Annotated in this window: 60 protein-coding genes and 1 tRNA gene (2 of these 61 only partly in view); 27 read left to right on the top strand and 34 right to left on the bottom strand. The window is 64.0% G+C overall.

Going from position 1 to position 54,745, the window contains the following annotated elements; all coding sequences use genetic code 11:
- Together BMW89_RS22515 and BMW89_RS22510 are read left to right on the top strand one after the other, a co-directional pair.
- Positions 1-266, top strand: partial view of a DUF3124 domain-containing protein gene (locus tag BMW89_RS22515; RefSeq protein ID WP_177196243.1) — the 3' portion only. Its footprint begins 259 nt before the window's first position; the window shows 266 of its 525 coding nt (coding positions 260-525); its start codon lies off the left edge, out of view; its stop codon occupies positions 264-266.
- A 243-nt stretch (positions 267-509) separates the two neighbouring features.
- On the top strand, positions 510-1,742 hold the full coding sequence (locus tag BMW89_RS22510) for an aminotransferase-like domain-containing protein (RefSeq protein WP_092029189.1): 1,233 nt from the start codon (positions 510-512) through the stop codon (positions 1,740-1,742).
- 8 nt (positions 1,743-1,750) lie between these two features.
- Here BMW89_RS22510 and BMW89_RS22505 read toward each other — a convergent pair whose 3' ends face one another.
- Positions 1,751-2,023, bottom strand: coding sequence for a helix-turn-helix domain-containing protein (locus BMW89_RS22505; protein WP_092029188.1), 273 nt, complete (start codon positions 2,021-2,023; stop codon positions 1,751-1,753).
- A gap of 157 nt (positions 2,024-2,180) precedes the next feature.
- Between BMW89_RS22505 and BMW89_RS22500 the strand changes: the two genes are divergently transcribed.
- The 4 genes from BMW89_RS22500 (at position 2,181) to BMW89_RS22485 (ending at position 4,806) form a co-directional block, all read left to right on the top strand.
- Positions 2,181-2,633, top strand: a complete 453-nt coding sequence (locus BMW89_RS22500) for a hypothetical protein (RefSeq protein ID WP_092029187.1) — start codon at positions 2,181-2,183, stop codon at positions 2,631-2,633.
- A 95-nt stretch (positions 2,634-2,728) separates the two neighbouring features.
- Entirely contained in the window at positions 2,729-2,950 is a 222-nt protein-coding gene (locus BMW89_RS22495; RefSeq protein WP_092029334.1) for a hypothetical protein, read from the top strand.
- A 263-nt stretch (positions 2,951-3,213) separates the two neighbouring features.
- Positions 3,214-4,461, top strand: a complete 1,248-nt coding sequence (locus BMW89_RS22490) for a COG3904 family protein (RefSeq protein ID WP_143062804.1) — start codon at positions 3,214-3,216, stop codon at positions 4,459-4,461.
- Positions 4,462-4,593: 132 nt separating this feature from the next.
- Positions 4,594-4,806 (top strand): hypothetical protein, encoded by a 213-nt coding sequence (locus tag BMW89_RS22485; protein ID WP_092029185.1) that lies wholly within the window; start codon positions 4,594-4,596, stop codon positions 4,804-4,806.
- Positions 4,807-4,906: 100 nt separating this feature from the next.
- Here BMW89_RS22485 and BMW89_RS22480 read toward each other — a convergent pair whose 3' ends face one another.
- The 6 genes from BMW89_RS22480 to BMW89_RS22455 form a co-directional block, all read right to left on the bottom strand.
- A complete protein-coding gene (locus tag BMW89_RS22480; protein WP_092029184.1) occupies positions 4,907-5,725 on the bottom strand; it encodes an aldo/keto reductase in 819 nt (272 codons plus the stop codon).
- Between the two features lie 142 nt (positions 5,726-5,867).
- A complete protein-coding gene (locus BMW89_RS22475; protein ID WP_092029183.1) occupies positions 5,868-7,442 on the bottom strand; it encodes an alkaline phosphatase D family protein in 1,575 nt (524 codons plus the stop codon).
- A 118-nt stretch (positions 7,443-7,560) separates the two neighbouring features.
- The gene (locus tag BMW89_RS22470; protein WP_092029182.1) at positions 7,561-7,893 is read right to left on the bottom strand and encodes a hypothetical protein; all 333 of its coding nucleotides are present in this window, start codon (positions 7,891-7,893) and stop codon (positions 7,561-7,563) included.
- A 69-nt stretch (positions 7,894-7,962) separates the two neighbouring features.
- The gene (locus BMW89_RS22465; RefSeq protein ID WP_092029181.1) at positions 7,963-8,376 is read right to left on the bottom strand and encodes a hypothetical protein; all 414 of its coding nucleotides are present in this window, start codon (positions 8,374-8,376) and stop codon (positions 7,963-7,965) included.
- A 108-nt stretch (positions 8,377-8,484) separates the two neighbouring features.
- Entirely contained in the window at positions 8,485-9,486 is a 1,002-nt protein-coding gene (locus BMW89_RS22460) for an NAD(P)H-dependent flavin oxidoreductase (protein WP_092029180.1), read from the bottom strand.
- A 62-nt stretch (positions 9,487-9,548) separates the two neighbouring features.
- The gene (locus tag BMW89_RS22455; protein WP_092029179.1) at positions 9,549-10,286 is read right to left on the bottom strand and encodes an SDR family oxidoreductase; all 738 of its coding nucleotides are present in this window, start codon (positions 10,284-10,286) and stop codon (positions 9,549-9,551) included.
- Between the two features lie 162 nt (positions 10,287-10,448).
- On the opposite strand from BMW89_RS22455, the gene BMW89_RS22450 reads away from it, so the two are divergent.
- Positions 10,449-10,913, top strand: coding sequence for a winged helix-turn-helix transcriptional regulator (locus tag BMW89_RS22450; protein ID WP_092029178.1), 465 nt, complete (start codon positions 10,449-10,451; stop codon positions 10,911-10,913).
- 32 nt (positions 10,914-10,945) lie between these two features.
- On the opposite strand, the gene BMW89_RS22445 is transcribed toward BMW89_RS22450, so the two are convergent.
- The gene (locus tag BMW89_RS22445) at positions 10,946-11,320 is read right to left on the bottom strand and encodes a PRC-barrel domain-containing protein (RefSeq protein WP_092029177.1); all 375 of its coding nucleotides are present in this window, start codon (positions 11,318-11,320) and stop codon (positions 10,946-10,948) included.
- 679 nt (positions 11,321-11,999) lie between these two features.
- Between BMW89_RS22445 and BMW89_RS22430 the strand changes: the two genes are divergently transcribed.
- Positions 12,000-12,248 (top strand): hypothetical protein, encoded by a 249-nt coding sequence (locus BMW89_RS22430; RefSeq protein WP_092029175.1) that lies wholly within the window; start codon positions 12,000-12,002, stop codon positions 12,246-12,248.
- A gap of 150 nt (positions 12,249-12,398) precedes the next feature.
- Here the strand turns inward: BMW89_RS22430 and BMW89_RS22425 are convergent, their stop codons facing one another.
- Together BMW89_RS22425 and BMW89_RS22420 are read right to left on the bottom strand one after the other, a co-directional pair.
- A complete protein-coding gene (locus BMW89_RS22425) occupies positions 12,399-12,617 on the bottom strand; it encodes a hypothetical protein (RefSeq protein ID WP_092029174.1) in 219 nt (72 codons plus the stop codon).
- Between the two features lie 334 nt (positions 12,618-12,951).
- The gene (locus tag BMW89_RS22420) at positions 12,952-13,146 is read right to left on the bottom strand and encodes a hypothetical protein (RefSeq protein ID WP_092029333.1); all 195 of its coding nucleotides are present in this window, start codon (positions 13,144-13,146) and stop codon (positions 12,952-12,954) included.
- A gap of 95 nt (positions 13,147-13,241) precedes the next feature.
- On the opposite strand from BMW89_RS22420, the gene BMW89_RS22415 reads away from it, so the two are divergent.
- The 3 genes from BMW89_RS22415 to BMW89_RS22405 all read left to right on the top strand — a co-directional run bounded on the left by BMW89_RS22415 (position 13,242) and on the right by BMW89_RS22405 (position 21,824).
- Positions 13,242-13,754 (top strand): DUF4142 domain-containing protein, encoded by a 513-nt coding sequence (locus BMW89_RS22415; RefSeq protein ID WP_092029173.1) that lies wholly within the window; start codon positions 13,242-13,244, stop codon positions 13,752-13,754.
- Between the two features lie 278 nt (positions 13,755-14,032).
- Entirely contained in the window at positions 14,033-20,320 is a 6,288-nt protein-coding gene (locus tag BMW89_RS22410) for a HAMP domain-containing protein (RefSeq protein ID WP_092029172.1), read from the top strand.
- Positions 20,321-20,333: 13 nt separating this feature from the next.
- Positions 20,334-21,824: an HWE histidine kinase domain-containing protein gene (locus BMW89_RS22405; protein ID WP_092029171.1), complete on the top strand. Its 1,491-nt coding sequence runs from the start codon at positions 20,334-20,336 to the stop codon at positions 21,822-21,824.
- Here BMW89_RS22405 and BMW89_RS38445 read toward each other — a convergent pair.
- Entirely contained in the window at positions 21,821-22,162 is a 342-nt protein-coding gene (locus BMW89_RS38445; RefSeq protein ID WP_244547651.1) for a hypothetical protein, read from the bottom strand. The genes BMW89_RS22405 and BMW89_RS38445 overlap by 4 nt on opposite strands.
- 21 nt (positions 22,163-22,183) lie before the next feature.
- On the opposite strand from BMW89_RS38445, the gene BMW89_RS22395 reads away from it, so the two are divergent.
- A complete protein-coding gene (locus BMW89_RS22395; RefSeq protein ID WP_092029169.1) occupies positions 22,184-22,447 on the top strand; it encodes a hypothetical protein in 264 nt (87 codons plus the stop codon).
- A 95-nt stretch (positions 22,448-22,542) separates the two neighbouring features.
- Positions 22,543-22,788 (top strand): hypothetical protein, encoded by a 246-nt coding sequence (locus BMW89_RS22390; protein WP_092029168.1) that lies wholly within the window; start codon positions 22,543-22,545, stop codon positions 22,786-22,788.
- Positions 22,789-22,883: 95 nt separating this feature from the next.
- On the opposite strand, the gene BMW89_RS22385 is transcribed toward BMW89_RS22390, so the two are convergent.
- Together BMW89_RS22385 and BMW89_RS22380 are read right to left on the bottom strand one after the other, a co-directional pair.
- Positions 22,884-23,093: a hypothetical protein gene (locus tag BMW89_RS22385; RefSeq protein WP_092029167.1), complete on the bottom strand. Its 210-nt coding sequence runs from the start codon at positions 23,091-23,093 to the stop codon at positions 22,884-22,886.
- A gap of 17 nt (positions 23,094-23,110) precedes the next feature.
- Complete coding sequence (locus tag BMW89_RS22380) at positions 23,111-23,344, bottom strand: hypothetical protein (RefSeq protein ID WP_092029166.1); 234 nt, start codon at positions 23,342-23,344, stop codon at positions 23,111-23,113.
- Positions 23,345-23,459: 115 nt separating this feature from the next.
- Between BMW89_RS22380 and BMW89_RS22375 the strand changes: the two genes are divergently transcribed.
- On the top strand, positions 23,460-23,672 hold the full coding sequence (locus BMW89_RS22375; protein WP_092029165.1) for a DUF3072 domain-containing protein: 213 nt from the start codon (positions 23,460-23,462) through the stop codon (positions 23,670-23,672).
- 73 nt (positions 23,673-23,745) lie between these two features.
- Complete coding sequence (locus BMW89_RS22370) at positions 23,746-24,054, top strand: DUF6496 domain-containing protein (RefSeq protein WP_092029164.1); 309 nt, start codon at positions 23,746-23,748, stop codon at positions 24,052-24,054.
- Between the two features lie 12 nt (positions 24,055-24,066).
- On the opposite strand, the gene BMW89_RS22365 is transcribed toward BMW89_RS22370, so the two are convergent.
- Together BMW89_RS22365 and BMW89_RS22360 are read right to left on the bottom strand one after the other, a co-directional pair.
- Complete coding sequence (locus BMW89_RS22365; protein WP_092029163.1) at positions 24,067-24,429, bottom strand: hypothetical protein; 363 nt, start codon at positions 24,427-24,429, stop codon at positions 24,067-24,069.
- A 272-nt stretch (positions 24,430-24,701) separates the two neighbouring features.
- The gene (locus BMW89_RS22360; protein WP_177196242.1) at positions 24,702-26,234 is read right to left on the bottom strand and encodes a Do family serine endopeptidase; all 1,533 of its coding nucleotides are present in this window, start codon (positions 26,232-26,234) and stop codon (positions 24,702-24,704) included.
- Between the two features lie 213 nt (positions 26,235-26,447).
- Between BMW89_RS22360 and BMW89_RS22355 the strand changes: the two genes are divergently transcribed.
- Positions 26,448-27,284: a universal stress protein gene (locus tag BMW89_RS22355; protein WP_177196241.1), complete on the top strand. Its 837-nt coding sequence runs from the start codon at positions 26,448-26,450 to the stop codon at positions 27,282-27,284.
- Between the two features lie 59 nt (positions 27,285-27,343).
- Here BMW89_RS22355 and BMW89_RS22350 read toward each other — a convergent pair whose 3' ends face one another.
- The 11 genes from BMW89_RS22350 to BMW89_RS22300 form a co-directional block, all read right to left on the bottom strand.
- Positions 27,344-27,556: a hypothetical protein gene (locus BMW89_RS22350; protein WP_092029330.1), complete on the bottom strand. Its 213-nt coding sequence runs from the start codon at positions 27,554-27,556 to the stop codon at positions 27,344-27,346.
- Positions 27,557-27,729: 173 nt separating this feature from the next.
- A complete protein-coding gene (locus BMW89_RS22345; RefSeq protein ID WP_244547662.1) occupies positions 27,730-29,601 on the bottom strand; it encodes a putative bifunctional diguanylate cyclase/phosphodiesterase in 1,872 nt (623 codons plus the stop codon).
- 2 nt (positions 29,602-29,603) lie between these two features.
- A complete protein-coding gene (locus BMW89_RS22340; RefSeq protein WP_177196240.1) occupies positions 29,604-30,755 on the bottom strand; it encodes an FIST signal transduction protein in 1,152 nt (383 codons plus the stop codon).
- Between the two features lie 180 nt (positions 30,756-30,935).
- Positions 30,936-31,673, bottom strand: a complete 738-nt coding sequence (rpe, locus tag BMW89_RS22335) for a ribulose-phosphate 3-epimerase (RefSeq protein WP_092029160.1) — start codon at positions 31,671-31,673, stop codon at positions 30,936-30,938.
- On the bottom strand, positions 31,670-32,584 hold the full coding sequence (cbbX, locus tag BMW89_RS22330) for a CbbX protein (protein ID WP_092029159.1): 915 nt from the start codon (positions 32,582-32,584) through the stop codon (positions 31,670-31,672). The genes rpe and cbbX overlap by 4 nt, the downstream gene beginning before the upstream one ends.
- A 96-nt stretch (positions 32,585-32,680) precedes the next feature.
- Positions 32,681-33,088 (bottom strand): ribulose bisphosphate carboxylase small subunit, encoded by a 408-nt coding sequence (locus BMW89_RS22325; RefSeq protein ID WP_092029158.1) that lies wholly within the window; start codon positions 33,086-33,088, stop codon positions 32,681-32,683.
- 11 nt (positions 33,089-33,099) lie between these two features.
- Positions 33,100-34,560, bottom strand: coding sequence for a form I ribulose bisphosphate carboxylase large subunit (locus BMW89_RS22320; RefSeq protein ID WP_092029157.1), 1,461 nt, complete (start codon positions 34,558-34,560; stop codon positions 33,100-33,102).
- A gap of 31 nt (positions 34,561-34,591) precedes the next feature.
- On the bottom strand, positions 34,592-35,677 hold the full coding sequence (gene fba / locus BMW89_RS22315) for a class II fructose-bisphosphate aldolase (protein ID WP_092029156.1): 1,086 nt from the start codon (positions 35,675-35,677) through the stop codon (positions 34,592-34,594).
- 14 nt (positions 35,678-35,691) lie between these two features.
- A complete protein-coding gene (tkt, locus tag BMW89_RS22310) occupies positions 35,692-37,713 on the bottom strand; it encodes a transketolase (RefSeq protein ID WP_092029155.1) in 2,022 nt (673 codons plus the stop codon).
- Positions 37,714-37,729: 16 nt separating this feature from the next.
- Complete coding sequence (locus BMW89_RS22305) at positions 37,730-38,605, bottom strand: phosphoribulokinase (protein WP_092029154.1); 876 nt, start codon at positions 38,603-38,605, stop codon at positions 37,730-37,732.
- Between the two features lie 12 nt (positions 38,606-38,617).
- Positions 38,618-39,655: a class 1 fructose-bisphosphatase gene (locus BMW89_RS22300; RefSeq protein ID WP_092029153.1), complete on the bottom strand. Its 1,038-nt coding sequence runs from the start codon at positions 39,653-39,655 to the stop codon at positions 38,618-38,620.
- A gap of 119 nt (positions 39,656-39,774) precedes the next feature.
- Here BMW89_RS22300 and BMW89_RS22295 point away from each other — a divergent pair, with 119 nt between their 5' ends.
- Positions 39,775-40,752, top strand: coding sequence for a LysR family transcriptional regulator (locus tag BMW89_RS22295; RefSeq protein WP_092029152.1), 978 nt, complete (start codon positions 39,775-39,777; stop codon positions 40,750-40,752).
- Between the two features lie 228 nt (positions 40,753-40,980).
- On the opposite strand, the gene BMW89_RS22290 is transcribed toward BMW89_RS22295, so the two are convergent.
- Together BMW89_RS22290 and rfbC are read right to left on the bottom strand one after the other, a co-directional pair.
- Positions 40,981-41,874 carry an NAD-dependent epimerase/dehydratase family protein gene (locus BMW89_RS22290; protein ID WP_092029151.1) on the bottom strand — a complete coding sequence of 298 codons (894 nt, stop codon included), beginning with the start codon at positions 41,872-41,874 and terminating at the stop codon, positions 40,981-40,983.
- Entirely contained in the window at positions 41,871-42,395 is a 525-nt protein-coding gene (rfbC, locus tag BMW89_RS22285) for a dTDP-4-dehydrorhamnose 3,5-epimerase (RefSeq protein ID WP_092029150.1), read from the bottom strand. The genes BMW89_RS22290 and rfbC overlap by 4 nt, the downstream gene beginning before the upstream one ends.
- A gap of 134 nt (positions 42,396-42,529) precedes the next feature.
- Between rfbC and BMW89_RS22280 the strand changes: the two genes are divergently transcribed.
- On the top strand, positions 42,530-43,762 hold the full coding sequence (locus BMW89_RS22280; protein WP_092029149.1) for a class I SAM-dependent methyltransferase: 1,233 nt from the start codon (positions 42,530-42,532) through the stop codon (positions 43,760-43,762).
- A gap of 14 nt (positions 43,763-43,776) precedes the next feature.
- Here the strand turns inward: BMW89_RS22280 and BMW89_RS22275 are convergent, their stop codons facing one another.
- The 5 genes from BMW89_RS22275 to BMW89_RS22245 all read right to left on the bottom strand — a co-directional run bounded on the left by BMW89_RS22275 (position 43,777) and on the right by BMW89_RS22245 (position 48,573).
- The gene (locus BMW89_RS22275) at positions 43,777-43,986 is read right to left on the bottom strand and encodes a hypothetical protein (protein ID WP_092029148.1); all 210 of its coding nucleotides are present in this window, start codon (positions 43,984-43,986) and stop codon (positions 43,777-43,779) included.
- A 138-nt stretch (positions 43,987-44,124) separates the two neighbouring features.
- Positions 44,125-44,544 (bottom strand): DUF4118 domain-containing protein, encoded by a 420-nt coding sequence (locus BMW89_RS22270; RefSeq protein WP_092029147.1) that lies wholly within the window; start codon positions 44,542-44,544, stop codon positions 44,125-44,127.
- Between the two features lie 142 nt (positions 44,545-44,686).
- Positions 44,687-45,880, bottom strand: a complete 1,194-nt coding sequence (locus BMW89_RS22265) for an MFS transporter (RefSeq protein ID WP_092029146.1) — start codon at positions 45,878-45,880, stop codon at positions 44,687-44,689.
- A gap of 53 nt (positions 45,881-45,933) precedes the next feature.
- Complete coding sequence (locus BMW89_RS22260) at positions 45,934-46,554, bottom strand: TetR/AcrR family transcriptional regulator (RefSeq protein WP_092029145.1); 621 nt, start codon at positions 46,552-46,554, stop codon at positions 45,934-45,936.
- A gap of 1,065 nt (positions 46,555-47,619) precedes the next feature.
- On the bottom strand, positions 47,620-48,573 hold the full coding sequence (locus tag BMW89_RS22245) for an N-carbamoyl-D-amino-acid hydrolase (RefSeq protein ID WP_092029329.1): 954 nt from the start codon (positions 48,571-48,573) through the stop codon (positions 47,620-47,622).
- A gap of 198 nt (positions 48,574-48,771) precedes the next feature.
- On the opposite strand from BMW89_RS22245, the gene BMW89_RS22240 reads away from it, so the two are divergent.
- The 4 genes from BMW89_RS22240 to BMW89_RS37415 all read left to right on the top strand — a co-directional run bounded on the left by BMW89_RS22240 (position 48,772) and on the right by BMW89_RS37415 (position 50,599).
- A complete protein-coding gene (locus BMW89_RS22240; protein ID WP_092029144.1) occupies positions 48,772-49,215 on the top strand; it encodes a DUF6841 family protein in 444 nt (147 codons plus the stop codon).
- Positions 49,216-49,334: 119 nt separating this feature from the next.
- On the top strand, positions 49,335-49,559 hold the full coding sequence (locus BMW89_RS22235) for a hypothetical protein (protein WP_092029143.1): 225 nt from the start codon (positions 49,335-49,337) through the stop codon (positions 49,557-49,559).
- Positions 49,560-49,762: 203 nt separating this feature from the next.
- Positions 49,763-50,089, top strand: a complete 327-nt coding sequence (locus BMW89_RS22230) for a hypothetical protein (RefSeq protein WP_092029142.1) — start codon at positions 49,763-49,765, stop codon at positions 50,087-50,089.
- Positions 50,090-50,200: 111 nt separating this feature from the next.
- Positions 50,201-50,599, top strand: a complete 399-nt coding sequence (locus tag BMW89_RS37415) for a hypothetical protein (protein ID WP_143062803.1) — start codon at positions 50,201-50,203, stop codon at positions 50,597-50,599.
- A gap of 147 nt (positions 50,600-50,746) precedes the next feature.
- On the opposite strand, the gene BMW89_RS22220 is transcribed toward BMW89_RS37415, so the two are convergent.
- Positions 50,747-50,823, bottom strand: a tRNA-Pro gene (locus tag BMW89_RS22220).
- A gap of 68 nt (positions 50,824-50,891) precedes the next feature.
- Here BMW89_RS22220 and BMW89_RS22215 point away from each other — a divergent pair.
- The 5 genes from BMW89_RS22215 to BMW89_RS22195 form a co-directional block, all read left to right on the top strand.
- A complete protein-coding gene (locus BMW89_RS22215) occupies positions 50,892-51,881 on the top strand; it encodes an L-threonylcarbamoyladenylate synthase (protein ID WP_177196239.1) in 990 nt (329 codons plus the stop codon).
- Positions 51,882-51,960: 79 nt separating this feature from the next.
- A complete protein-coding gene (locus tag BMW89_RS22210) occupies positions 51,961-53,388 on the top strand; it encodes an FAD-binding oxidoreductase (protein ID WP_092029139.1) in 1,428 nt (475 codons plus the stop codon).
- Positions 53,385-53,840, top strand: a complete 456-nt coding sequence (locus tag BMW89_RS22205; protein ID WP_177196238.1) for a GNAT family acetyltransferase — start codon at positions 53,385-53,387, stop codon at positions 53,838-53,840. The genes BMW89_RS22210 and BMW89_RS22205 overlap by 4 nt, the downstream gene beginning before the upstream one ends.
- A gap of 21 nt (positions 53,841-53,861) precedes the next feature.
- Complete coding sequence (locus BMW89_RS22200; RefSeq protein WP_092029138.1) at positions 53,862-54,443, top strand: NUDIX hydrolase; 582 nt, start codon at positions 53,862-53,864, stop codon at positions 54,441-54,443.
- Positions 54,444-54,499: 56 nt separating this feature from the next.
- Positions 54,500-54,745: the 5' end (the start) of a glycine/sarcosine/betaine reductase selenoprotein B family protein gene (locus BMW89_RS22195; protein ID WP_092029137.1), read on the top strand. Its footprint extends 684 nt past the window's final position; the window shows 246 of its 930 coding nt (coding positions 1-246); the start codon lies at positions 54,500-54,502; its stop codon lies beyond the right edge, outside the window.

Here is a 54,745-nt window from a genome sequence, read left to right as displayed (position 1 = left end):
GCATCGCTTATTTCGATACTGCAGGCAAGCAGGTTGAGAGCTACCTGAAGGCGCCGGTGGCGCTGAAGCCGCTGGCGACCGTCTCGATCTTCATTCCGACCGACGACGTGCGCGGCGGGACCGGAGCCAATTTCCTCGTCGACTGGGCTGCAACAGGCGAGATCGCCGAGCCCGTGGTCGAGGCCTTGATGGTTGGCGGCGTCGCCAATGCGCATTACGCTTTCATCAGCCAGGGTCGTCCGACGAGAACGGCCGGTAAGAAGTAAAGCAGCGAAGCGGCCCGAATCGAGGACGTCGATCGCCGCAGATCGAAAACACGAAAACAACCCCATGCACAGTAGCCGCGCCCAGCAGAATCAACGGCTTGTTGGCACGCCTGATGAGGATGCGGATTTTACGAATTTTATTTGACGCGTCGGGCAAAACACTGGCATGATGACATCATCGAAATCGCCATGCCCGGTCGGCACCAAGCCGGCCGCTCAATAAAAATAACGAGGAACGCTTCCATGACGTCCAGCTTCGATTTCGCGCCCCTGTTTCCCACAGGGCTGCCGGCCCCTTCTGCGCGCTGGACGGGCCTTGCCAAATACAATTTTGTCGGCGGCAACAACGACTCCGAGCAGCTCCCGCTCGACGACCTGGTTGAGGCTGCCAATACCGTGCTGCGGCAGGAGGGGCGGACGCTCGCGACTTACGGACTGGCGCATGGTCCGCAGGGCTACCTGCCCTTGCGCGAATTCCTGGTGACAAAACTGCAGCGCGATGCAGGCATCACCTGCACGGTCGACGATCTCATGATCGTCTCCGGCTCGCTCCAGGCGCTGGACCTCGTCAATTCGACGCTGCTGACGCGCGGCGACACCGTGATCTTCGAGCAAGACAGCTATCAGGGCTCCCTGACCCGCCTGGCACGGCTCGGCGTCAACGTGGTTGGCGTCCCCCTCGACCAGGACGGCATGCGCATGGACGCGCTCACCTCGACGCTGGCTGACCTGAAGAGCCGCGGCATCCGGCCGAAATACATCTACACCATTCCGACGGTGCAGAACCCGACCGGCAGCATCATGCCGGAGAGCCGCCGCGCTGAGCTGGTGCGGCTCGCGACCGAATATGGCGTGCCTATCTTCGAGGACGATTGCTATGCCGACCTCGTCTGGTCGGGACGGCGGCCGCCCGCGATCCACGCGATGAGCCCGAATGGCGGCGTCATCCATATCGGCTCGTTTTCGAAATCGATCGCGCCGGCGCTGCGCGTCGGCTTCATCGTCGCGCCCTGGGATGTGATGTCGCGGATGCTGGCGCTGAAGACGGATGCCGGCTCGGGCGCGCTGGAGCAGATGGTGCTTGCCGCCTATTGCAAGCCGCATTTTGCAAGCCATGTGCCGGCGCTGACCAAGGCGCTGCGTACCAAGCTCGATACGCTGATGGAAGCTCTCAATGAGCAGTTCGGGACGGCAGCGGAGTTCGAGGTGCCGAAGGGCGGCATCTTCCTGTGGGTGAAGCTGCCCGATCAGGTCGATACGCTAAAGCTCTATCAGGCCGCGCTCGCCGCCGGCGTCTCGATCAATCCGGGGCCGGAATGGTCGACCGACAAGGGCCATTCCAGCTCGCGTCTGCGGCTGTGTTTTGCCAGCCCCACGCATCAGCAGATCCGCGAGGGCGTCGCCGTTCTCGCCGAAGTCTGCCGCAAGGAGTTCGGAGTGCCGGCCCGCAGCGCCAATGTGGAGAGGCGGGCCTAAGGCGCGCGTCAGGCCGCCTGTGGCTGGCTGCCGTGGATCGCGGAGGCCAGCCGCAGCAACAACACGATCGAGACGTTGCCCTTGCCGGCCTCGATCTGGGCAATGTAGCGCTCGGAAATCCCGGACCTGCGGGCGAGCTCTCGGCGCGACAGCTCGCAGCGGGCGCGCGAAGATCTCAAGCGCTCGCCCAGCTCGGCCAGAAACACGGTCTCGGAATAAGGCGGCACGGCGCAGCTCCCCGGCAGCACCTCGCCCGCGAAATCCATGACTTGATTCAGCATCGCTCTCACCAATTCGCCTACGGGAGCGCCATCCTACCCCTGATAGGGCCGGCCTCATTGACGCGGATCAAATTCGCGCGCGAATGGCGGCTGGCGTGGACGGCCGCGCGCGGGGTGGCTAGAGTTTGGAATCCTTCGAGGCGAGGCTTTTCAGGACATGACGCGTAGTTTGAGCCGCTGGATGACCGCGGCGGCGCTGTGGGTCGCGTTCACGCCGATGGCGCGCGCCGAAACGCTGGCGGCGACGGTCGAACGATGGGGCCTGCTCGGCTCATGGGCGGTCGATTGCGCCGCCCGGCCCGACCGCGACAAGGGCGCGCTTTTGACTTACGAAATCCGGAAGGACGGAAGGGTGATGTACCGGCGCGATTTCGGCGACGCCAAAGATGAAAACGAGGTGGTGTCCGCAACGGTCAACGCCGAGGGCGTGATCAATGTGATGGTGTACTTCCCTTCGCTCCAGCAGACACGTGAGTACGGGCTGCTGCTCTCGAAGCAAGGTAGCCTCCGCGCGATCTACAATCGCAGCGAGCGCGGCGTGCACACGATCAAGGACGGAAAATACGTCGCGACCGGCGCGCCAACACCTCCACAACAACGCTGCGATTAACCACCTGAACAGGTGTTCAGAATTCTCCTGCGATTCCTGCGGAACGTTCGCGTCTATGCGCGGTTCTCATGTGCATTGAATTGGAGGAGGACATCATGAAGAAGCTTGGTTATGTGATTGCGGCTCTCGGCGCGCTTGCGATCGTTGCACCGACACTGGCGAGTGCAGAGACGGTGGTGATCAGGAATGGCCATCATCACGGCTACGGCGCCCGCGCCGAAATGCGCGAGCATCGCGACAATGGCTGGCATCGCGGCTGGCACCATCACGACCGTGTCGTGGTGGTCAAGCGTGGTCACCGTCATCACTGGGACTAACGCGCAATCTGATACGGAAATGGCCCCTCACGGGGCCATTTCTTTGCGTGTTCGGGCTCACTACGCCTTCGGCAAATTGAGTTGTGTGCTGTGGTGAGATCAATTACAGTTTGCATTAGGGTAACTTTGCCAACCGAGACCGTTCAGGGTCCGAATGCAAAATACTCGGAACGAGCAGGTATTTTCGGCCGGCCTCCAACGCCCGACACATTTGGGGATAAGTTCGGCAGTTCGCATTGACGCGATCGCGGGGGCGCGGCTCCATGATCTTGCGTGACACCATCGCCGCGACGCTGATCCTGACCGCGGCGAGCGGGACCGCCGCGTTTTCTGGTTCGCAGCAATCACGGTCAACTTCAACCGCCGATGGGCCACCTATGGTGTTCTATGTGGCAAAGGGCGCGCCAGACGCCTGCGGTCGCGGGTGCGACACGTGGATCGCGGTGGAGGGAAAAATCGACGTGGAAGCGGCCAGCCGCTTCCGCAAATTCCTATCCCAGACTGAACGCGACTGGCCCGCCACGCTGCCACTGTATTTCTCTTCGCCCGGCGGCAGCCTGGAACAGGGACTGGCGATGGGCAGGATGCTGCGCCAACGGCCGCACGTTGCCCGGGTGGCGCGCACCACCGTCAAGGAATGCGGCGATGCGCAATCGCAGAGCAATGATGCCTGTATCAAGATCAAGCAGTCCGGTCGCGCGCTTGACGCTGATCTGTCGACGCGGGCTTCCCTCTGCTCCTCGGCGTGTGCGTATCTGATTCTCGGTGCAACAAACCGTCAAATCGAGCCAGCCAGCGTGATCGGCGTTCATTCGCCGAAATTCATCCCGCGCGATCCGCAGCCATCGGAAAGGACCCTCACCGAAGCAGAACAACGAAGTACTGTTCGCGCCGACCGCCTTGTTGCCGCCTACCTCGCCACCATGGGAATTGATCGCGGACTGCTCGATCTGGCCAGGACTGTCAGCTCCGAGAGCATGCATCTCTTGACGCGGTCGGAACTCTACCGCTTCGGCATCGATACCCGGTCCTTTGCCGAGACCGGATGGACCTCGCAGGGCGGACCGCCAGGCTTCATTCGCAAGATCGCCGTCGCGAGGAAAGATGACGACGCATCCTTTCAAACCATCGAGTTGCAGCTGTTCTGCGAAAACAAGAGCAGGGCCTTGTTGAGGTTGCTTTGGACATCCGACGCCGCTGCGGTCGGCAGCAGTTCGCTGTCCTTGATTGCCGGTTCGGAGCAGCCGGTGAAGCTGGTATATTTCCCCGCGACCGGCGCATCCCCCGAGAGCTGGAAAGCGCTCGTCGCCTATGACGCGCTGAAGAAGCTCTTCGCCGTGCCGAATTTGGAACTGAGGAAGAGTACGACGTTGCCGGACGGGAAAACCAGCCAGACAGCCATCGCTATCGACACGCTCGGCCTCGAGGCCGCATGGCAGGTGCTTTCCGCAAGCGGCTGCCCCGCGCCGGTTGGCGCTGGGATGCTCACTCCTGCGAAAGAGCGAAGGTGAGCGGGATACGGCGGGCTCTCAAAGGCCCCATCAAACGCGTTGCTTGGCTGCTAGCTATTTGGAAGGCTTCTTGGTCAAAAGTCAGGTAGGCCGCCATTTGCACAATACGCCCTGTTCGCCCGAGATGGTTCTATGGACACGAAATCAGCCCACACGATTAAGCAGCACATAAAGCGGGCCATTGAGGAGTTATCTCTAGCGCTCACGCTTGCCAACGAAGCCTCTCCAGCAGATGAGTTTCTGAGATTGAGGACATCGGTCGGCGATATCGTCGCTCGGATAGACACCATGCTCCAGGACAACATTTACAAACATCATCCCGGTCTGGATGGCATGAAAGACTGACCGTTAGCGTCCGCTTTGGGTCCACGATCAGACATCCCGGACCTACCCAAGCTCGGTCTCCGCATGGCGCAAGCGGACGCTCGGATTTGTGAGTACATGCCTAATCCCACGCCGGTGCAAAACCCGGATTGACGCAACGCTTGTCCTTCGGGAGCGCCGCGATCTTCTTACGGTCGGCGTCATCCAACGTGATCTTCAGCGCATCGAGATTGGCCTGCTGGCTCTCGCGACGCGAGGCCTTTGGGATCGCAGCAACGCCGTCCTGGCCGAGCAGCCATTTCAACGCGACCTGTGCTGCGGTCGCATTGTGCTTCGCGCCGATCTCCGCCAGCACCGGATCCGTTGCGACACGCCCCTGCGCCAGCGGGCAATAGGCGACCAGCGGGATCGACTTGGCGTTGAGATAGGCCAGCACCTTCGATTGATCGAGCATCGCGTGGTATTCGATCTGGTTGCAGGCGATCGGCGCCTTGATGTCCTCGACCGCGATCTTGAGCAGCGCCGTGGTGAAATTGGCAACGCCAATGGCCCGCGTGCGCCCCTCCTCCTTCAGCTTCATCAGGGTCTCGAACACCGCGCCCCAGTTCGCCGATTTGGATGGCCAGTGCACGAGATAGAGGTCGACATGGTCGAGGCGGAGCTTGTTCAGGCTGGCGTCGAAGGCGCGGCGGATGGCGTCGGGCGCCAGATTTTCGTGCCAGACTTTTGTCGTGACATGCAGCTCGCCACGCGGCACAGAGGCTGCTGCCAGCGCGGCGCCGATCGCCTCCTCGTTGGCGTACATCTCGGCGGTATCGATGTGGCGATAGCCGATCGACAGCGCGCTCTCGACCGCGGCGCGGCAGGCATCGCCCTGCATACGGAAAGTACCGAGGCCGAGCTTGGGCATGCTGATGCCCTGTGTGTTCAGATTATCCATGAAAAGGCTCCTGACATATTTCATCTCGCCGGATGCGCGCGGCCATGCCGCGTGGGCAGACTCTTTGGTGATGGAAAAGAAGGCGGGAACGGGCAGTATAGCGCGGGAGGGCGCGGCGGCCAATCAAGATCGGGTTAGCCGCCTATGAATGCTGCGCCACCACGGCCGGGCGCGCCTGCGGCTGCGGCACGATGTCGACCGACCAGAGGTCGCGGTTGTCGACGTCCTTCAAGGTCACGGTCATCACGCCGGTCGAGCCGTCGATGTCGACGCGGCCGAAGAATTGCAGACCGAAGCATGGCGCGAGATTTTCGCCCTGCGCCTCGCTGCAGCCGTTCTGATACATCGCAACCGGGCCAAAGGTATTGTCGAGCTCACCCGGCCCCCAGGTACCGGCGTGCAGCGGGCCGGAGACGAACTCCCAGAACGGCTCAAAATCCTGGAACTGGGCCTTGTTCGGATCGTAATAGTGCGCGGCGGTGTAGTGCATGTCGGCCGTGAGCCAGACGATATTGCGGACACCGGCACGCTTGATCGAGGCAAGCAAATCGGCGATCTCGTGCTCACGCCGGTCGGGCACGCCATTGCCGAGCGCGACGGCGTCCATGCTGACCAGGCCGATCGGCAGGTCGGCGGCAATCACCTTCCAGGTCGCGCGCGACGCCGCGAGCTCACGCTTCAACCAGGCGAGTTGTTCGGCACCAAGGATCCAGCCGCGATGGTCGTCGCCCTTGTTCCAGCTGTCGTCGCGATAGCTGCGCATGTCGATCATGAAGACGTCGAGCAGGGGACCATAAGAGATCTTGCGATAGACCCGATCCTTTCGCACGCCAATGTCACGGATCGGCATGAAGTCGAAGAAGGCGCGGCGGGCGCGCGCGACCAGACGCGGGGTGCCGTCGTCTTCATAGCCGGCCTGGTCAAAGCTGCCGGTCGGCGACCAGTCGTTGGTGACCTCGTGGTCGTCCCATTGCGCGAACATCGGGACGTCCGCGTGGAAGGCGCGAAAATGCTCGTCGAGATGGTTGTATTTGTAGTTGCCGCGGAATTGCGCCAGCGTGTGCGCCACCTCGGCCTTCTCCTCCGTGACGAGGTTGCGCCAGGTCTCGCCATTCGGCAACTTCTGCTCGGATGGAATCGTGCAGTCGGCGTAGATGTGGTCGCCGGAATGGATGAAGAAATCGGGGCGATTCTCGAGCATGGTACGATAGCTGCGATAGCCGCCGCGCGCGATGTCGATACCCCAGCCCTGCCCCGCGACGTCGCCGGACCACACGAAAGAAATCGATTTGCCCGCGGCCGGCGCCGTGCGGAAACGGCCGACGCGGCTTTCGCCGGCGATGCCGGTCGCGATGTCGTCGAAGTGGACGCGATAGAAGATGTCCTGTCCGGACGGCAGATCGTCGAGCTGCAGCTTTGCGGTGAAGTCGGCATCCGGCAGCGCGTCGCGGGAAGCCGACGCAATGATGGTCTTGAAGCTTTCGACAGTCGAGTACTCCACCTGCATGCGCGCGGGCCGGTCGGCGCGCGCCCAGATCATTGCGGAGCCGTCCGAGACGTCGCCGGACTGGATTCCACCCGCGATCTGCGGGCGGTCGGCGGCACGGCTGAGCGATGGCTTTGCGAGCGTGCCGAGCGAAGCAACGGCGAGGCTTGAGGTCGAGCGGACCAAGAACTGTCGCCGGGTCCAAGCGCGCGAGGCGCGGAGCGATGCCATTCAGGAAACCTTCGTCGAATCGCGACGGAAGGTGCCTGCGCCGTTTGACTCCCGGCTTACGGTTTCTTGACTCCGCGCCTACGGTTTTGCGACGGACGGATGACAGTTCAGGCGTGGCCTAGGTCGAATTTGGAAGTGCGCCACCCCGATTGCCGTCGGACGTGCGCTTTGCCGCCTTCCGAGTCTGCCCCTCCATTTTCAGAAGGTATCCAGCAAGCATCGCCAACGGATGCGTCACGAAAACACTGCGCGCGTGCCACAGGCTGTAGGTGTAAACGGCCTCGCTGACCCCGGTGAACTTTCCATGCTCTCCCAGAAAGAAATGCCCGCCGGCGATCTTGCCGTTGACCGCGTCGCCGCCGAGCATGAACGCACCAATAGCCATGGCCAGGAAGTTGAGAACGCCCAAACCGCATACGAACTGGAGGCAGCGATAGCGGAAATCAGACATCGGGGATGATCCCGTTGCGCCGCCTGAGGCGGTGCAGTGGATATCGATCGCAGCGCAATGAGGTATCGCCTAGCGCTGCCAGTTGCAGATGCCGCCGGAACGACACGGCCAGGTCTGGATGCGGGTGTCCATCGCCTGCGCATCGAGCGGATTGCCGTGACGATGCGCGAGCTTGGTGCGCGCGGCGCCGCGCGACTGACCGCTGTTCGCATGCGCGACCTTCGGCTCGTGCACGCGTCCGGCCGCAACCTTCTTCGGCACGTCGACGGGTTCAGCACGCGCCTGCGCCTCGTTGCCGCCCTTCGCCTCTAGCGCGACGGGGGCAAATTGCGTCTCGGGTCCGAGCCGCTTCGGCGACAGCACGGCCTTGGGAAGATCGAGACCGAGATATTCGCTGGGCTTGTAGTCGTCGGCACGCGCGATACCGCCCCCTGCGAGCACGAGGGCAATTGCAACTGCAAAATGAACGCTCTTCAGGACCACGGACGCCTCCTGAAATTGATGATTTGAGAGGTAATTTACCTCTATTTAGGAGGCGTCGCGCGTAATTCCAGCGGTCAAGTGCCGCATTGGTTAAGAAGTTTGGCGGTGTCAGGCGACCTTTTTCGTCATCCCCGTTCCATCCAGGAACCCCATCAAGCGGCTGCGGATGATCTGGTCCGCCTCGGCCATGATACGATCGACGAGTTCCTTGCAGGTGGGGATGTCGTGGATCAACCCTGCGACCATGCCGCAGCTCCAGGCGCCCGCATCCATCTGTCCATCCAGCATGATTTTTGGATAGACGCCCGCGACCTGGTCGTGGATATCGTCGATCTTGAGCTTGTCGCCCTTCTCGCGCTCGATCTCGATGAGGCGATCGACATTGGCGTTCTTCAGCACCCGCTCGGTGTTGCGCAGGCTCCGCATGATCAGGCGGGTGTCGAGCTCGGTTGCGGCAACCAGCGCGTTCTTCACGTTCTGATGGACGGGTGCCTCCTTGGTGGCGATGAAGCGCGTGCCCATGTTCATGCCGGCCGCGCCTAGCGACAGGGCAGCTACGAGGCTACGCCCGTCGGCCATGCCGCCGGAGGCCACGAACGGGATCTTCAACTCCTCCGCCGCGCGCGGCAGCAGGATCATGTTCGGGATGTCGTCCTCGCCGGGATGACCGCCGCACTCAAAACCATCGACGCTGACGGCGTCGCAACCGATCCGCTCGGCCTTGAGCGAGTGGCGCACCGAAGTGCATTTGTGAATGACCTTGATGCCGGCGGCCTTCAGCGCCGGCATGTAGGCTTCCGGGCTGCGGCCCGCGGTCTCGACCGACTTGACGCCGCCCTCGACGATCGCCGCGATATATTCCGGATAAGGCGGCGCGGCGAAGGTCGGCAGGAAGGTGAGGTTCACGCCGAACGGCTTGTCGGTCATGTCGCGGCAGCGCGCGATCTCTTTCGCCAGCAGTTCCGGTGTCTTCTGCGTGAGACCGGTGATGATGCCGAGCCCGCCGGCATTGGAGACAGCGGCCGCCAGCTCGGCAAAGCCGACGAAATGCATGCCGCCCTGGATGATGGGATGCTCGATGCCGAACAGCTCGGTGATCGCGGTCTTCACGTAGGGGCCTCCCGGATTTCGGTTTGTATTGGGATCAATCTAGCCGCAGTCTCGTGCCGCGGTCACCATTTCTCTCCGAACGGCCGGATCTCCATCTCGAAGGTCCAGGCGCTCTTCGGCTGCTGATAGAGCTGCCAGTAGGAGTCAGCCACCGCCGACGGCGGCATCAGCAGGTCGGGATTGTCGAGCGCGTTTGGACCGAGCGATTCAAGCCTGCGCTGCCGCACCCATTCGGTGTCGACGCCGGAATCGATGATGAGATGGGCGACGTGGATATTCTTCGGCCCGAGCTCGCGCGCCATCGCCTGCGCCACCGCGCGGAGGCCAAACTTGGCGCTGGCAAACGCCGCAAAACCGCTGCCGCCGCGCAAGGAGGCGGTCGCGCCGGTGAAGAAGATCTTGCCGCCGCCGCGCGCAGTCATCAGCCGTGCCGCTTCGCGCCCCGCGAGGAAGCCGGAATAGCAGGCCATCTCCCAGACTTTGCGGAACACGCGATCGGTTGTCTCGAGGATCGGGAAATTGACGTTGGCGCCGACGTTGAAGATGCAGACCTCAAGCGGGGCGTGCTTGTCGGCGTCGTTGAGGAAGGAAATGACCTCCTCCTCCTTGCGCGCATCCAGCGAGCGCGCGTGGATCTCGCCACCAGCGGCTTCAACGTCCTTCACCAGCGGTGCCAGCTTGTCGCCGTTGCGGCGGCCGGCGAAGATCGAAAAACCTTCGCCGGCAAATTTCTTGGCAATCTCGGAGCCGATGAAATCGCCGGCCCCGATGACGGCCGCTGTCGCGTTTCGCTTGGGCAAGGTCGCCTCCTCCGATGAGCATTTGATTGCAGCGAAGGCTATAGTTCTAAAATAGAACTGTCAAACCACGAGACCCAATGCTAGCTTTGCAGGCAAATAGTACTGATCATTCAAGTCAGTTCCTTTTTCTGACTTACGAGGCCTGCGCCGGAGGACCGGATCATGAAGTGGGACAAGCTGGACGAAGAGCCCTGCTCGCTCTCCCGCACCGTCGCCGTGGTCGGCGATCGCTGGACGCTTCTGATCCTGCGTGAAAGTTTTTTGCGCGTGCGGCGGTTTGAGGCTTTCCAATCCTCGCTCCAGATCACGCGGCACCTGCTTTCGGAGCGGCTGAAGAAGCTGGTCCGCTTCGGCATCCTGCGCCGCGTCCCCTATTCCGAGGCGCCCAAGCGCTACGAATATATCCTGACGCAGAAAGGCCTCGACCTTTATCCGATCATCATGGCGATGGTGCATTGGGGCGACACCCACATGGGCGACGAGCGCGGCCGCCCGCTGCTGCACGAGCACAAAACCTGCGGCAAGCAGTTCGATCCGGTGATGGTCTGCTCGGAATGCGGTGAGCCGCTGCACGCCAAGCAGGTGCATGTGCATGCGGGGCCGGGACAGAGAGAGCTTGCCGGATAAATGGCGTCCTGCATCTCGCGCTTGTGAGGCCTCTACGCGAACGGAACACCGTAATAGGCGTCGATGCCGCGCACCGTGGCGTCGTCGCCCCAATTCCAATCGCTGCGCTCGCCGTATTTCGGCGCGCCTTCGAGCGACCTGGCGGTGATCCCGGTGACATAGCCGCCGAGCTCGGTGTCGTATTTCAGCGACTGCCAGGGCAATGGATAGTGGTCATTGCCGAGGCCCAGAAATCCACCGAAGCCGAGAACGGCGTAGGACACCTTGCCGCTGACCTTGTCGATCATCACGCGCTCGATCGAACCGATTTTGCTGCGATCGGCGCCGTACACCGATGTTCCCTCAACCTTGTCGCTGCCGATCAGCCGGCCCATCTCGCTGCGATCCAGCTCACCTTGATTCATCATCTCGATTCTCCACTCAGCCGTTGAATGGGCCAACCGCGTGAAGAGATGATCGTTCCTGCGCGCTTCGCGCGGCAATTGGCGGTGTTGACGGTATCGGTCGGGCTGTATTCGTCTGCGATCGGCGAGGGGCTGACGCTTCTTCCCGTCGCTTCAGGAAGTCGTACATCTCGGCGGCCGCCTGGATTTGCTCGATCCGCGCGGCCATGTCGTCGCGCTGCTTGCTGCAGCGAGGCAGACCGGCCAGTTCGCGCTCAAGCCGCGTCCTGTGCGCCTCAAGCCGCTGTTCGAATGTGTGTGGTTCGGAACGTCTACGCATCTGGCGTGCCCGCTGATTCGTTGCGCGGCGGTTGAAGGCCGGGGCTGTTTGCCCAGCTGTCCAATTGCTCGATGACCTTCTGGTGGCTGGCCCGGAGTGGCTTCGGCGCCTGCCGCTCTTCCGATAGTTTTCGGGGCAACCTCACTTGCTCTGTCATGATGTCTCTCTCCATTCTTGGAGCTCGCACCCTCCCTTGAGCTTCTGGCGCCAATAATGCTCCCCCTGGCGCCCAAGTCAAGAGTTAACTTATTGATTTTACTTGAGAATTTTGCTAATTTGGCGTCATTTGGGAGTCATGGGGAACTCCAGCCAAAGTCGCACGTTGTGCAAACTACTCAATTTGCTCACTTTGGGTGATCGGCGATGAATGACCTTCGCGGGGAGCGGCTGCAAGTGATGCTCGCACCGGAAGAGCTGGCAGCCCTCGATGATTTCCGGTTCAAGCACCGCATGCCGACGCGGGCTGCGGCCGTGCGCGAATTGCTCAAGCTCGGCCTGGCGAGTGCCGGGATCGACGGAGCGGCGGGCGTGAAGTCGAGCGACTATGGCGTGTTCGGCCGCGGCGCCAGCGGGCACAGCCAGGGAAACTCCGACTCGGGCGCCGAAGACTGATCAACAAGACTGATCAACAAGGACACAGCAAAACGGCCCCGGCACGGTGGGTGCCAGGGCCGTCCTTGGAGATTGCTTCCGGATCACCGGGGGCATGATAACCAGAAGCAATCTATCGACTCTTCGCGGGTCGAATCGTTCCTCGTGAGATCAGCCGCTCGGCGCGGCGCCGGAATCATCCGGCGTCATGCCGGAGCCCGGAGTCTTGCTGTCGTCGTTCAGTTTCGGATCGCGCGTCGCCTCACGCGATGGCGAGCCCTTTTGATCGGTCTTTGGATCGGTCTTGTGCACGGTCTGCGCACGCTCCTTGTCGCGCGGCTGATCCTCTGCGCGCTTGTCCCTGACGATGCCGTGGTCGGAATGCGCCATGATGTCCTCTCGCCTCTCGTGATGTCTCGAAGCGGTTACGCGCTGATACGACGAATGTTCCAGCGCGCGAGAGGCTCACGCAGCGCTAACTATGCGTGGCGTGAGTCGCGACCGCTGCATTTTCCTGGTGCACCTGCCGAACTGTCGTCGCCGTCGCGAAAGCGACCGAGACGCCGAAGGCAAGGATGAGTGAGAGAAGTGCAAGACGTGGTGCCATCGCAAAACCTCCTTCTGGAAACGAAAATCAAAGCGATCGACTATTCCTCGATGATCCCTGATTGGTCGCTCACATTCCGTGAGCGATCTCACACGCAGATTCACAAACCGGCAGTGCTTACGCATCCTGCATTTGGAGGACGCGGACCTTGACGGGCGGGATTTCACCGTCCAGCCAGTCCTGCTCGGTCGCCAATGCCGTCCAGGCATCCGCCATGCGCGAATAGCGCTTGTTGGCGGGCTGCCCTTCCGCACGCTCAGCGAGCTGCAGGCAGTTGTCGGCGTTATCCCTGAAGATGTCAGACTGTTTCATGAAGGACATTTGGGGACGGAACTCTCCCATCGCAACCGCCCTTACCGGATCGTAACGTCTGGGGAACTTCGCACGCCATCGGTCATTGGAGATGCATGAGGATTCTTGTCGCGATTGTCCTGGCCTTCGTCAGCACAGCGGCGCTTGCCGACGGCACCGACGAGCGTCGGTCGGGTGATCGCGCGCCGACGGCGACCGATGTCATCACCGGCCTCTACACATTCAGCCGCTTCCAGCAGGGTCTTTTGGAGAGCACCGACCTGAAGGGCAATGCGGAAGTCAAGAACCTCGCCGCCCTGCGCGCCGAGGAAGCCGCCAAGCGCGACAAGGCGCTGAAGCCAATTCAGGACGCAATCGGTGCGGAGCCGCGCGTCAGCAAGACGACGCCAGCAAGCGCAAGCCTTGTCGAGCCCGAAAACTCCGACGGGCCGACTTACGTCAAGAGCTTCTATGCCGCACAGATCCCCGAATATGAATCTGCCATCAGCCTGCTTGAGCGCTATTTGAAGGCACCCGACAACGCCGGGCTCGCCGCTTTTGCCCGTGAACAACTGCCGATACTCCGCTCCCAGGTAAAAGACGCGGAACGGACGATGGCAGATAAATAGGCGCATTCGCCACACGGTCTCAATCTGCGAGAAACCATGACGGACGCATGACCGCCGCCCAAGTCAGGGCTGCAAGGCCCGAATTTCAGCCCTCAAAATTTCCTGGAACCCGATGGAACCATTCTCGGTTTCCGCAGTTGTTTTGGCCGGGCTGAGCAAAACAGGTTCCAATTCCTCGCGCCGCAGGCTTGGCGCTTGATTTCGAATTTGGCTGACGCTCTATTTCGATAAGTCGCGTCACGCCTTGAGATTCGGCCGACGCTTGCGGGGGAATGAGAATGAGCGACCTCGATTCCGGAACGGCATCGCGCTCCGGTCGTCGCGTCCCGAAACCTAAACCCAACGGCACGTCGGAGCCGGATTCCCGGCCGGAATTGCTGCTTACCCTCCAAGCAATGCGTAGCGGCGATTTTTCCGTGCGGATGAGCGGTGACTATCTCGGCATCGACGGCAAGATCGCCGACACGTTCAATGAAATCATCGCCGCCAACCAGCGTATGGCGCAGCAGCTCGAGCTGGTCGGCCAGGTGGTCGGACGCGAGGGAAAGACCCGCCAGCGCGTGAAGTTCGGCCTCGCCTCCGGCTCCTGGGCCGACATGGAAGGCTCCGTCAACACATTGATCGACGATCTGCTCTGGCCGACGCGCGAAGTGACGCGCGCGGTCGCGGCCGTGGCGCAAGGCGACCTGCTCCAGACCGTCAAGCTCGACGTCGACGGCCGCCCGCTGCGCGGCGAATTCCTGCAATCGGCGACCATCGTCAACACCATGATCAAGCAGCTCGGTGTGTTCACCTCCGAGGTGACGCGCGTCGCGCGCGAGGTCGGCACCGAGGGCAAGCTCGGCGGCCAGGCCCAGGTGCCTGAGGTGACCGGCGTCTGGAAAGATTTGACCGAGAGCGTCAACTCGATGGCGAATAATTTGACCAACCAGGTTCGCAACATCGCCGAGGTGACGATCGCGGTGGCGAACGGCGACTTGTCCAAGAAGATCACCGTCGACGTCCGCGGCGAGATCCTTCAGCTCAAGGAAGCCATCAACACGATGGTGGACCAGCTCCGCTCCTTCGCCTCCGAAGTGACCCGCGTCGCCCGCGAGGTCGGCACCGACGGCAAGCTCGGCGGACAGGCCATCGTGCCGGGCGTCGCCGGCACCTGGAAAGACCTCACCGATAGCGTCAACGCGATGTGCGGCAACCTCACCGCACAGGTCCGCAATATCGCCAACGTCACCACCGCCGTCGCGCGCGGCGACCTCTCGCGCAAGATCACCGTGGACGTGCGCGGCGAAATCCTGGAGCTGAAGGACACCATCAACACGATGGTGGACCAGCTCAACTCTTTCGCCTCCGAAGTGACGCGCGTCGCGCGCGAGGTCGGCACCGAAGGCAAGCTCGGCGGCCAGGCCCAGGTGCCCGGTGTGGCCGGCACCTGGAAGGACCTCACCGACAACGTCAACTTCATGGCGTCGAACCTGACCGCGCAGGTCCGCAACATCGCCGACGTCGCCACCGCCATCGCCGGCGGCGACTTGTCGAAAAAGATCACCGTGAACGTCTCGGGCGAGATCCTTCAGCTGAAGGAAACACTGAACACCTGCGTGGACCAGCTCAACGCCTTTGCCGGCGAAGTCACGCGCGTTGCGCGCGAGGTCGGCACCGAAGGACGGCTGGGCGGCCAGGCCAACGTGCTCGGTGTCGCCGGCACCTGGAAGGATTTGACGGAAAGCGTCAACTCGATGGCGTCGAACCTGACCGCGCAGGTCCGCAACATCGCCGAGGTGACGACGGCGGTCGCCGGCGGCGATCTGTCGAAGAAGATCACCGTGGACGTGCGCGGCGAGATTCTGGAGCTGAAAGACACCATCAATACGATGGTGGACCAGCTCAACGCCTTCGCCGGCGAAGTGACGCGCGTCGCGCGCGAGGTCGGCACCGAAGGCAAGCTCGGCGGTCAGGCCCAGGTCCGCGGCGTCGCCGGCACCTGGAAAGACTTGACGGACTCGGTCAACTCGATGGCCTCGAACCTGACCGGCCAGGTCCGCAACATCGCCGAGGTCGCGACTGCGGTCGCCAAGGGCGATTTGTCGAAGAAGATCACAGTGAACGTGTCGGGCGAAATCCTTCAGCTGAAGGAGACGCTCAACACCATGGTCGACCAGCTCAACGCCTTCGCCGGTGAAGTCACGCGCGTGGCGCGCGAGGTCGGTACCGAGGGCAAGCTCGGCGGTCAGGCCCAGGTGCCGGGCGTCGCCGGCACATGGAAGGACCTCACCGACAACGTCAACTCGATGGCGGGCAACCTCACGGCCCAGGTCCGCAACATCGCCGAGGTCGCAACCGCCATCGCCGGCGGCGACCTCTCGCGCAAGATCACGGTGGACGTCCGCGGCGAGATCCTTCAGCTCAAGGACACCTTGAACACCATGGTCGACCAGCTCAACCGCTTCGCGGGCGAGGTGACGCGCGTGGCGCGCGAGGTCGGCACCGAAGGCCGCCTCGGCGGTCAGGCCAACGTGCCCGGCGTCGCCGGCACCTGGAAGGACCTCACCGACAGCGTGAACTCGATGGCGGGCAACCTCACCGCCCAGGTCCGCAACATCGCCGAAGTGACGACCGCGGTGGCGCGCGGCGACCTGTCGCGAAAAATCACGGTGGACGTGAAGGGCGAAATCCTCGAGCTCAAGAACACCATCAACACCATGGTGGACCAGCTCAACGGCTTTGCCGGCGAAGTGACGCGCGTTGCGCGCGAGGTCGGCACCGAAGGCAAGCTCGGCGGCCAGGCCGAGGTGCCCGGCGTGGCCGGCACCTGGAAGGACCTCACCGACAACGTCAACTTCATGGCCTCGAACCTGACGGCCCAGGTCCGCAACATCGCCGAGGTCGCGACCGCCATCGCCGGCGGCGACCTCTCCAAAAAAATCACGGTGGACGTGCGTGGCGAAATCCTTCTGCTGAAGGACACCTTGAACACCATGGTGGAGCAGCTCCGCTCCTTCGCCGCCGAAGTGACGCGCGTGGCGCGCGAGGTCGGCACCGAAGGCCGGCTCGGCGGTCAGGCCGTCGTGCCCGGCGTCGGCGGCACCTGGAAGGACCTCACCGACAACGTCAACCTCTTGGCAGCGAACCTCACTACCCAGGTCCGCAACATCGCCGAAGTCACCACGGCCGTTGCGCGCGGCGACTTGTCGCGAAAAATCACCGTGGACGTGAAGGGCGAAATCCTCGAGCTGAAGAACACCATCAACACCATGGTGGACCAGCTCAACGCCTTCGCCGGCGAAGTCACGCGCGTCGCGCGCGAGGTCGGCACCGAAGGCGAGCTCGGCGGTCAGGCCCAGGTGCCCGGTGTGGCCGGCACCTGGAAGGACCTCACCGACACCGTCAACTTCATGGCGGCGAACCTGACCGAGCAGGTCCGCGGCATCGTCAAGGTGGTGACTGCCGTTGCGAACGGTGATTTGAAGCAAAATCTCACCGTGAAGTCGAAGGGCGAGGTCGCAGCGCTTGCCGACACCATCAACAACATGACCGAGACGCTCGCGACCTTCGCCGATCAGGTGTCGTCGGTGGCGCGCGAGGTCGGCGTCGAAGGCCGATTGGGCGGTCAGGCCGACGTGCCCGGCGCGGCCGGCACCTGGAAGGATCTCACCGGCAACGTCAACCTGCTCGCGGCCAACCTCACCTCGCAGGTGCGCGCGATCGCGGAAGTCGCGACCGCCGTGACCAAGGGCGACCTCACCCCGTCGATCCAGGTCGATGCCCGCGGCGAGCTCGCCGAACTGAAAGACAACATCAACACGATGATCACGAATCTCCGTCTGACGACGGACGTGAACACCGAGCAGGACTGGCTGAAGACCAACCTTGCCAAATTCACCAACATGCTTCAGGGCCAGCGCGATCTCGCCACCGTCGGACGGCTGCTGCTGACCGAATTGTCGCCGCTGGTGAACGCCCATACCGGCGTGATCTACCAGGTCGAGAGCGACGACAGTCCGCAGCTTCTGCTGCTCGCCTCCTATGCCGGCGACGGCGTCTATCCGTATCAGCGCGTGCTGCCGCTCGGCGACGGCCTGATCGGCCAGTGTGCGCTCGACAGACGTCCGCGCGTCATCGCCGACATTCCCGCCGACGTGGTGCCGATCAACTCGGCGCTGTTCCGCGTCGCGCCGAAGAACCTCGTCGTGCTGCCGGTGCTGTTTGAAGGCCAGGTCAAGGCGGTGATCGAGCTCGCCTCGCTCACCTCCTTCACGACCTCGCAAATGACGTTCCTGGAGCAGCTCACCGACTCCATCGGCATCGTGCTCAACTCGATCGAAGCGACGATGCAGACCGAAGGCCTGCTCAAGCAGTCGCAGCAGCTCGCCGGCGAGCTCCAGACCCAGCAGCGCGAGTTGCAGCAGACCAACGACCAGCTCGAGCAAAAAGCGCAGCAGCTCGCCGAACGCAACGTCGAGGTCGAGCGCAAGAACCAGGAAATCGAGCAGGCCCGCCGCGCGCTGGAGGAGAAGGCGACCGAGCTGGCGCTGACCTCGAAGTACAAGTCCGAATTCCTCGCCAATATGAGCCACGAGCTGCGCACGCCGCTGAACTCGATCCTGATCCTGGGACAGCAGCTCACCGACAACCCAGACGGCAACCTCACCGGCAAGCAGGTCGAATTCGCCCGTACCATCCACGGCGCCGGCACCGATCTTCTCAATCTCATCAGCGACATCCTCGACCTCTCCAAGATCGAGTCCGGCACAGTGACTGTTGACGCCGAGGAAATCCTGACCGCGAACCTGCTGGAAACCGTCGGGCGGCCGTTCCGGCACGAGGCCGAGAACCGCAATTTGTCGTTCAAGATCGAGGTCGATCCGAACCTTGCACGCAGCATCGTCACCGACTCCAAGCGCCTGCAACAGGTCCTCAAGAACCTGCTCTCCAACGCCTTCAAGTTCACCGCCGAAGGCGAGGTGCGCCTGAAGGTCGCCGCGGTCGTCGGCGGCTGGGGCACGGATCACCCGGTGCTGAACTCCGCTCCGGCCGTGATCGCGTTCGAAGTGTCCGACACCGGCATCGGCATTCCCGTTGAGAAGCAGAAGTTGATCTTCGAGGCGTTCCAGCAGGCGGATGCCGGCACCAGCCGCAAATATGGCGGCACCGGTCTTGGTCTCGCGATCAGCCGCGAGCTCGCGAGCCTGCTCGGCGGCGAGATCCATCTGCGTAGTGCACCCAGCAAGGGATCGGCCTTCACGCTCTATTTGCCGCTGAAATACTCCGGCCCGACGCTCGCGCCACGCGCTGCGCCTTCGCTTCAGCACCAGCCGCCCGCACTGCAACCGCCCGTACCCGAGCAGCGCGTCGTCGAGCAGATTCCCGATGACCGGCTCAACCTTGAGCCTGGCGACAGCATTCTCCTCATCGTCGAAGACGATCCCCATTATGCGCGTATTCTAATCGACCTCGCCCGCGACAAGGGCTTCAAGGTTCTGGTCGCGTCCCGCGGCGCGGAGGCGCTGGAGCTTGCCAAGCAATACCAGCCGCGGGCCGTTTCTCTCGATGTGTTTCTCCCGGACATGCTGGGCTGGACCGTGCTGAGCCAGCTCAAGCACAATCCGCTGACGCGCCACATCCCCGTGCAGATCATCACGCTCGACGAGGACCGTCAGCATGCGCTGGCGCGCGGCGCCTTCTCCTTCGTCAACAAGCCGACGACGACCGAAGGCGTCTCGGCCGCCCTGACGCAGATCAAGGAATATGCAAGACCGCGGCGCAAGCGCCTGCTGATCGTCGAGGACAACGAGGCCGAGCAGCTCTCGATCCGCGAGCTCCTGCATCACGACGACATCGAGATCGTGTCGGCGGACACCGGCGCCGGCGCGCTGACGACGCTGCGCGAGACGCCCTGCGATTGCGTGGTGCTCGACCTCAGGCTGCCCGACATGAGCGGCTTCGAGGTGCTGGACCAGATCCGCAATGACGAGGCGCTGTCCAACATTCCGGTCGTGGTCTTCACCGGCCGCGAGCTTTCGGCAGAGGAGGATGCGGAACTCCACACCATGGCCCGCAGCATCGTGGTCAAGGGCGTGGAGTCACCGGAGCGTCTGCTCGACGAGACCGCGCTGTTCCTGCATCGCGTGATCACGGAACTGCCGGTCGAGAAGCAGCGCATGCTGGAGAAGCTGAACAGTTCCGACGAGGACCTGATCGGCAAGACCGCCCTGCTGGTCGACGACGACGCCCGCAACATCTTCGCGCTGTCGAGCGTGCTGGAGCGGCGCGGCATGAAGGTCTTGACGGCGACGACCGGCCGGGAAGCGGTGACGCTGGTCGAATCCAATCCGGAAATCGCCATCGTGCTGATGGACATCATGATGCCGCAGATGGATGGCTATCAGACCATCGGCGTGATCCGGGAGAACCCGGCCTTCTTGCGCCTGCCGATCATCGCGCTGACCGCCAAGGCCATGAAGGGCGATCGCGAGAAGTGCCTGGAAGCCGGCGCGTCCGACTACCTCGCCAAACCCGTCAACACCGATCAATTGCTGCTTGCGATCCGCATGTGGCTGCACCGCTGAGTTTGGATCTGGAATGGACCACGAAAAGGTCAACATCCTCCTCGTCGACGACCAGCCGGCCAAGCTGCTCGCCTATGAGGTGATCTTGAAGGAGCTCGGCGAGAACCTCGTGATCGCCTCGTCCGGTCGCGAAGCGCTGGAGGTGCTGCTCAAGACCGAGATCGCGGTGATCCTGGTCGACGTCTGCATGCCCGAGCTCGACGGCTTCGAGCTCGCAGCAATGATCCGCGAGCACCCGCGCTTCCAGAAGACCGCGATGATCTTCATCTCGGCGATCCAGGTCAGCGACATCGACCGCCTGCGTGGCTACGAGATGGGTGCGGTCGACTACGTGCCGGTGCCCGTCATACCGGAGGTGCTGCGCGCCAAGGTCAAGGTGTTTGCCGAGCTCTATCGCAAGACCCGCGAGCTCGAACGATTGAACCAGGATCTCGAGGACCGCGTCCTCGCACGCACGGCGGAACTGGAGAATTCCACCGCAAAGCTGCGCGAGAGCGAAGAGCGGCGCAGCATGGCGATCGCTGCCGGCAAGATGGGGTCCTGGGACTGGGACTGGGTCAACGGCGACTGGATGTGGGACGAAGGCCAGTACCGCATTTTTGGTGTGAGCCCCGAGAGCTTCGAGGTTAACCCGGCCAACGTCCAGGCCCTGCTGCATCCCGACGATGTCGATCAGCTGCGCAAGGCCATCGCCGAATTCAGCAAGGGCACTCCCGCCTATGAGACGGAGTTCCGCATCGTGCGACCGGACGGGGATGTACGCTGGTGTGTCGGCACGGCCGCCGCCACGGCTGACGACAGCGGCCGCGTGATACGCGTGAGCGGCGTCACCGTCGATATCACCGAGCGCAAACGGGCCGAGGAGCGACAAAATCTGCTGGCGCGCGAGGTCGATCATCGCGCCAAGAATGCGCTGGCGCTGGCACAGTCGATCGTCCGCCTCACCCGTGCCGACGAGGTCAAGGCTTACGTCAACGCGGTCGAGGGGCGCATCAATGCGCTGGCGCGCGTGCACACGATCCTGTCGCTGTCGAGCTGGCAGGGCGCCGAACTCTCAAAGCTGATCGATGAGGAGCTCGCGCCCTATTCGCTCGGCGGACAGATCAAGCTGACGGGTCCCGAGGTGCAGCTGCTGCCGGCGACCGCCCAGACGCTCGCGCTGGCGCTGCACGAGCTTTTCACCAACTCGGCCAAATATGGCGCGCTCTCGACGCGGTCGGGCCGCCTCTCGATCGGCTGGCGGGTCGAGGAGGATCAACTTTCACTGAGCTGGGAGGAATCCGGCGGTCCGCTGGTGCGGACGCCGAAGTCTCGCGGCTTCGGCACGCGGAGCCTGCTGGCGAGCGTCGAGTCCCAGCTCGGCGGTCAGGCGCAATTCGATTGGCGCGCCGAGGGACTGCTGTGCCGCCTGGAGGTGCCGCTGACCCGCAAGACCGCGGCAACGACCGCGCAAGACAAATTCGACGCCGCCAGCTCCGCCGAGTTACAGCGCGCATCCGGTTAACCGGACGCCGCCCTCGTCATGTGCTGCGACGACCGCGGTTCGCGAGCAATGCGCCCTTCGAGCCAGGCTTCCGTCCGGGCGAGGTCGCGCAGTGCCTTTGCATAGCGGCGTGTCGCGCTGCGTTCTGCGCCGCGCGGCAGATGGCGCGCCTTGCGCAGCATGTCCGCGGCCGCGTTGCGATAGGCCAGCGAACGGTAAAGAAAAACGACCTTACCCATATCCAATGTTCCCGTGTTGATGCCGTACATCCTCGCAAGCCCGGCATGAACGTCGGATGAAGCGGCGGATGACAATTCCCTCATGTGGATGGAACCCTGGATCATCGCGCGCGTTTGCATGCGGAATCAAGGGTCGGTTCCATGCGTGCGAACAAGTCGCCCAAGAAATCACCGCGCCTGATCTCTCCCACCGGCGTCATCAAGCTCGTGACGCATACGATGATGGGCGCAGCTCTCGGGCTCGCATTCGGTCTCGCGCTCATCTTGTCCAATCCGGCGGTCGCCAATCTGCTCAATCACGGCGGAAGCCAAGCCGTCTTCGTCCTCACATTGGTGACGACGTTCGCGATCGGGGCGACACTCACGGGTGTCGTGTTTCTCCTCGCCGAAGACAAGGAATCTTGAATCGCGCGTGAAGCACGGTGATGACTTTGTCAGGAACTCTCGCGGCGAACAGCGGTTGGCTGCCTGCGTCAAATTAACCCAGGGAGTTCCCGCGCATGAAGACGACCAAGCTCGCTTTCGCCGTGATGTTGGCAACCGGCCTCGCAGTCACCCCGTTCGCCGCGCAAGCGAAGTCGCACAAGGCGAAACATGGATCGGCGATGTCGTCGTCGCAGACCACGGGCGCCAACACCAAATCCTCCAAGGGCGCCGATCCCTCTGGTCAAGGTGGTTCCGGTCCCGGCTCCGATCAGGGCGGCACCATGACGAACAACAAGAGCGGCATGAGCAACACCAAGTAAGCTCACTGCCATTCATCGAAGGCCCCGCCATGGCGGGGCCTTCTTACTCTGATGTTCGGTACAATCCTTATAGCGCCACATCGTCGGCGTGCGCTTTAGCTGCGTCGGACGTCGACGATGCCAGGGCGGCTGCCTGCAGACGTCGTCTTCACCAGATGGTCGAGTTGCGCGCGCTTGCGTGCGATCAGAAGCTGGGCCGCGGCATCGTCGAGCCCCTCGCGCTGCAATTGCCGGATGGCAGAGCCCAATTCGAGAATCTCGGCGCGCAGTCTCAGGATCCGGTACGTGTCCGGGTCTTCCTCCACGCGCGCCCCCAAAGCTCTCAGCGGCGCGCGATTGCGCGCAAGGAATTCCCGACTTGATTGCCTGGTGTCTTCACGGGACGAAGACCTACCCGATCACGGACGTCAGGCAGCACATCGCCGCCGCCGGCCGCCTTCCATTCACCAATCAGCAGGTTGATTTTCTGGCGCAGATCCATCTGCGCCAAGGCCTTTTCTGTGCAGTCGCGGTCGCGATTGACGAGGTCGCGCACGAATGCCTCGATACCGGCCATCTCCAGCCTCAAGGCACTGATTTTACGTCGAATTTCATTAATTCTGTTGTCCATGACTTGTTAGAACAAAATAAGAACATATAGTCAAGTCACGATTTCAGAATGGAGAGGGCAGATGCAGGTTCAGGGTAAATACGACGCCAAGACTTTTCTCGATGCCAAGGTTTTCCTCGCCGAGCAGATGACGCGGACGCAAGGGCTGAGGCTGAAGCGGCTGAGCGAGGAAGCCTATCAGCCCGCGCAATACAATCGGGATCTGTCCTCCACCGAGGCCGCGCGCCGCATCCAGGTGCTCGAGGCCGAGATCGATCTGGCGAACTCGTTCTAAACGAGCGCAGCCGGCGCAGTTGGAACGTTGCCCAACCGATGCAGTTCTCTCACCTGGCCATGGGAGAGAGTTGATGGCACGCAAGACAACAAAGCGCCGCTACGCGCGCAGCGTCGGCAGCGATGTCGAGCGCGAGATGCGCCGTTACAAGAAAGGCACTGCGAAGAGCGGGCCCGGCAGTCGCGGTGGACGCGTGAAGAGCCGCAAGCAGGCGATCGCGATCGGCCTGTCGGAGGCGCGCAAGAAGGGCAAGAAAGTCCCGAAGAAGGCGGCCAAGCGCGCGGCATCCAAGAAGAAGACAGCCAAGAAGAAGACAGCCAAGAAGAAGACAGCCAAGAAGACTGTCAGGAAATCGCCGAAGCGCAAATCCAGCAAGCGGTGACGCCGGCCGGAATCAGATCATGCTGCCCGGCATGAAGCAGCGGATCGCAATCCCGAACGCGGTCTTCACCGGCCAAACCATGGTGCGCCCCGCCCGGTTCGGCTCGGTGATCACGGCGTCATCCGGCACATCCACCCATTGCCCGTCCAGACGCACACGATAGTGCCCATCATGCGATTCCCAATCGGGATCCGAGACGGCAAATCCGTCGGCGTCGGAGCAGCACGGGCCGAGATGGCTGCGCAGACTGTCGAACCAGGGTTTTAGGGCTGAGTTGGTGTAGCGGCCATCGTCGCGCCCGAGGGCGTTTCCAGTCGTCAGCACGATTGGCGCCGCCAGCAGCGCATATCTCAGCGAGAGCTTCAATCGATCCATGTCGGCACCGATCAAATGCGAACCTCCGGTTCCACAAGATGACCGGACGTTCGAAGTTCCACGCCTGCAATTCGCCTGGGCGTCTTCATTGCCGCCAAGGCCCCAACCCGGGAGTCGAACTGTGACGAGCGAACGCGGCTTTTTCGGACGAACCCGTCATCAATGCTGCCGTTAACGAGAATGTTATCGGCGCCTGTGGGTATCTTCCAGACACGCACGAAAAAGGCGGCCCTCGGGGCCGCCTTTTGAGTTTGCCCTCGAAAGCAAGGGGCTTACGCCAGCGGCACCGCGACGAAGCGGGTCGCGTCCGCGTTTTTGACTTGCAGCAGCACGCTGTTCTTGCCGGACGATTTGGCCTGCGCCAGCTCGGAGCGGACGTCGCCGACATTGGCGACAGGCTTGCCGCCGACATTGAGGATGACGTCGCCGGTCTGGATGCCGCGCTGCGCGGCCGGCCCTTGCGGATCGACCTCGGTGACGACGACGCCCTTCTGGCCGGCGCCCTGCACTTCGCCAGCCGGCGCCAAAGCGAGGCCGAGGCGCGGCGCGCCGTTGCCCGGCTGCGCCTTGCCCTCATCGGCTTTGGCCTGCCGCTCGTTCGGCAACTCGCCGAGCGCGAGCGTCACCGTCTTGCTGTCGCCCTTGTGGAAGACGTCGAGCTTCACGGAACTGCCCGGCGCCAATGTGGCGATGGTGCGGGCGAGATCGCGGGAATCCTTGATCGCAGTGCCGTTGACGGCGGTGATGACGTCGCCGGCCTCGATGCCCGCCTTCGCCGCGGGGCTGCCGTCCTGCGGATTGTCGACGATCGCGCCACGGGCCTCCTTCAGGCCGAGACTGTCCGCGATCTCGGCCGTCACCGGCTGCACCTGCACGCCGAGCCAGCCGCGGGTCACCGCGCCCTTGTCCTTCAGCTGCGCGACAACCAGCTTTGCGGTCGTGGACGGGATGTCGAAGCCGATGCCGACCGAGCCGCCTGAGGGCGAGTAGATCGCGGTGTTCACCCCGATCACGTTGCCGTTCATGTCGAAGGCCGGACCGCCGGAATTGCCCTTGTTGATGGGCGCGTCGATCTGGATGAAGTCGTCATAGGGCCCGTTGCCGATGTCGCGGCCGCTGGCCGAGACGATGCCGGCGGTCACGGTGCCGCCAAGACCGAAGGGATTGCCGACCGCGACCACCCAGTCGCCGATCCGCGGCTTCTGGTCGGAGAACTTCACGAACGGAAAGTCCTTCTTGCCATCGACCTTGATCAGCGCGAGATCGGTCTTCGGATCGGTGCCGACGACCTTTGCGGTGTAGGTCGTGCCGTCGTCCATCGTCACCTGCACGGACTCGGCGTGGTCGACGACGTGGTTGTTGGTCACGGCATAGCCGTCGGCGGAGATGAAGAAGCCGGAGCCTTCGCCCGTGATCACCTGGTGGCGCTGGCGCGGCATGCCGTTCATGCCACCCTGGCCGCGGAAACCGAACTGCCGCGAGAACTGGTCGGACGGCGCATCCTCGTCCTGGTCCATCCGGTTCTGCTGCAGCATCGCGCTCTTGTCGTTGTCCTGGTCGATCCTGACCCGCACCGAGATGACGGCGGGTTTGACCTTGGCGACGAGATCGCCGAACCCCGGCGGGGTCGTGGCGCTTTCCGCGGCCTGGGCCGGCGCGATGAAGGAAGTCATGCCAAACGGCGAGGCGGGAGAAGCAGCCAGCACGGCCACGCCAAGCGCGGCCACAGTGCCGAGCAGCGCCAGCCGGCGCGGCCTCAGGATCTTGCGGGACGTGGTGGTGTCGGAATTGACGCGGTCGTTCATGTCGAAATGTCCATGTTGGTGAAGATGTCGCCTTGTACCCAACATGGACATCGTCACCTTACGGCGCCCCGTCCATCCGATTAAATCTTGGCAAAGGTGTTGCGGCCGGCAACACCACCAGGAATCAGGGCTGCATGTTTGATGCAGCTCAACGCGCTCGGTATGGGCAGTGAAAGACTGCGGCCACCGGATGATGTCCAGCGGAGGCGCGCCATGTACAAAGACATTCTCGTCCATATCCCGACCGAGCGCCCGATGCGTCCCGTGATCGACGGCTCGATCTCGCTCGCGGCACATTTCAACGCCCATCTCGACGCGGTCGCGGTCGGCTATGTCGCGACCAGTGCAGCGTACGTGATGGAAGGCGGCGCCGCGGTAGCGGCCGTGTTCGAGATGGAACGCGAACGCGCGGCGGAGCGGGCCGAGGCTGCCCTCGCGATTTTCAAGAGCGAGGCGGCCAACGCCGGAATTTCCTACGACTGCCACCCACTCGGTGCGATCCCGGTAGATGCCGCCGGCTCGCTCGGCGAGATGGCGCGGCTGCACGACCTCAGCATCGTGCTTCAGCCCGATCCCGCGCAAGGTTCATTCGACAACGACGTGCCGAGCGAGATCCTGTTCCAGGCGGGTGGCCCGGTGCTGTTCCTGCCCTACACCTTCCGCGGCGCCTTCAGAGCGAACCGGATCGGCATCTGCTGGGATGGTAGCCGCCTCGCCGCCCGCGCGATGCGCGACGCGGCTCCGTTCCTGGCCCGCGCCGAGGAGATCGTGATCATCACGATCAACGGAGCCGACGCGGTGTCCGACGAAGTGTCAGCAAGCAATCTGGCAAGACATCTCGGCCGGCGCGGACTCTCGACCCGCATCGTCGGCCTGCCGGCAGCGCGTTCCGACGTCCAGCCGATCATCCTGTCGCTCGCGGCCGACGAGAACCTCGACCTGCTGGTGATGGGCGGCTACGGCCATTCGCGACTGCAGGAGCGCATCCTTGGCGGCGTCACCCGCGCCATGCTGGAGGCCATGACGGTGCCGACGCTGATGTCGCACTAGCGAGACCAGTCTCGCACAAGCGAGACCAGTCTCGCACAAGCGAGACTGGTGCAACGCCCTCACGCCGCGACAGGGGCCTCCCATGCCGCGGCCGCGATGGCGTCTTCTTCGGGTTGCGCATTGCACGCGTCGAAATGGGCCTTCAGCGCGATCTCGGCGAGGTGTTCGAAATGCTCGGCCTGGCCGAGCAGTTCCCAGTTCTGGAGCGGCCGGTAGGCCGCTTGCTGACGACAGAGGGACGCCAGCGCGCGGTAGCGACGTACGTTTTCCATCAGACCCTCCCTCGCATTCACAGGCCTTATTGCCCTGATTTGCGTCAGGCCGATGGCGGTTGTGCAAAACATTTTATGCGCGCGCAGCCCGGCTGATCGCAGTTAACTTTTGAGAAATGCGCAGGCCCGCATTGGTTCCTATCGGTAGACCAGCGTGGAACCGGAACGGTCGGCTAAGCGTAGAGCCGCCGTTCCACGGCGACGCCGATCAGGTCGAGATAGCGCTCGATCAGGTCGGGCCGGCCGACGAGATAACCCTGCATCTCCTCGCAGGCCTCGCGTTCCAGGAAGGCACGCTGGGCCTCGGTCTCCACCCCCTCGGCAACGACCGGGATATTCAGCGCGTGCGCGAGGCTGAGGACGGCGCGGACGATCTCGGCCGATTGCGGTGTCACCTCGAGATTGGAGATGAAGCTGCGGTCGATCTTGATCTTGTCGAACGGAAACGACTGGAGATAGGACAGCGACGAGTACCCGGTGCCGAAATCGTCCATCGCGATGCGGATGCCGAGCGCCTTCAGCCGCCGCAGCAGATTGAGCGCGCGGGTGAAATCGCCGATCAGCACGCCCTCGGTGATCTCGACCTCGAGCCGTGTCGGCGCAAGCCCCGTCTCCAGCAGGATCTGGTGGATCGAGCGTTCGAGATCGCCGGCCTGGAACTGGACCGGCGACAGATTGACCGCCACCTGCAACGGCCGCGGCCAGGATGCCGCCTCGCGGCAGGCCTCGCGCAAAACCCATTCGCCGATCTGGATGATCAGCCCGTTCTCCTCCGCGAGCGGAATGAACTGGTCGGGCGGCACGAAGCCCCGCGTCGGGTGATTCCAGCGCAGCAGCGCCTCGAAGCCGATCACCTCGCCATTCATCCGCGCCTGCGGCTGGAAGTAGACCAGCAACTGGTTCTGCTCCAGCGCCTGGCGCAGATCGTGCTGCAACAGCCTGCGGTCGCGCAGCTCCTGGTCCATCTCGGATTCGAAGAAGCAGACCCTGCCCCTGCCCTCGCGCTTGGCGCGATAGAGCGCGGAATCGGCGTTGGCGAGCAGCGTCACGGCATCCACGCCGTCATCGGGGTAGACGGCGATGCCGACGCTGACGCCCACCTGGGAGAGATAGTCGTCGACCTCGAGTTCCTTGCCGATCACCTCGACCAGACGCTCGGCGAGCGCTAGCGCGTCCTCGCGCCTGATGTCGTTGGGCATCAGGATCATGAACTCGTCGCCGCCGATGCGGGCGACGAAGGCGCCGTCGGCCTCCGCAGCCAGACGATCCGCTGCTGCCCGCATCAGCATGTCGCCGACCGGATGACCGAACACGTCGTTGACTTCCTTGAAGCGGTCGAGGTCGAGGCTGAGCACCGCAAAACTCGTGGAGGCCTCCTGCGCCCGCTCCAGCCGTTCATCCAGCGCCGCGTTGAAGGCGCTGCGGTTCGGCAGGTCGGTCAGGGCGTCGTGATGGGCAAGATGGCTGATCCGCGCCTCGTTGGTGATCCGCTCGGTCACGTCCTCGATGACGCCGACGAGATATTGCGGCGCGCCGTTGCCGTCGCGTACCAGCAGCTTGCGCGAGTTGACCAGACGGTCATGGCCGTTGACCCCGACTTCGAGCAGGTGCCCCTCCAGGAACATCGGCGTGCCGCTGTCGACGACGCGGCGATCCTGCTCGCTGACGAGGCGGGCGATATCCCGCGGAAATATCTGCTCCGGCGTCTTGCCCAGCATCTCTTCGCGCGGCATCCCGTAATATTCTTCGCCGGCGCGGTTGAGCAGGACGTAGCGGGAGTCCTTCGCGTCCTTGGCGAACACCGCGATCGGAATGTTCTCGATAATGCTGTCGAGGAATTCGCGCGCCCGCAGCAGGTCCTGCTCGGCGCGCTTGTGCGTCCGCTCGAGCTCCTCGATCATCAGCTTGATGGCACGGTCGGTGCGGCGGCGATCGCTGTCGCTCTCCTCATAGGCCGCGCTGACGAGCTCACCGAGCCTGGTCAGATCGACCTGGCCGGTTTCGTCGGTCGATTGGCGAATCTGTCTTGCCAGCAGGCGGTGCATGGTCACGGGGCCGCCTCCGCGATCATGGTCACGGTCATGGTCTGGTTGTGCAGCTCGCAGCGGCCGGTGGCCGCGGGCGGCGCGATCTCGCCATAGGAGTAGAAACCGATGCGGACGACGTCGTCGCCGAGCTCGGCGGCAACCGCATCCAGCTCATCCTGCGTGCGCTGCCCCATCACCCTGCGGCGGCCAGTGCAGCTCACCAGGATCGCGAGCTTGTCGCCCTCGATCTCATCGGCGAGCGCGCTGCGCGCCTGCCGGCCCGCTTCACCTGCGCCGGCCGCGAGGCTGTCGAAATTGGCGCGCATCAACTGCGCGGTGCATCCTTCCGGAATGTCGGCGGCAAACGTCAGGGTGCCGGCACTGCGATCCACCGCGAAGACGGAACGCACGATCTGCCGATCCGGCTCGGCCTCGTCGTGAATGCGCAGGGGAAACGCGAGGCCCGAGCCCGGCATCGCAGCCGCCTCCTCCTCGCCGAGATAGCGGGTGTAGAGATCGAGCGGCGGCTCGCCGTCGAGCTCGACCACGACAGGCCCCTCCGACTTCGTCACCTTGCGACGCGGGCCGAACACATCCCAGCCGCCGGCACAACCATGGGCGAAACGAAAAGAGGCGCCATAGAATCCGATCGCGGCGACGCGGTTCGGCAGTGGCTCGCCATCGGCGCCGACCAATGTCTGCTCGAATTGCGTTCCGTCGCCTGCGAGTCCGCCGGTGACGGGCACGTCCGGCCCCAGAACCTCGGTGATCCCGGCGAGCAGCTCGCCCCCGTTCACCGACAATCCGTCGGACAAGACGAACAGGCCGGCCAGATCCTCCGCCATCGCCTGTCGGGCGAGACGCGCGCCACAGTCGCGCGACACTTCGCGGGATTCGATGGGCTCGTCCACGAGCCGCACCTGCGTACGCGCAAAGCACAGGGCGACGGCGACGACTTCATCGTCGGCGATGTCGTCGCCATGGATCTGTCCGCCGGTACTGCAACCGACGATGTGACTATCGGGATAGAGACCACGAAGTTCGCGATATCGCTCGCCGCCCGCCAGTCGGTCCCGGCAGCCGAAATAAAGCACGAGCTGGGCCGGCTCGCGCAGGGCGTTCGCTCCGCGCCAGCCATGGGCAGCATTCCAGTGGAGATATTGAATGTGCATCCCACGCGCTCTCTGCGGTCTTTGAACCACAGATTGTGTCGCGGCGCATTGCCTCGTCGTTAATCGGACACCGGCTTCACCACCGTTGGTTACCTCGGCGTGAAAGATGACGTCGACTCGCGACATATTCTCCGTAAGACCGCGGAGAAATATCGCCTGCACGAGCAAGGCCTCCGTAGTCTACCGGATACGCACGCCCTCTCCTGCACGCATCGACGGCACGGAACTATGTTGCAGTCTTGGAACCCGGCCGGCTTCCGCAGCAACGCGAATGGCCGCGATGTTGCCCGCATAATCAGCACTGCTCTTGCCACGGAACACAGCGGAACCCGCCACCAGCGTATCTGCGCCCGCGGCAGCCACCGCAGCCGCATTGTCGCGCGTGACGCCGCCATCGACCTCGAGCCGGATCGGCCGGTCGCCGATCATGCTGCGAATGCGGCTGATCTTCTCAAGCTGGGAGTCGAGGAAGGACTGGCCGCCAAAGCCGGGGTTGACGGTCATCACCAGCACGAGGTCGAGACGATCGAGCACATATTCGATCGCACTCTCCAGCGTCGCCGGGCACAGGCTGACACCGGCCTTCTTGCCGAGCGCGCGGATCGCCTGGAGCGAGCGGTCGAGATGCGGACCCGCTTCGGCATGAACGGTGATGACATCGGCGCCTGCCTTTGCGAATGCTTCCAGATAGGGATCAACAGGCGCGATCATCAGATGCACATCGAAAATCTTCGACGTCACAGGCCGGATCGCCTTGATGATTTCGGCACCAAAACTGATGTTCGGCACGAAATGTCCGTCCATCACGTCGCAATGGATCCAGTCGGCACCGGCTGCGTCTATCGCCGCGATCTCCTCGCCGAGGCGAGCGAAATCCGCAGCCAGGATCGAGGGAGCGATAATGATTTCTCGGGTCATGGCTTCGCACTCCGCACATCGGCGCCACCGCTGAAGACGCGGCTTGCGAGGACATCCGCCGGATCGATGGTTTCGAGATCGGCGACATCAAGCATGCGATCGAGGTCCGACACCAGGCGGTCAGCCTGCCGCAGGCGGATGCGGTCGACGGCGTTGCGGATTGAGCGTGCATTGGAGAAAAACGGCTGGGTCCGGCGCAACGCGATGTATTTCTCGAAGGCCTCGCGCGCCGCCGCCGAGAAGCGATAGCCACGCTCCCTGAGCATCAGCTCGGCGATGACAAGCAACTCGGCCTCCGCATAGTCGGGAAAGTCGATGTGGTGGGCGATGCGCGAGCGGAAGCCGGGATTGCTGGCGAAGAAGCTCGTCATCCGCTCGCCGTAGCCGGCAAGGATCACGACGAGGTCCTCGCGCTGGTTCTCCATCACCTGAAGCAGGATCTCGATCGCCTCCTGGCCGTAGTCGCGCTCATTGTCGGGACGATGCAGATAATAGGCCTCGTCGATGAACAGCACGCCGCCCATCGCCTTCTTCAAAATCTCTTTCGTCTTCGGCGCGGTGTGGCCGATATATTGCCCGACGAGATCGTCGCGCGTCACCGAGATCACCTGCCCGCGCCGCACAAAGCCGAGGCCGTGCAGGATTTTGGCCATGCGCAGCGCCACCGTGGTCTTGCCGGTGCCGGGATTGCCCGTGAACGACATGTGCAGCGTCGGCGGCGACGATGCCAGTCCCGCACGCTGCCGGATGCGCTCGATCAGCAGCAGCGACGCAATCTGGCGCACGCGGCTCTTGACCGGCCGGAGGCCGATCAGCTCCTGCTCGAGCTGTTGCAACGTGTCGGTGATCCCGGCAGCTTCGGCCTCCTTGCGAAGATCGAACGCGGTTTCGGTGGTGGGCACATCAAGCATCGGCGCCTCGAATAAAATGGCTTCGCCGCGGGGCGGCGGCGAAGCAGTTGTCCGCCAAGGATCTGGAGCAGGGAGGCTCCGCGCGGAAACGAATGGCTATTGCGGCGCGTGCGCGACGTTCTTTCGGACGGTGCTGTAACGGATCGCGCGTCCCCCGACCTCCTGCCGCACCAGCTCGAACTCGGCCTCCTGCGGCGGGCGGTTGACGAGGAAGGAGATCCGCACCGACTCCCAGCCATGGCTGGAGTCGAAGCCGCTGAGGCGGATGTAGCGGTCACCGTACACCCTGCGGCATTCGGCGAGCTCCATCATCACGCCGGCGGCGTCCTGGAGATCGAACATCGGCAGGCCCCACATCTCCCAATAGGTGTTGCGGGGATGCGGGTCGTCAGTGAACTCGATGTTCACCGCCCAGCCGTTGGCGAGGCAGTATTGCACCTGCTTGGTGATCTGATCGTCGGTCAGGTCAGGCAGGAACGAGAAGCAGCCCTGGGTGAGTTTCATGTTGCGTCTCCCTAGACGGTTTCGAGCGCGGTCGGCACGAAGTCCGGCGTGTCGGTGGATTGATAATTGAAGGAAACGTCCTTCCAGACTTCGAGCGCAGCTTTCAGCGGCGTGCAGGTCTCGGCCGCCCTGGCCAGGATCTCCGGCCCTTCATGGACGTAATCGCGCCCCTCGTTACGGGCGAGGATCATCGCTTCCAGAGCCACGCGGTTGGCGATCGCGCCGGCCGCGATGCCCATGGGATGGCCGATCGTGCCCCCGCCGAATTGCAGAACGACGTCTTCGCCGAGCAGATTGAGCAGCTGATGCATTTGGCCCGCGTGGATGCCGCCCGAGGCGACCGGCATCATCTTGTTCAGGCTCGCCCAGGACTGGTCGAAGAACAGGCCGTGCTCGAGCATGGTCGGGTTGAAGTCCTCGCGGCAGACGTCGTAATAGCCGCGCGTGGTGTTGGGATCGCCCTCGAGCTTGCCGACCACCGTGCCGGCATGGATGTGGTCGACGCCGGCAAGCCGCATCCATTTGGCGATGACGCGGAACGACACGCCATGGCTCTTCTGCCGCGTATAGGTCGAGTGACCGGCGCGGTGCAGATGCAGGATCATGTCGTTGCGGCGCGCCCATTTCGCCATGGACTGGATCGCGGTGTAGCCGATCACGAGGTCGATCATGACGATGACCGAGCCGAGTTCTTTCGCGAACTCCGCGCGCTCGTACATGTTCTCCATCGTCCCGGCGGTGATGTTCAGGTAAGTGCCCTTGACCTCGCCCGAAGCAGCCTGTGCGCGGTTCACCGCCTCCATGCAATAGAGGAAGCGATCGCGCCAGTGCATGAAGGGCTGCGAGTTGATGTTCTCGTCGTCCTTGGTGAAGTCGAGCCCGCCCTTCAGCGCCTCGTAGACGACGCGGCCGTAGTTGCGCCCGGAGAGTCCGAGCTTCGGCTTCACCGTCGCGCCCAGCAGCGGCCGACCGAACTTGTCGAGGCGCTCGCGCTCGACCACGATGCCGGTCGCCGGTCCCTGGAAGGTCTTCACATAGGCGACGGGGAAGCGCATGTCCTCCAGACGCAGCGCCTTGAGTGGTTTGAAGCCGAACACGTTGCCGATGATCGAGGCCGACAGATTGGCGATCGAACCAGGCTCGAACAGGTCGAGGTCGTAGGCGATGTAGGCGAAATAGGAGCCCGGCGTGTTAGGCACCGGATCGACGCGATAACACTTGGCGCGATATTTCTCCGCAGCAGTCAGACGGTCGGTCCACACCACCGTCCAGGTCGCGGTCGAGGATTCGCCGGCGACTGCGGCCGACGCCTCGATCGGGTCGACGCCCTCTTGCGGCGTGACGCGAAACAGCGCGATAACGTCGGTGTCCTTTGGCACATAGTCGGGCTCCCAATAGCCCATGCGCGCGTATTCCATCACACCCGATCGATAGCGTTCTTTGCCGCGAACGGTTCCTGCATGTGCATTCATGGCTCTCTCCTCTTCTTCTCTCTCTGAATGATTAGGCGGCGACCGGCTCGCGGGCGTCGATGCGCGGATCGAGTTCACCGTCGCGATAGCGCCGCGCCATCTCGCTCAAGGGAATGACCTTGATCTTGCTGGCGTGGCCCGCGGTGCCGAACTGCTCGAAACGGTTGCGGCACAGCTCGCGCATCGCATCCATCGCCGGCTTGAGGAATTTGCGTGGGTCGAACTCGGAACGCGTCTGCGCGGCGACCTTGCGGAACACCGCGGTCATCGCCAGGCGGCAATCGGTATCGATATTGACCTTGCGCACGCCGCTCTTGATGCCGCGCACGATCTCCTCCACCGGCACGCCCCAGGTCTGCGGCATCTCGCCGCCGAACTGGTTGAACATGTCCTGCAACGGCTGCGGCACCGACGAGGAGCCGTGCATCACAAGATGCGTGTTCGGCAGCCGGCGATGAATCTCCTCGACCACCCGCATCGCCAGGATGTCGCCATCAGGCTTGCGGCTGAACTTGTACGCACCGTGGGACGTGCCCATCGCGATCGCAAGCGCATCGACCTTGGTGGCGCGGACGAAATCGACGGCCTGGTCGGGATCGGTCAGCAATTGGTCGTGGCTGACCTTGCCCTCGACGCCGTGGCCATCCTCCTGCTCGCCACCGCCATGCTCAAGAGAGCCGAGCACGCCGAGCTCACCTTCGACGGACGCGCCGACCCAGTGCGCGAGGTCGACGACGCGGCGGGTGATCGCGACGTTGTAGTCGTAGTCCGCCGCGGTCTTGGCGTCCGCCTTGAGCGAACCGTCCATCATCACCGAGGTGAAGCCATGGGCGATCGCGGACGCACAGGTCGCCTCGTCATTGCCGTGGTCCTGATGCATGCAGAGCGGGATGTCCGGATAGGTCCGCTCCAGCGCGTCGATCATGTGCGAGAGCATGATGTCACCGGCGTAGCTGCGGGCGCCGCGCGAGGCCTGCATGATGACGGGCGCATCGACCTCGGCCGCCGCCTGCATGATCGCGATGCCCTGCTCCATGTTGTTGATGTTGAACGCCGGCACCGCGTAGCCGTGATTTGCGGCGTGATCGAGCAGTTGGCGAAGGGTGATACGGGCCACGAAAATTCCTCCTGTTATTGCTTGCGAGCGCGGATGACCGCCCGTCGGGCGGCTTCCGCAATGCTTTGCGGCGTGATGCCGAATTCGCGGTAGAGCACCGGTGCCGGCGCCGAGGCCCCGAAGCCGCGCATGCCGACGAATTCGCCATCAGAACCGATCCAGCGATGCCAATCGCCAACTACGGCCGCTTCGATACCGACGCGAGGCGCTGCGCCGAGCACGGAGCCGCGATAATCCTCCGGCTGCTCCTCGAACAGCGCGAAGCAGGGCGCCGAGACCACGGCCGCACGGATGTGTTCGGTCGCGAGCAGGCGTGCGGCTTCCAGCGCGATGGAGACCTCCGAACCGGTCGCCATCAATGTCACGTCGCGACCGCCATCCGGCGCGACAACGAGATAGGCACCGCGCGCGACGCGGTTTTTGCCGCGCGCATCGCTGCGGAAGGTCGGCAAGGCCTGCCGCGACAGGCACAGCACCGACGGACGATCTTCGCTCGCGAGCGCACAGTCCCAGGCCTCCAATGTCTCCACTGCGTCTGCGGGGCGGAACACGAGCAAGTTCGGAATGACCCGCAGCGCCGCGAGATGCTCAACCGGCTGGTGCGTCGGGCCGTCTTCGCCGAGCCCGATGGAGTCATGGGTCATCACATGGATGACACGCAGCCGCATCAGCGCCGCAAGGCGGATCGCCGGCCGGCTGTAGTCTGAGAAGACGAGGAACGTGCCGCCATAGGGAATGAAGCCGCCGTGCAGGGCGAGGCCGTTCATCGCGGCGGCCATGCCGTGCTCGCGAATGCCGTAATGGATGTAGTCGCCGCCGAATGCGCCGCTCTTGACCGGAGCCTGCGCCTTGGCGTGCGTCAGGTTCGAATGGGTCAGGTCCGCCGAGCCGCCGACGAGCCCGGGGATCGTCCCGGCGATGCCGTCGAGCACCTGTTGCGAGGCCTGCCGCGTCGCAAGCTTGGGCCGCTCGCTCGCAAAGCGTTCACGCAGTTTCGCCGCGGCCAGCGCATAGGCGGCCGGCAGAGCCACGGCCTTGCCCTCGACGAACAGATCGCGCTGCTCCGGCGTCGCGCCTTCGTAGCGATCGAGCCAGGCGAGACGTTCGACCTGCCCGCGCTGCCCGACCATCCGCCACGCCTTCGCGATCGTGACAGGCACCACGAAGGGCTGATAATCCCAGCCGAGCGTTCGCCGCGCCGCCGCGGCCTGCTCAGCGCCGAGCGGCGCGCCATGCGCCTTCTCGGTGCCTTGCCTATCAGGCGCGCCATAGCCGATCACGGTGCGGCAGGCGATCAGCGACGGTTTTGTGCTCTCGCGTTCCTCCGCAATCGCCTGCGCGACGGCCTCGGGATCGTGGCCATCCACCCGGCGCACCGACCAACCGGACGCAGCGAAACGCGCAAGCTGGTCGTCGGAGGTGGCAAGCGACGTCGGCCCGTCGATTGAGATACCATTGTCGTCGAACAGCACGATCAGGCGGCCGAGCTGGAGATGGCCCGCCAATGAGATCGCCTCCTGGCTGATGCCTTCCATCAGACAGCCATCGCCGGCAATCACATAAGTGAAATGGTCAACAAGCCCATCGCCATGCCGTGCATTGGCCATCCGTTCCGCGAGCGCCATGCCGACCGCGGTCGCAATCCCCTGCCCCAACGGCCCCGTCGTGGTCTCGACACCAGGCGTATGACCATATTCCGGATGGCCCGGCGTCTTCGAGCCCCATTGCCTGAAGGCCTTGATGTCGTCGAGGCTGACGGCGCCGCCGGTGAGATGCAGCAGAGCATAGAGCAGCATCGAACCGTGCCCCGCCGAGAGCACGAAACGGTCGCGGTCCGGCCAATTGGGGTGTGCGGAGTCGAACCTCAGGAACCGTGAGAACAGCACGGTCGCGACGTCGGCCATGCCCATGGGCAAACCGGGATGGCCGGACTGCGAGGTCTCGATGGCGTCGATCGCCAGGAAGCGGACGGCATTGGCGAGATCGCGGTGCGTGACTGCCGTGAGGTCGGCGTCCGCGTGGACGGAGATATTCATCGGATCCTCCCCTCGTTCACTTCAGATTTCGCTTGCGCTCGATCAGCTGCATGATCAGCGGCGTCAGGATCAGCTGCATCGCCAGATCAAGCTTCGCGCCGGGACACACAATGGAGTTCGCACGGGACATCCAGCTGTGCGGCAGCATCGAGAGCAGATAGGGGAAATCGATGCCACGCGGGTTCTTGAAGCGGATCACGACCATCGATTCGTCCGGCGTCGGGATCCAGCGCGCGATGAAAGGATTGGAAGTATCCACCGTCGGCACGCGCTGGAAATTGATGTCGGTCTCGCTGAATTGCGGACAGATGTAGTGGATATAGTCTGGCATCCGCCGCAGCACAGTGTCGGTGACAGCTTCGGTCGAATAGCCGCGCGCACTGCGGTCGCGGTGCAGCTTCTGGATCCATTCGAGATTAATGACGGGCACGACGCCGATCTTGAGGTCGGCATAGCGTGCAACATTGACCTTCTCGGTGACGACGGCGCCGTGCAGGCCTTCGTAGAACAGCAGATCCGAATTCTCCGGCAGCCGTTCCCATTCGGTAAAGGTGCCGGGCGCTACGCCATGCAGCGCGGATTCCTCGGCATCGTGCACGTAATGCCGCGTCGTCGCAGTGCCGGTCTCGCCATAATCGCGGAACGCCCGCTCCAGCTCCTCGAACAGATTGGTCTCGGGGCTGAAATGGCTGAAATGCCTGTTGCCACGCTCGGCCTCACTGGCCATCTGCGTACGCATCTCGGTGCGGTCATAGCGGTGAAAGGCGTCGCCTTCGATGTAGGCGGCGTTGACCTTCTCGCGGAAGAATATCTGCTCGAAGGTCCTCTTCACCGAGGTCGTGCCGGCGCCGGAGGAGCCGGTGATGGAAATGATCGGATGCTTTCTGGACATGCGCCGTCCCTCTCAAACGCGGAAGAAGCCGCGACGCGCGAACAGCGGCGCGGAGCCGCTCGCCACCAGCAGCAGATCGCAATGCAGTTCCTCGACGCGGCGCACCTCGCTGCTCGAGCCCATGACGAGGGGCACGCGCTGGTGCAGGCTTTGCGCGGCGAGGTCGAGGATGCGCTCGCGCCCCGTCGAGGCAGAGCCGCCGGCCTGCTCGATGATCATCGCCATCGGATGCGCTTCGTAGGTGAGGCGCAGGCGGCCGTCGCCATAGCCAGGGCGCGCATCAGAGGGATAGAGGAACACGCCGCCGCGGGTGAGGATGCGATAGGCTTCCGCGACCAGCGATCCGATCCAGCGCATGTTGAAATTGCGGTTGGCGGCCCCGTCGACGCCGGCAAGGCATTCGTCGACGAAGGCGCGCACCGGCGGATCCCAATGCCGGCGATTCGACACATTGATCGCGAACTCGTCGCACGTCTCGGCGACCTGAACACCGCTGCGCGCGAGGCTGAAGCAGCCGGCCTTGCGGTCAAGCGTGAAGATGTCGACACCGTCGCCGAGCGTCAGCACCAGCGAAGTCTGCGGCCCGTAGGTGACGAACCCTGCCGCGAGCTGCGCCGAGCCGCGCTGGTGGAAGGCGAGCGCGAGATCATCCGGCGCAGGCAGGATCGAGAAGATCGTGCCGACGGTCATGTTGATGTCGATGTTGGAGGAGCCGTCGAGCGGGTCGATCGCGACGCAGATGCGGCCTTCGCGGTCGCCGATCTGCGGCTCGCGCATCTCCTCCGATGCCAACGCCGCGATCGGCAGCTTGCCGAGGCAGCGGCGCAGGATCGCATCCGCCTGCACGTCGAGATCGCGCTGGAGATCGCCGTCGCTGTTGCGGCCGGTGGTCAGGCCGGAGGCGTCGGCAAGATCGCCCGTGGCGATGAGGTCGGCGATCTCGATCGCCGCTGCCGCGATGGCATCGACTGCAGCCGCGACCGCAAGCGCGTGCGGAGCCGTCTCGGAATACCGTTGAAGGTGGTCGTCCAGCCTGAGTTGCCCGGTCATCTGCGTCCATCCCCTTGCGGGCGCCGCATCCATTCCCTCCCTGGCGGAGGTAGGTCGCGGTCGGTCCCGGCATGAGGAGATTGACAGGGGCGGCTTAATAAGGAAAATTTCTATTCATAATGAGTGTCAAAGAAATTTCTTATAATGGCCCTGGCCAGGCGGCGACCCAGCTCCGGCATCTGACGATCCGGCAGCTGCGCTCGCTCGCGGCGCTCTCGGCCAAGGGCAGCGTCACAGCTGCCTCCGGCCTTCTCGGTCTGACCCAGCCGGCCGTCACCCAGCAACTCCGGCAGCTTCAGGACCTCGCCGGCTTGCCGCTGGTGCAGCGGACCGGCGACGGCATGCTGCTGACGGAGGCGGGCAAGGAGGTGCTGACGCTGGCCGAGCGCGTCGAAGCCGCGATCATGGACTGCCAAGGCGCGCTCGATCTGCTCGCCGGACGAACCGGCGGCACCGTGCATCTCGGCGCGGTCTCGACCGCGAAGTACTTCGTGCCGCACGCGATCGCGGCATTCTCGAAGCGGTATCCGAAGGTCGAGATCAAGCTCACCGTCGGCAATCGTGAGGAGATCCGCGAGGCCATGCACGGCTACGACCTCGATTTCGCGGTGATGGGTCGGCCACCGGCCGACGTCAGTGTCGATGTCCGTCAGCTCGGGCGCAATCCGCACATCATCGTCGCCCGCAAGGGCCACTGGCTGGAGAAGGATAGAGGCCTCAGCCTGACCGATCTCGTGCACGAGACTTTCCTCACCCGCGAGCGGGGATCGGGCACGCGGACGCTGATGGAGGGCATGTTCCAGAGGTCGGACCTCGAGCCGATCATCGGCATGGAGATGAGCAGCAACGAGACCATCAAGCAGGCTGTGATCGCCGGGCTCGGCATCGCCTTCATCTCGGCGCACACGGTGGCGCACGAGCTCGCGGAGGGCCGGCTGATCGTGCTCCACGTCGCCGGCTTGCCGATCGTCCGGCAATGGTACGTGATCCGCCGCAGCGACAAGGTGCTGCTGCCGCCGGCGCAGGCGATGTTCGATTTTCTGGGCTCAGAGGGATCGAACTATCTGCCCGACGTGCCCGAATTCGGCGCGCAATAGCCCGCTGATATTCAGCCCATCAGCTTCATCGCAACCGTTGCCGCCAGGATGACGATGATCTGGAGCAGGCGCTCTGTCGTGAAGATGCGGTTGAAGGTCGTCATCGCTCGGCCCCGGCCGTCGTGAAGAAATGTCGATCGGCTAGTGCTAGCATATGCGCGCGGTCAGACAATTCCGGAGTTGCCCTGGGTTCTGTTCGCGCCGGAGCGACCGCGAAAGGACTGCATCTCACCCTCTCCCCGACAGACGCTCGATCCACCACGCAAGATCGCGGTCTGCGCCGGCCTCGAATCCGATGGCCGGCACGCCGGCGGTGACGCTGCGGAGAAGCCCGATTTCGGCCGCGATAAGCGGTTCGGCATCGACGCCGGTTGCGTCGACGACGCCGAACCTGACCAGGTGCCGCGCCTTGAGCCTGTCGGCGAAATGCTCGATCACGCTGCGCAGGCTGCGCGCTTCGCCGCCGGCGAGATTGACGGCGCCGGTCAGATCGCTCTCGAGCACAGCCGCGATCATCTGCGCGAGGTCGTCGACATAGACGAAGTCGCGCAATTGCTCGCCGTGCGAACAGTCGAAGGCCTGTCCGGCGCGCAGACTCCTGATCAGCAAAGGGATGAGGCGCTTCTCCGGCTCGTGCGGACCGAAGGGGAAGAACACGCGGCCCCAGGCAGCGCCAGCGGCGATGTAAGCCTCGGATGTCACGAGTTTGGTTTGGCCGTACAACGTCGTCGGGCGACAATCGGTCAGTTCCGCGCACGGACCAGCTTGCGGGCCGTATTCGAGGCAGCTTCCGATCCCGAGGATCCGGCGCGTGCCGCAGGCCCTGGCGCGCGCGAGCAGGTCGACGCTCGCCTCCGCCCAGAGCCGGTTGACGGGATTTTCGCGATAGCGCCCCGGCCGCGCTTCCCAGGCGAGATGCACGAGGTGCGTCGGGCGCGATGCGAGCAGCGCATCCGCGCGACCGGATTCAGTGAGCAGATCAGCCGCATGCCACGTGACGCCGGCGCTCGCCGGTCGCGGCGCGCGCGCGACGCCATGCACCTCGAAGCCGCATTCAAGCAGCGCCGGCACCAGCGCATGACCGATGAATCCGGAGGCGCCTGTGACCAGCACCCGCTTCATGCGAGATAGGGCAGCGCGCGGTCGCGCGCGGACAGGATCGGATCGGCAAGCGGCCATGCAATTGCCAGTGATGGATCATCCCAGCGAATGCCGGTCGCACCTGGCGCGTCATAAGGCGTATCGATGAAGTACATCAGCTCGGTGCGATCTGCGAGCGTCTGGAAGCCATGCGCGCATCCGGCAGGAATGAACACGGCGTTGCGGCGATCGGCGGCGAGCTCGACCGAGCACCATTGTCCATAGGTCGGCAGCGTTCGGCGCAGATCGACGATCACGTCGAAGGCGCGGCCGGCAACGCAACGCACCAGCTTGGCCTCCAGCCGACCCGCCTGATAGTGCAAGCCGCGCAAGGTACCCGCGCGTTCGTTGTAGGACAGGCTGTGCTGTGCGAAATGCGTCGGCAGGCCGTGCGCGACGAACGCTTCAGCGTCGAACAGCCGCGCGAAGAATCCGCGTGCGTCGGCCTCCGGCTCGATCCCGATTTCCAGGACGCCTGGCAACGCCAATGGCGTGAACTTCATGTCAGGCGCTCCCTCCCGAACACCCCTGGTGAATTGGTTTTTTCGTTTGCATCGCGCGTGGCGATGTCGGAACTTCTGTGGTTCCGGAGGAATCCCTAGCAGCCGCCGTAGAGCGGCACAACAAGGCGCTTGCCATGGCCAGGCATCGATGCCGCTTCTGCGCCGAGGGGCTCGACGAGACGTTCGTCGATCTCGGCCTGTCGCCTTTGGCAAACTCCTTTGTCCCGCCGGAGCGGGCGGACGCCGTCGAGCCGACCTATCCACTGCATGCCCGTGCGTGCCATGCCTGCGGACTGGTCCAGCTTCCGCAGTTCGAGCCTGCGGCCAACATCTTCGACCAATATCTCTATTACTCCTCCTATTCCGAGAGCTGGCTGCGGCACGCCGAGGCCTACGCCGCGGAGATGATGACGCGCGCCAGGCTTGGCGCGGACTCCGAGGTGATCGAGATCGCCAGCAATGACGGATATCTCCTGCAATATTTCCAGCGCGCCGGCATCCGTTCGCTCGGTGTCGAGCCCGCAAGCGGCCCTGCGGCGACCGCGGTCGCGAAGGGCATCCCGACCAGGACCTGTTATTTTGGACGCGATACGGCGATCGCACTGAGAGCCGAAGGCCACAGGCCCGACCTGATCGTCGCCAACAACGTGCTGCCGCACGTCCCCGATATCAACGATTTCGTCGCGGGCCTGCGCATTCTCCTGCCCGAGACCGGACGCGTGACCCTGGAGCTTCCGCATCTGCTGCATCTGATCGAAGGGATCCAGTTCGACACGATCTATCACGAGCACCTGTCGTACTTCTCGCTCGCGACCCTTCAGGCGGTGTTTCGCGCGCATGCCTTGCGCGCCTTCGATGCGGATGAGTTGCCGACGCATGGCGGCTCGCTGCGTCTGCACGTCTGCACTGAAGCTTCGTCTCAACAGCCCTCGCTTGCGCTCGATGGCTTGCGACGGCGCGAAGCGGCAGCAAGCCTCGACCAACCTGCGACCTGGCATGGTTTTCGGGAGAAGGTTGCGGCGAAGCGCACGATGATCCGCGACTTCCTTGTCACGGCACGGCGCGCGGGCAAGACGGTGCTGGCCTATGGCGCGCCCGCGAAGGGCAACACGCTGCTCAATTATTGCGGCATCACGCGCGAGCTGATCCCGTTTACGGTGGATCGCAATCCGCACAAGCAGGGCCTGCTGCTGCCGGGAACGCATCTGCCGGTCCGCGATCCCGCAGCCCTCGTCGCGGCCAGGCCCGATTACGTCTTCATCCTGCCCTGGAATTTGAAGGACGAGATCATCGCCCAGCTGGCGGAGGTTCGCGCCTGGGGCGGGCAGTTCGTGGCGCCCGCGCCTGACCTGACGATCGTATCGTGAGCGATGGTTAACGATCAGGCCGCGAGCGGGGTGGCGTAATCCATGCGCGCGGCGAAATAGGATTCCAGCTCCGACAGCGCACGGTCTTCCCATTCCCTCGCCTGCTCCAGCAGCGACCAGCTCTGGCCCGGGCGGAATGTCGCGGTCTGGCGATAGAGCGATGCGATGCCGCGATAGCGGCGCACATTCTCCAGGATGGCGTGACCACTCATTTGGCCGTTCATGTCCGAAAACTCCCTCGTCCTTCCTGTGAGGGAACTTGCGGCCAAATCTTTTTCGAAAAGTTAGCGGCGCGCGGCAAGTGCGCGGATGGTTGCCGGAGTGTTGCGCGCGGGCAACGTCCGCGCTCGCCTATCCCGCTTTTATTGCGAATTCGTTGCCGCGCTCTCGCCCGAAGGCTTCAGCCCGCCGCGGCTGATGATCGTCATCGTCTCGCGGCAGAGATCGGCAAGACCGATCAGGAGCACAGCAATGAGGCAGAACAGGTTGATGGAATCCGCAGCCGCGCTGTTCAATGGCGTGAACTGGAAGAAGGGCGGGATGAACGCCCACCACACCAGCGGAATGGTGAGCAGCGCGGCGAACGCCGCCGCCGGCGCGCCTGCGACAAATCCGAGTACGAACAGGCTGGGCAGAAACGCTGCGAAATAGAGTTTTGCGCCGAGCGCGACGCAGACGCCCTGAAGCGCAGCCGACACTCCGACAACGATTAGCCCAAGCAGAAACGCCTGCCACGACCATGGCCGTACCCGCGGTACGCCAAACAGCCCCGCACGCATCATCAGCCTCCCCCTGCCGCCCGTTAACCGGGCCCGCTTGCGACCAAAGTACTACAGCGGCAGGGAAACCGCGAGATGGAAATCGCAGGGTCCGGGCCGCTGTATCCACGGCTTGGTAAACAGCCGGGGGGGCACAATCCTACCGCTATTCGGTGGCCGCATAGAGCAAGCCCGCGATCGGCAAGGCAAGGCCAATGGCCGATGCCAGCGCCCAGCCGCCTTGCGCAAACGCCCAGGCGCCGACTGCGGAGCCGGCAGCGCCGGCCGCGAAGAACGTCGCCATATAGAGCCCGTTGAGGCGGCTGCGATGCTCGTGGCCGAGCGCGAAGATGGCGCGGAAGCCGAGCACGACGTTGCCCTGACAGCCGAGATCGATGGCGATCGCGGCCACGATCAGGCACGCGAGATTCAACATCGATCCAGCGGCGCCGATGAACGTCACGAGGAATCCGAAGGCAGCGAGCAGCATCGCGACAAGGGTTGCGACCCGGCTGTGGCCGCGGTCCGCCAGGCGGCCCGCGACCGGAGCCGAGAACACGCCGGCGACGCCGGCCAGGGCGAACAGGGCGATGCCGCTCTGGGTGAAACCGAACGCGCGTGCGAGCTGGAGCGGCGCGACGGTCCAGAACAGCGTGAAGCAGCCGAACAGGCTCGCCTGATAGAGCGCGCGGCGCCGCAGCAGCGGCGTGGTGCGCACCAGATGCGGCATCGACAGCAGCAGCGCGCCGTAATGCATGCGCGCGACCGGATTTCGCTTCGGCAACACCATCCAGAGCGCGGCGGCGAGCAGGATCATCAGCGCAGCGGAGCCGAAGAACACCGCATGCCACGACGACGCTGCGGTGACGAAGCTCGACACCGGCCTTGCCAGCATGATGCCGAGCATCAGGCCGGTCGAGACGTTGCCGACGACGCGGCCGCGAATGGCTTCCGGCGCCAGATGCGCGGCATAGGGAATGATGATCTGCACCGCGACCGAGCCGAGCCCGATGAACAGCGCGGCGATCAGGAACGGCAGCGCGTGGGTCGAAAATGCGGCAGCCAGCAGTGCGGCGGCGCCGAGCATGATGACCGAGCAGATCAGCAGACGGTTCTCGACGAGATCCCCGAGCGGCACGATGAACAGAAGCCCCGTGCCGTACCCGATCTGCGTCATGGTGACGATCAGCCCCGCCGCCGCATGCGACAGGCCGAGCGCGGCGCTGATCGGGGCGATCAGTGGCTGGGCGTAGTAGATGTTGGCGGCGACCATGCCACAGGCCGCGGCCAGCACGAAGGTCAGTCGCTGCGACACCGCATCCGGTTCGGGCGCGGTTTCGATCGTGGCATTCATCGTCATTGACGCAAGTCTCCGATAGATCGGGAACAATTGTTCCCTAATAGGACATGAAATCAGGCGAGCAGCTTCATCGCGACGGCGACCAAGCGTTCGCCGTCGAGCGGCAGCCGCGCCTTGCCGACGACGCGCAAGCCCTGGGTGATGCAGATCATCAGCCGCGCGGTGTCGTCGGCCTCGACATTTTCAGGGATCGAGCCGTCGGCCTGGCCTTCGCGGATCAGGCCGGCGATGAAGTCTTCGTTGGTTTTGAGCTGCGCGGACACGCGCGCGCGCATCACCGGATCGACCGCCGACAACTCGACCGCGCTGCCGACCACGAGACAGCCGCGCCGGCCTTCGCTCCCCTGGGAGTGCTCGACATAGGACAGCAGCACGAGACGCAAGCGTTCGCGGCCATTCGTGCCGCGCGCGGCCGCGCTGCGGGTCTGCTCCCGGCGCACTGTGGCGTAGCGCTCGAAGGCGGCGACGAATACGGCGTGCTTGTCGCGAAACGCCTTGTAGACGCTGCCGGTGGCAAGCCGCATCGCTGCGGTGAGGTCGCCGATGGACGTGGCATGATAGCCGCGCTCGCGAAACACCCGCAAGGCGCGGTCCAGCGCGGTATCCATGTCGAATTCCCGGGGACGGCCGGGCGGACGGGCGGCGGGTTGCGAAATCCGGGCGGCTTTTTGCATTGCGGGATAATAGGGAATGATCGTTTCCGAATAAAGACACGTGGTTGTGAATGGAAGAGGTCCGGATGGTCGGCGGAAGCGCCAAACTCTCGTGTGCCGGACGCGCTGCAACGCCGCTTGGCGTTGCTGCACAGAGCCGGGGCCCAGAAGGCTGCACGACCGGTGTCGATAGATGGGCCCCGGCTCAGCAGCGCATCGTCGAAGAGACGCTGCGCTGCGTCCGGGGCACGCACCGGAGATTGGGGCGCGCTCTCACCACTGTCATTCCCCGCGAAGGCGGGGAATCCAGTACGCTGCGGCCCCTCGGCTGAACACCAACGGCCTCGGAGTACTGGATCGTCCGGTCGAGCCGGACGATGACAGCGAGGGTGTGGTTGCAGACACGCCTTGGCATTCTCGCGGCTCAATTCGCCCGAGCTTTGCATCGCCTTTCGCCGCTCTCCAATCCAAGAGGGCGCAGGGAAGGCCGGGTGCCGACTGGCACCCGCGGTCCGCTGCGCGAAAAGCACACGCAGGAAAACCGCACAGCAGCATACAGGTGTCGCCGATCACTCGGCCTTCCCTGCGCGATGGTCGGACGGCTTATGCCGTGCTCTCCCGGGAGCCGAACTTTCCTTCTGGCCTCCCTCGCCCCGCAAATTGACGATGCCGTCTACCCGGTTGGGCTCGCGCACATCTCCGCAAAGGGTTTGACCGTAGCAACGACGGTCAGGACCACACGGTTTTGCCGTACGCATTAGCGCCGCTCGTCCGCACGCGGCCTCGGGCTCACAGGGACTACCCGCCCTGCCCTTAGCCTCTCGCGCACGACGCTGCCGCGTCCACCGCAACCCGGCTCGCATATCGTGACGACGTACGATCGCCCCTCAAGGATGAGCCGGGATGAGCGACGCATACGTCATTTCCGAAATTCGGTAAAGCGGAATATTTTTACCCGGAGGGATTGACAGAGCCGCGACACAGCAAGGTCCCGTAGCCCGGATGGAGCGCAGCGCAATCCGGGAAAGTGCCAAATGCCGGGCGAGCGGCCCCGGATTACGCTTCGCTCCATCCGGGCTACAACGGTCACCGCTTCACCGCCGTCCCATCTGCCATCATCGTCACGCCCTTCCGTTCCACGATCATCCCATAGGCCTGCGGCTGGCGGTGAACGTCGAAATTGAAGGTCGTGCGCTTGTAGGAGTTGCAGAGATCGAGATCGCAGCGGGCCAGCGCGATCTCGTCGCCCTTGGTCGTGCAGCGCGCGATGATCTCGCCGGAGGGCGCAATGATGCAGCTGCCGCCGATGTGGTCGACGCCCTCTTCAACGCCGGCCTTGGCGACGCCGACCACGAAGGTGCCGTTCTGGTAGGCGCCGGATTGCATCACCAGATGATTGTGGAACAGCGAGAGGTCGTCATGCTCGGGCGCGGGCGGATTGTGCACGGGCGTGTTGTAGCCGATCATCACCATCTCGACGCCTTGCAGGCCCATCACCCGGTAGGTCTCGCTCCAGCGGCGGTCATTGCAGATCGCCATGCCCATCACGCCGCCGAAGGCATCGGTCACGCCAAAACCGCTGCCGGGCTCGAAATAGCGCTTCTCCAGATGCTGGAATTCGCGCCACGGCTCATGCTCGGCATGGCCGGGCAAATGAACCTTGCGATACTTCAAGACGATCGCGCCGCTCTTGTCGACGAGGATGGAGGTGTTGTAGCGCCTGACGACACCGGCCTCGACCGTCAGCTCGGCGTAGCCGAGATAGAATCCGATACCGAGCTCGCGGCCGAGATCGAACAGGGCCCGCGTCTCCGGTCCCGGCATCTCGCGCTCGAAAAAACTGTCGATCTCCGCCTGATCCTCAAAATACCAGCGCGGAAAAAATGTGGTCAGCGCGAGCTCGGGATAGACGATCAGATCGCAGCCGTTCGCCTTCGCCTGGCGCATCATGGCCATCAGCCGCGCCACGACCTCGGTTCTGGTCTCAGCTCGCGCAATCGGGCCGAACTGGCCGGCTGCGATATTCACAAATCTCGCCACGAATCTGTCCTTCACTTCACGGATCGTCTCGCGAGCGAGCCTATCGCGCGACTCGCCGCGCGCACAGCCTCGCTGTCTCGCACGATGCCCAATGACGAGGCAGGGCACGCTTCCGTCGCGCGGAATGCACCGACGACAAATTGTAATGTTGCGCGTCTACGCTTTGGCCGGGTCAACGCACGATGCAGAGCAGACGTGATGTCAACCGAGCTGACTGAAGAGGTGCAGACATTTTTCCGGGCCTATTGCGCGGCGTTCGAGACGCTGGATGTGGAGGCGATCGCCGATTGCGTGGCCTATCCGAGCCACATCGTGTCGGATGGCGACGACGTCACGCTGATCGCGATGTCGAACCGGCAGGAGTGCCTGGCTGCGATGAGCCGCGTGGTCGTGCTTCATCGCCAGCTTGGCGCGCCGTCGGGGCGCATTCACGGCCTGTCGATTATCGCGCTGTCGCCGCGCCTGGTGCAGGCGTCGCTGACGATGGACGTGCTCGATGGCACATCCAGCCCTCTCTACGACTTCCAGGCCAGCTACAGCCTCGCGAAATTCTCAGGCGCCTGGCGCATCGTCGCGATCGTACACAACCAGATGCCTCGGCTGCTCCGATGCATCGCGCAGCGTCAGCCGGGCGCGACGTAATCCGGAACTTTCGTTGCCAATCTGCAACGGTTCCCCACGGTCTGAAGCCGGCCCAAAGAAACTCCCATTCCGGCCACGAACCCTGCTCACAACGCCGTGAGACTATCAGGGGAACGACGATGCGTGCACAACGCGTTTGGAAAGTGAACGGGGCCGCCAATATCGGGCACCTTCAATCAAGACTGGACGACCTCAACAAGCGTCTCGGTCAGCTCGAAAGCCAGCATCCGGAGAGCTGGAAGGTCGAAGAACTGAGATCGAGCGCGCTCAGCCTGTCGCGCGAGATCGACGACATCCGCTGCGCCGAGGCAACGGAGGCCTTGAGCGAGCTCTTGCGGAAGTAGACGTGGCCTGATGATTCGGCGCCGCGCCAGGAACCAACGCCGCGCGCGGCGCTTTCCATGCTGAGCATGGAGCAAGATCATGACCAGGCACCTGACGCGAGCCCATCTCGCGCGCGGCGTGGCCGGCGCGGTATCCACGCTGGTCCTGTGCGCCACGATGGCATTCACCATCGCGCGCCATTTCGCACCGTGAGGGATTTCGCGTGACGTCCGACCCCGAGGAATCGGTGAGGCTGCAAGGCTACGGCGAGATGACGTTGCGCACCGCCATCACGACGCTGATGCTGCTGGCGCCACGCGAACGCGCGGACGCAACCATCTTCCGCGTCCGTGACGGCGTGCGGTTGGCCTCCAGCGAGATCGCCGAACTCGCTTCAGAATGGGGCCTCACGCCGGCGCCTGAGATCAGGTCTCCGAAACTCGCACCCGAGCAGCACTGGACGCACATCGTTCGTGGCATGGTCCGCGAAGCGCCGCTGCCGGCGTTGATGGTGGCGTTCATGATCGGCGTGCTGGTGGCGAGGCGGTAAGGTCTCCGCTAGTTTTGATTGCACTGCTGAATCAGCACCTCGACTCATCTGGTGCAGCGTCATCGGAATCCCGGTAGGTTGCGCGACACGTTTGCGCACGAGATATCCTTGATGGCGAAGGCAGCAATTGGCGATCTGGAAGGTGGCGCAGCGTTGTGCGCTTGGTTCGAAGGCGCTCCATCATTCCACGATGCGACGTTGCGGGAGCTGGAACTTCGCCAGGGCGCACCGAGCCGGTTGATCACCCACGCGTTTCGGATGGGCTCCGAGGTCGATGCACAGGGATATTTCCGGCTGACGAAGCATGTGGACGTAACGTTCACCATCTTCGAGCTGATCGAGGTTCAGCTGTTCGAATTCACGGAAGCCGGGATCATGTTCGGGCTCGACATCGAGATCGATACCGACGGCACGACGCTGAGCTTCGATTCCAGCTATGGAGTGCACGGCCGGATCAAAGCCAAGCGAGTCGTCGTCTCGTTCGAGCCCCGGCCGATCGGTTCATTCTGAACCCGCCAAGCCATGCCACGCGCACAGACGCCCCTGCCCGGCCAAATCGGCCGTGGACCCGTCCCGAAAATCGTTGCAAAAAGGGCTCCCGAGGCGCTGGCGGCCGGTCCGCCAAGCCTTTAGGAAAACGTCGACTTTTTGAAATAATGGTCGGAGTGGCAGGATTCGAACCTGCGACCCCTGCGTCCCGAACGCAGTGCTCTACCGGGCTGAGCCACACTCCGACAAGAGGCCGGCTTATAGCGTTGGGTTTGGCGCACTGCAAGCGGCCGGTTTGAGGAATTTCGTCCCAGTGAAAACGGGTCTTGAAACGCTGATTTTACCGGCTGGCGCTGCCGGCGCGGAAGCCGCTGCCCGGACTTTGGCCGCCGGCGGGCTGGTCGCGTTCCCGACCGAGACGGTCTACGGGCTCGGGGCGGACGCCGCCAATGCCACTGCGGTCGCCCATATCTACAGCGCCAAGGGGCGGCCGGCCTTCAATCCGCTGATCGCCCATGTCGCCGATCTTGCCGCGGCGCGCCGGATCGGGCGGTTCGACGCGCGTGCCTTGCGCCTTGCCGAGGCGTTCTGGCCGGGGCCGCTGACGCTGGTGGTGCCGAAGACGGACAACTGCCCGGTGGCGGATCTCGCCACCGCGGGCCTCGACACGGTCGCGATCCGCATTCCCGCCCACCCGGTGGCGGAGGCGATTTTGCGCGCCTTTGGCGGGGCCGTGGTGGCGCCGTCCGCAAACATCTCCGGCCACGTCTCGCCGACACTGGCGGCCCATGTCGAGAGCGATCTTGCGGGGCGGATCGACCTGATCGTGGACGGCGGGCCTGTTACGGTCGGCGTCGAATCGACCATTGTCGGCTGCTTCGACGCGCCGATGCTGCTGCGCCCCGGCGGGCTGTCGCGCGAGCGGATCGAAGCCGTGCTCGGCTTAAGCCTGGCGCGGCCGCCGGTGGACGCCGGGAGCGACGACAGCCAGCCGCTGGCGCCGGGCATGCTGGCCTCGCATTACGCGCCGCGCGCCGCTGTGCGGCTCAATGCACAGGACGTGGCGCCGGGTGAAGCGCTGCTGGCGTTCGGGCCCGCGCACCTTCCCGGCGTTGACGCCGCTGCCGCCGTCATGAATTTGTCGCCCGCGGCTGATCTCGATGAAGCCGCCGCTAATCTGTTCGGCTATCTTCGGGCGCTCGATGCGAAGGCACCGAGAGCGATCGCCGTGATGGCGATTCCCGAGGACGGCTTGGGCGAAGCCATCAACGACCGGCTGCGCCGCGCGGCTGTTGCGAGATAGCGCATGATCCGGAAAAGTGTGCAGCGGTTTTCCGATAAGATCATGCGCAAGAGAGTCAGAGCGAAGTAGAGACGAGACAATGAACATCAACAAGCCTGCCACCCCTCCGCTTGCGCCCGAGCTGATCGACCAATTCCGCAAGATCGTCGGCGAGCGCCATGCGATCACCGATGCGGCCGATATCGAGGCTTACGTCACCGAGGAGCGCAATTTGTTCCACGGCCGCTCGGCCTTAGTGCTGCGCCCGGGCTCGACGGCGGAGGTGTCCGCGATCTGCAAGCTCGCCTCCGCGCACAACATCGCGCTGGTGCCGCAGGGCGGCAACACCGGGCTCGTCGGCGGCCAGACGCCGCACAATGGCGAGGTCGTGGTGTCGCTGCGGCGCCTGGACAAGATTCGCGAGGTCGACACCGCCTCCAACACCATGACGGTCGAAGCCGGCGTGGTGCTTCAGATCGCGCAGCAGAAGGCGTCCGACGTCGACCGGTTGTTTCCGCTGTCGCTCGGCGCTGAAGGCAGCTGCACCATCGGCGGCAATCTCTCGACCAATGCCGGCGGCACTGCCGCGCTCGCCTATGGCGTCGCGCGCGAGATGGCGCTGGGGCTGGAGGTGGTGCTCGCCGATGGGCGCGTGCTCAATTCGCTGTCGAAGCTCAAGAAGGACAACACCGGCTACAATCTGCACAATCTCTTCATCGGTGCGGAAGGCACGCTCGGCATCATCACCGCGGCGACGCTCAAACTGTTTCCGAAGCCGCGGGCGATCGAGACTGCCTATGTCGGGCTGAAATCGCCTGAGGCGGCGCTGAAGCTGCTGACGATCGCGCAAAGCGAAGCCGCCAATGCGCTGACGAGTTTTGAGCTGCTGTCGGAAATGGCGGTGGATTTCTCGGTCCGCCACGGCATCGACGTGCGCGATCCGCTTGCCGAGAAGCATCCCTGGTATGTGCTGATGGAATTGTCCTCCCCCGGCGACGATGCCCGCACGCCGCTGGAGACGATCCTCAGTCGCGCCATGGAGGAAGAGATCGTCGATGATGCCGTGATCGCGGCCAACCTCACCCAGCGCAACGGCTTCTGGAAGCTGCGCGAGGAGATGTCGCCGGCGCAGAAACCCGAGGGCGGCTCGATCAAGCACGACATCTCGGTGCCGATCGCCGCCGTGCCGGCCTTCATCACGGAAGCCAATGAAGCCGTGGTGAAACTGATCCCGGGCGCGCGGCCGGTGCCGTTCGGCCATCTCGGCGACGGCAATCTGCACTACAATGTCAGCCAGCCCGTCGGTGCCGACACCGCGGATTATCTGGCGCGCTGGCACGAGATGAATGCCGTCGTGTTCGAGATCGTGCTGCGCATGGGCGGCTCTATCTCGGCCGAGCACGGCATCGGCGTGCTCAAGCGCGACGAGTTGCCTGACGTCAAGGACAAGACCGCGATCGAGCTGATGCGATCGATCAAGGCGATGCTCGATCCGCAGGGGATCATGAATCCGGGGAAGGTGCTGTGAGCGCTCCTCTCTCCCCCGCCCCGCTTGCGATCGACGCCATCACCGACGCCGATGTCGAGCCGGTGGTCGCACTGTGGCAGCGCTGCGGCCTGACGCGTCCCTGGAACGATCCACATGCCGACATCGCGCTGGCGCGACGGCGCGACAATTCCACCGTGCTGATCGGCCGCGATGGCGGCGCGATCGCCGCGACCGTCATGGTCGGTCATGACGGCCATCGCGGCTGGATCTATTACGTCGCGGTCGATCCCGATATCCGCAAGCGCGGCTTGGGCCGGGCGATCATGGCGGCGGCCGAAGACTGGCTGCGCGCGGCCGACATCGCAAAACTCCAGCTGCTGGTCCGCCGCGAGAATGCGCAGGCCAATGCGTTCTACCAGTCGCTGGGTTTCGAGGAGTCCACCTCGGTGATGTTCCAGAAGTGGCTCGACGGCCGCGAACAGCCCCGTTAGCTCTCACCCCGGATTACAGCAATGACCATCTCCGACCGCGTCCGCATCAAGGACGTCCGCGTGCTCTCGAACGGCTGGACCACGCTGAAGAACACCACGTTCGACTACCGGCGCGCCAATGGCGAGTGGCAGACGCAGCACCGCGAGACCTATGAGCGCGACAACGCCGCCGCCGTGCTGCCGTATAATCGGGCTGGGCGTACGGTGATCCTGGTCAAGCAATTCCGTCTGCCGGCATTCATCCGCGGCTACGACGATCTCCTGATCGAAGCGGCCGCAGGTGTGCTCGATGATGCCTCGCCCGAGGTGCGCATCCGCGCCGAGGCCGAGGAGGAAACCGGCTATCGCCTGCACCACGTCCAAAAAGTGTTCGAGGCCTTCATGAGCCCCGGCGCCATCACCGAAAAACTGCATTTCTTCGTCGCCGAATACGAGCCGGAGATGCGGGTGAGCGCCGGCGGCGGTCTCGAACACGAGGGCGAGGACATCGAGGTGCTGGAGCTCGGCATCGACGAGGCGCTGGCGATGATCGCGGACGGCCGGATCATCGACGGCAAGGCGATCATGCTGCTGCAATACGCGGCGCTGCATATTTTTCGGTAGCCCCACCGAGCGACTGTCTCTAGTCTGGCCTCAACAAGAACCAGGAGACGCGCCCCATGTCCGCCTCGCGCGACGACGACTTCGGCTTTGCGCCCGACTACGATGCCCCCGTTCCCTATATGCAGCGCACGCGGGACTATTACACGGCGATCGGCTACACCACGGCGTATCGCTGGGCGCATTACACTGAGGCGCCGTTCCAGCCGCTGAAGAAGCCGCTTTCGCAGTCGCGGGTGACGATCATCACCACGGCTGCGCCGTTCGACCCCACCAAGGGCGACCAGGGGCCCGGCGCGGCGTAT

Origin of the sequence: Bradyrhizobium sp. OK095 (assembly GCF_900109945.1) — a bacterium.
Taxonomy (GTDB): domain Bacteria; phylum Pseudomonadota; class Alphaproteobacteria; order Rhizobiales; family Xanthobacteraceae; genus Bradyrhizobium.
Note: the sequence above shows the minus strand (reverse complement) of the source record. Positions and strands in the feature narration are given on the sequence as shown.

Excerpts from the sequence above, each read along its gene's own strand:
- BMW89_RS22510 (WP_092029189.1), top strand. The coding sequence starts at position 510 with ATGACGTCCAGCTTCGATTTCGCGCCCCTGTTTCCCACAGGGCTGCCG.
- BMW89_RS22505 (WP_092029188.1), bottom strand. The coding sequence starts at position 2,023 with ATGCTGAATCAAGTCATGGATTTCGCGGGCGAGGTGCTGCCGGGGAGC.
- BMW89_RS22500 (WP_092029187.1), top strand. The coding sequence starts at position 2,181 with ATGACGCGTAGTTTGAGCCGCTGGATGACCGCGGCGGCGCTGTGGGTC.
- BMW89_RS22495 (WP_092029334.1), top strand. The coding sequence starts at position 2,729 with ATGAAGAAGCTTGGTTATGTGATTGCGGCTCTCGGCGCGCTTGCGATC.
- BMW89_RS22490 (WP_143062804.1), top strand. The coding sequence starts at position 3,214 with ATGATCTTGCGTGACACCATCGCCGCGACGCTGATCCTGACCGCGGCG.
- BMW89_RS22485 (WP_092029185.1), top strand. The coding sequence starts at position 4,594 with ATGGACACGAAATCAGCCCACACGATTAAGCAGCACATAAAGCGGGCC.
- BMW89_RS22480 (WP_092029184.1), bottom strand. The coding sequence starts at position 5,725 with ATGGATAATCTGAACACACAGGGCATCAGCATGCCCAAGCTCGGCCTC.
- BMW89_RS22475 (WP_092029183.1), bottom strand. The coding sequence starts at position 7,442 with ATGGCATCGCTCCGCGCCTCGCGCGCTTGGACCCGGCGACAGTTCTTG.
- BMW89_RS22470 (WP_092029182.1), bottom strand. The coding sequence starts at position 7,893 with ATGTCTGATTTCCGCTATCGCTGCCTCCAGTTCGTATGCGGTTTGGGC.
- BMW89_RS22450 (WP_092029178.1), top strand. The coding sequence starts at position 10,449 with ATGAAGTGGGACAAGCTGGACGAAGAGCCCTGCTCGCTCTCCCGCACC.
- BMW89_RS22445 (WP_092029177.1), bottom strand. The coding sequence starts at position 11,320 with ATGATGAATCAAGGTGAGCTGGATCGCAGCGAGATGGGCCGGCTGATC.
- BMW89_RS22430 (WP_092029175.1), top strand. The coding sequence starts at position 12,000 with ATGAATGACCTTCGCGGGGAGCGGCTGCAAGTGATGCTCGCACCGGAA.
- BMW89_RS22425 (WP_092029174.1), bottom strand. The coding sequence starts at position 12,617 with ATGGCGCATTCCGACCACGGCATCGTCAGGGACAAGCGCGCAGAGGAT.
- BMW89_RS22420 (WP_092029333.1), bottom strand. The coding sequence starts at position 13,146 with ATGAAACAGTCTGACATCTTCAGGGATAACGCCGACAACTGCCTGCAG.
- BMW89_RS22415 (WP_092029173.1), top strand. The coding sequence starts at position 13,242 with ATGAGGATTCTTGTCGCGATTGTCCTGGCCTTCGTCAGCACAGCGGCG.
- BMW89_RS22410 (WP_092029172.1), top strand. The coding sequence starts at position 14,033 with ATGAGCGACCTCGATTCCGGAACGGCATCGCGCTCCGGTCGTCGCGTC.
- BMW89_RS22405 (WP_092029171.1), top strand. The coding sequence starts at position 20,334 with ATGGACCACGAAAAGGTCAACATCCTCCTCGTCGACGACCAGCCGGCC.
- BMW89_RS38445 (WP_244547651.1), bottom strand. The coding sequence starts at position 22,162 with ATGCAAACGCGCGCGATGATCCAGGGTTCCATCCACATGAGGGAATTG.
- BMW89_RS22395 (WP_092029169.1), top strand. The coding sequence starts at position 22,184 with ATGCGTGCGAACAAGTCGCCCAAGAAATCACCGCGCCTGATCTCTCCC.
- BMW89_RS22390 (WP_092029168.1), top strand. The coding sequence starts at position 22,543 with ATGAAGACGACCAAGCTCGCTTTCGCCGTGATGTTGGCAACCGGCCTC.
- BMW89_RS22380 (WP_092029166.1), bottom strand. The coding sequence starts at position 23,344 with ATGGCCGGTATCGAGGCATTCGTGCGCGACCTCGTCAATCGCGACCGC.
- BMW89_RS22375 (WP_092029165.1), top strand. The coding sequence starts at position 23,460 with ATGCAGGTTCAGGGTAAATACGACGCCAAGACTTTTCTCGATGCCAAG.
- BMW89_RS22370 (WP_092029164.1), top strand. The coding sequence starts at position 23,746 with ATGGCACGCAAGACAACAAAGCGCCGCTACGCGCGCAGCGTCGGCAGC.
- BMW89_RS22365 (WP_092029163.1), bottom strand. The coding sequence starts at position 24,429 with ATGGATCGATTGAAGCTCTCGCTGAGATATGCGCTGCTGGCGGCGCCA.
- BMW89_RS22360 (WP_177196242.1), bottom strand. The coding sequence starts at position 26,234 with ATGAACGACCGCGTCAATTCCGACACCACCACGTCCCGCAAGATCCTG.
- BMW89_RS22355 (WP_177196241.1), top strand. The coding sequence starts at position 26,448 with ATGTACAAAGACATTCTCGTCCATATCCCGACCGAGCGCCCGATGCGT.
- BMW89_RS22350 (WP_092029330.1), bottom strand. The coding sequence starts at position 27,556 with ATGGAAAACGTACGTCGCTACCGCGCGCTGGCGTCCCTCTGTCGTCAG.
- BMW89_RS22345 (WP_244547662.1), bottom strand. The coding sequence starts at position 29,601 with ATGCACCGCCTGCTGGCAAGACAGATTCGCCAATCGACCGACGAAACC.
- BMW89_RS22340 (WP_177196240.1), bottom strand. The coding sequence starts at position 30,755 with ATGCACATTCAATATCTCCACTGGAATGCTGCCCATGGCTGGCGCGGA.
- rpe (WP_092029160.1), bottom strand. The coding sequence starts at position 31,673 with ATGACCCGAGAAATCATTATCGCTCCCTCGATCCTGGCTGCGGATTTC.
- cbbX (WP_092029159.1), bottom strand. The coding sequence starts at position 32,584 with ATGCTTGATGTGCCCACCACCGAAACCGCGTTCGATCTTCGCAAGGAG.
- BMW89_RS22325 (WP_092029158.1), bottom strand. The coding sequence starts at position 33,088 with ATGAAACTCACCCAGGGCTGCTTCTCGTTCCTGCCTGACCTGACCGAC.
- BMW89_RS22320 (WP_092029157.1), bottom strand. The coding sequence starts at position 34,560 with ATGAATGCACATGCAGGAACCGTTCGCGGCAAAGAACGCTATCGATCG.
- tkt (WP_092029155.1), bottom strand. The coding sequence starts at position 37,713 with ATGAATATCTCCGTCCACGCGGACGCCGACCTCACGGCAGTCACGCAC.
- BMW89_RS22305 (WP_092029154.1), bottom strand. The coding sequence starts at position 38,605 with ATGTCCAGAAAGCATCCGATCATTTCCATCACCGGCTCCTCCGGCGCC.
- BMW89_RS22300 (WP_092029153.1), bottom strand. The coding sequence starts at position 39,655 with ATGACCGGGCAACTCAGGCTGGACGACCACCTTCAACGGTATTCCGAG.
- BMW89_RS22295 (WP_092029152.1), top strand. The coding sequence starts at position 39,775 with ATGAGTGTCAAAGAAATTTCTTATAATGGCCCTGGCCAGGCGGCGACC.
- BMW89_RS22290 (WP_092029151.1), bottom strand. The coding sequence starts at position 41,874 with ATGAAGCGGGTGCTGGTCACAGGCGCCTCCGGATTCATCGGTCATGCG.
- rfbC (WP_092029150.1), bottom strand. The coding sequence starts at position 42,395 with ATGAAGTTCACGCCATTGGCGTTGCCAGGCGTCCTGGAAATCGGGATC.
- BMW89_RS22280 (WP_092029149.1), top strand. The coding sequence starts at position 42,530 with ATGGCCAGGCATCGATGCCGCTTCTGCGCCGAGGGGCTCGACGAGACG.
- BMW89_RS22275 (WP_092029148.1), bottom strand. The coding sequence starts at position 43,986 with ATGAACGGCCAAATGAGTGGTCACGCCATCCTGGAGAATGTGCGCCGC.
- BMW89_RS22270 (WP_092029147.1), bottom strand. The coding sequence starts at position 44,544 with ATGATGCGTGCGGGGCTGTTTGGCGTACCGCGGGTACGGCCATGGTCG.
- BMW89_RS22265 (WP_092029146.1), bottom strand. The coding sequence starts at position 45,880 with ATGACGATGAATGCCACGATCGAAACCGCGCCCGAACCGGATGCGGTG.
- BMW89_RS22260 (WP_092029145.1), bottom strand. The coding sequence starts at position 46,554 with ATGCAAAAAGCCGCCCGGATTTCGCAACCCGCCGCCCGTCCGCCCGGC.
- BMW89_RS22240 (WP_092029144.1), top strand. The coding sequence starts at position 48,772 with ATGTCAACCGAGCTGACTGAAGAGGTGCAGACATTTTTCCGGGCCTAT.
- BMW89_RS22235 (WP_092029143.1), top strand. The coding sequence starts at position 49,335 with ATGCGTGCACAACGCGTTTGGAAAGTGAACGGGGCCGCCAATATCGGG.
- BMW89_RS37415 (WP_143062803.1), top strand. The coding sequence starts at position 50,201 with ATGGCGAAGGCAGCAATTGGCGATCTGGAAGGTGGCGCAGCGTTGTGC.
- BMW89_RS22210 (WP_092029139.1), top strand. The coding sequence starts at position 51,961 with ATGAACATCAACAAGCCTGCCACCCCTCCGCTTGCGCCCGAGCTGATC.
- BMW89_RS22200 (WP_092029138.1), top strand. The coding sequence starts at position 53,862 with ATGACCATCTCCGACCGCGTCCGCATCAAGGACGTCCGCGTGCTCTCG.